Raw genomic sequence first — 52,082 nt, forward strand, 5'->3', positions numbered from 1 at the left:
AGCTCCGAGGAGGTCGGCCAGGTCCGGGCGTCGGGCGAGCTGCTGCTCGGCTACTACGCGGCGGTCGCCGAGCAGACCGCCGCGTACCTGGAGCGCCTCGAGCCCGACGACCTCGACGTGGTGGTCGACGAGCGCTGGGACCCGCCCGTGACCCTCGGCGTCCGGCTGGTCAGCATCGTCGGGGACAGCCTGCAGCACGCCGGTCAGGCGTCGTACGTCCGCGGCCTGCTGGAGCGTGCGGGCGCCTAGCCGCGGCCCTTCGACGACACGGCGCCGGTGAGCCCGCGGGAGTGCAGCACGTGCCGCTCGAGCGGGGCGAACACCAGCAGCTCGATGAGGATGCCGACCAGGAAGATCAGGCTGATCGAGGCGATGACCAGGGACATGTCGCTGGTCTGCCGGCCGATGTCGAGCAGCTGCCCGAGCCCGGTGCCCAGCTGCGGCGAGTAGGTGATGAGCTCGGCGGCCATGAGCGAGCGCCACGCGAACGCCCACCCCTGCTTGAGCCCCCCGAGGAAGCCGGGCAGCGCGGCGGGCAGCAGGACGTACCGGATCCGGGTCCAGCCGCGGGCGCCCAGCACCTGGCCGACGCGCAGGTACAGCGGCGGCACCTGGTCGGTCCCGGCGAGCAGGCCGTTGACGATCGACGGCACCGCGCCGAGCAGGATCACGGCGTACATCGTCGCGTTGCTGAACTGGAACCAGATGATCGCGGCCGGCACCCAGGCCACGGACGGCAGTGACTGCAGGCCGGTGATGATCGGCCCGAACGCCCGCCGCAGCAGGGGGGACGCGGCGAGCACGACCCCGATGGCCACGCCGACGATGACGGAGAGGATGAACCCGACGGCGGCCCGCTGCAGGCTGAGGCTGACCGCGCGCCAGGCGGAGCCGTCCTGGATCGAGTGCAGGAGGGTCTGCCAGGTGTCCGCCGGGCTCGGCAGCGCGTAGGGCGGCTTGAGCTCGAGGACGTAGGCGACCTGCCAGATCGCGACGAGGAGGGTCAGCGCGGCGAGGACCGGCCAGATCGCACGCCAGGCCTCCGCCCACGGGGAGCGACGGGGGACCGCGATCGGCGTCTCGAGCGCGTCGAGCCCTGCGGCGAGGTCGCGCTCGCTGGGGCGGACGGGCGCGGCTGTCTCAGTGGCCATGGCGGGCGATCTCCTCACGCAGGTGCTCGGTGATCTCGGCGCTCAGGCGCGACACCCCCGGGTCCTCGATGCGCCGCGGCTGCGGCAGGTCGACGGTCCACTCGCGCACCACGCGGCCGGGCCGCGAGGAGAGCAGGACGACGCGCTGCCCGAGCCGGACCGCCTCGCGGACGTTGTGCGTCACGAAGATCACCGCGCGGCCGGTCTCGGCCCAGATGCGCATGAGCTCCTCGTGCAGGACGTCGCGCGTGATCGCGTCGAGCGCCGCGAACGGCTCGTCCATGAGCAGCAGGTCGCCCTCCTGCGCCAGCGCACGTGCGAGGGCGACGCGCTGCCGCATGCCGCCGGACAGCTCGTGCACGCGCTTGGGTCCGGCACCCTCGAGGCGGACCAGGGCCAGCAGGCGCTGCGCCTCCTCGCGGCGCTCGGTGCGTCCGATGCCGCGCAGCCGCAGCGCGAGCTCGATGTTGGCCCCCGCGGTGAGCCACGGGTAGAGCGCGGGCTCCTGGAACATCAGCGCCGGCCGGCCACCGGTGACCTCGACCGTGCCGGACACGGGCTTGTCCAGCCCGGCCACCAGCGAGAGCAGCGTGGACTTCCCGCAGCCGGACGCCCCGAGCAGGCTGACGAACTCCCCGCGGTGGACGGTGAGGTCGATGTGCTCGAGCACGGGCGGTCGGGACGCCTCCCCGAAGTGCTGGGTGACGTCCGTCAGGCGCGCCGCGACGGCGGCCCCGGAGTCGGTGGTCACCGGGGTCGCCGTCGCGGTCGTGGTCGTCATTTGCCCGATCCCCCCAGACCTGCGTCGTCGACCGGGTCCTGGTCGTGCTCCGTCAGGACCTGGTTGAGCAGAGTCAGGTCGTAGATGCCGTGCAGGTCGGTCTCCTTGGAGACCCCCGCCGCCACGCCGTTGTCGGCCGACGTCTGCAGGCTCGACGCGATCGGGTCGAGCGTGAGGCGCAGGTTGCCCCAGGCCCGGTCGAGCACGTCCTGGGAGAGCGGCTTGCCGCTGAGCTTCTCGATCGCCGCGTTGGCCGTCGTCTTGGCCGCGTCGGGGTTCGCCGTGATCCACTCGTTCGTCTCGTACTCGGCCTCGATGAGCTTCTTCACCGTGCCGGGGTACTTCGAGAGGTAGTCGGTCGAGACGATGAGGTGCGTGGTGACGAAGTCGCCGTCGGGCCACAGGTCCTTCTCGTCGACGAGCACGTGCGCGCCCGCGTCGACGACCAGGCGCGACGCCCACGGCTCGGGGAGCCAGGCGCCGTCCACCGTGCCGGCCTTGAACGCGTCGAGCGTCTGCGAGTTCTCCTGCGGCGCGATGGTCACGTCGCTCTCGCCGCCGGTCAGCGACGTCTTGAGCCCGTTGTCGTCGAGCCACGCGCGCAGGGCCACGTCCTGGGTGTTGCCCAGCTGCGGCGTCGCCAGCGTGGTGCCCTTGAGGTCGGCCGGCTTGTCGATGCCGTCGCGGACCACCAGCTGGGCCCCGCCCGACGTCGCGCCGCTGACGATGCGGATCGCGTCGCCGTTCGACTGCGCGAATGCGTTGATGGCGGGGTTGGGGCCGACGAACGACGCGTCGATCGCGCCGCCGAACAGGCCCTCGACGGCGGCGGGGCCGGCGTTGAAGATCTGCGTGGTGAGCTTCGTGTCGCCGAGGGCCTTCTGGTAGGTCCCGTCGTCGACGCCGACCAGCGCGTTGGCGTGCGTGAGGTTGGCGAAGTAGCCGAGCCGCAGCTCGGGCGCCTCGGCCAGCGGGGCGTCGGCGGAGGGTGTGGCGGACTCGGTGGCGGGGCTGTCGGCGGCGGCACCCGACGAGCAGGCGGCCAGCGAGGCCGTGAGGAGGGCGGTGAGAGCGAGGGCGACGCGGCGCGTGGTCCGGGCGGTCATGTCAGGTCCTTGGGGTGTCGAGGGCGAACGGTCGGTGAGCGGGCGGGCTCAGCGACATCGCGACGACGGCACGCGGACAAGGATGTGGGTGGACGCCATGAGGCGTGACCTCCGTGGGGGACGGGGGTGGCGGTGCGTCGAGCTGCCGTCAGGTGCGGCGGGGCGTCGAGCGCTCTGCCGGGGGACGGGCGGAGCTGGGTTCAGGCGGTCCGCGGACAGCAGGGGCGCGCGGCAGCCGTGACGACGGGACAACACGTCGTGACGGGGCGGCGGCCGGTGAGCATGGGACGAGGATGACCTGTCCGGGCGACCGGGAACACCCATGTCTCATATGTTGATCGACGTACTCAGGATTTGGGCAGCCGTTCAGCCGCCGTAGAGTCGCGCAGGTGCAGTGCTCCTACTTCGACGCGTACCGCTGCCGGTCGTGCACGTGGATGGGCCGCCCGCACGGGGAGCAGGTCGCGGACAAGGAGCGGCACTGCCGGCACCTGCTGGGTGAGCGTGCCGACCTGACCTGGCTCCCGCCGGTCAGCGGCCGGGAGTCCGGGTACCGGAACAAGGCGAAGATGGTCGTCGGCGGCACCGTCGCCGAGCCGACGCTGGGCATCCTCGACGCCGAGGGCGGGGGAGTCGACCTGCAGGGCTGCGGCCTCTACCCCGAGAGCCTCTCGGCGACCTTCCCGGTGCTGGCGGCGTTCGTCACGCGCGCGAACCTGACGCCCTACGACGTGCCGGCGCGCACCGGGGAGCTCAAGAACCTGCTGGTCACGCAGTCGCCGGACGGTGAGCTGATGCTCCGGTTCGTGCTGCGTTCCCAGGAGCCCGTCGCCCGCATCCGCAAGCACCTGCCCTGGCTGCTCGACGCGGTCCCGGGCCTGCGGGTGGTCTCGGTCAACCTCCTGCCCGACCACAAGGCCGTGCTCGAGGGCGAGCGCGAGATCCTGCTCACCGCGGACGAGACCCTGCGCATGCGCGTCAACGGCATCGACATGCACCTGCGCCCGCAGAGCTTCTTCCAGACCAACACCGAGATCGCCGCGGCGCTGTACCGCCACGCGACGGCCTGGGTCGACGAGCTGGCCCCGGCGAGCCTCTGGGACCTGTACTGCGGGGTCGGCGGGTTCGCCCTGCACTGCGCCGACCCCGGCCGCGACGTCGTCGGCATCGAGACCAGCACCGAGGCGATCGCGAGCGCCACGTCGAGCGCGTCCGACGCCGGGCTGTCCCGCGTGCGGTTCGCCGCGGGCGACGCGACGGCCTTCGCGGTCGGAACGGGCCGGGCCCCGGAGCTCGTGATCGTGAACCCCCCGCGGCGCGGGATCGGCGACGAGCTCAGCCGGTGGCTGGAGGCCTCGGAGGTCCGGCACGTCGTCTACTCCAGCTGCAACGCCGCGTCGCTGGCCAGGGACCTCGCGGCGATGCCGTCGCTGCGGCCGCGCCGGGCCCAGGTGCTCGACATGTTCCCGCAGACCACGCACTACGAGGTGCTGACCCTGCTGGAGCGCGTCTAGGCGTCCAGCAGGGCGATGACCTCGTCGGTCGTCCCGGTCTCGCCGATGCGCGGGAAGATCCGCGCCACGCTGTTCTCGTGCGCCTCGGCGCTCATGTCGGTCATCGCGTCGACCGCGAGCGTGACGTTGAGCCCGTGCTCGTGGGCCGCGCGGGCCGTCGACTCGACACCGGCGCTCGTCGCGACCCCGACGACGACCACCTGCGTGACCCCGAGGCCCGCGAGCAGCTCCGCGAGGCCGGTCTCGTGGAATGCGCCCCACGTCCGCTTGGCGATCAGGTGGTCGCCGGGCTGCGGGGTGAGCTCCGCGACCAGGTCGGCGAAGCCCTCGGGCACCGGGGCGTTGCCCGAGCGCAGCGGGGCCTCCGTGCGCCCCGGGGCGCGGCCCAGCGCCCGGACGAGGACGACGGGCAGGTCGTGGCTGCGGAAGGCGTCGGCGAGCTGCGCGGAGCGGCGGACGACGTCGGCCGTCGGGTGCGCCGTGGGCAGGCTGACGATGCCGTTCTGCAGGTCGATGACGATGAGGGCGGTGGCGGGGTCGAGGGTGCTCAGGGTCATGAGGAGTGCCTTTCGAGTCGGAGCGAGCGGTCGAGGACGGAGACGAGGAGGAGCGCGATGCCGCAGACGAGCATCAGCGCGGCGAGGCGGTGGAGGCCCCCGGTGTGGGCGCCGGTGGCGTACGCGGCGGCGACGACGGCCGCGGCCACGATCGCGCCGAGATAGGTGAACGTCCGCAGCAGCCCCGCGGCCGACCCCATGCGCTCGGTCTCGGCCTGGCGGTACAGGGCGTTCTGGTTGGCGAGGCCGTTGAGCCCCTGGCTGACGCCGACCAGGCCGGCCAGGCCGATGAGCACCCAGGTGGCGGTCGCGGTGCCGGCCAGGAGCAGCAGCGTGCAACCGACGATCAAGGAGCAGCTGCCGATCACGAGCTTGCCCCGCAGCTCCCGGTACCGGCCCGAGACGGCCGACGCGACGACCGCGGCGAGCGACATCGGCAGCAGCAGCAGGCCCGCGGCCGCGGCGCTCATGCCGCGACCGGCCTCGAGCCACTGCACGTAGCCGTAGAGGAACGCGTAGATCGCGGTCGAGTTGAGCAGCTGCCGCCCGAACGTCGCCAGGAGCGGGACGTTGCCGCGCAGCAGCCGCAGGTCGAGGAACGGCTCGGCCACGCGCAGCTCGCGCACGGCCAGGGCGGTCGCGGAGGCGAGCGTGATCGCCAGCAGGTACCAGTCCCCGGCGCGGGGGTTCATGAGGAAGAGCATCAGGGCGGTGAGCATCGCGGCGAACAGGCCGATGCCGGGCAGGTCGAGGCGGCTCACCGAGCCTGTCCGCGACGTCGCCGTCCGGGGCAGCCGCAGCCAGCCCAGGATCAGGCACGCGATCGACAGCGGGATGTTGATGGTGAAGATCGTGCGCCAGCCGCCCACCGCGATCAGCAGTCCGCCGAGCGTCGGGCCGATGATGGCGACGCTCTGGTTGGCGACGGACAGGGCCGTGAGGATGCCGGTCGGGCTGTCCTGGCCGGTCCGCAGCGACTCGCTGCGCAGCAGGGACATCGCCGCCGGGAACGCGGCGCAGGTGCCCAGCCCGAGCAGCACCCGGGAGCCGACGAGCACGCCGAGGTCGGGCGCGAGCGCGCCGGCGACCCCCGCGATCCCGACCAGGGCGGTGCCGACGAGGTACAGCCGGCGCGGGCCGAACAGGTCGACCAGGCGACCGACCACCGGCTGGCCGACGGCGGTGGCCAGGTACAACGCCGAGACCAGCCAGACGGTCTGCGACGGGGGAGCGCCGAGCGCGAGCCCGATCGGGATCAGCGCGACCGCGAGCATCGACGAGTTGATCGGGTTGAGCACCGACCCCAGGATCAGCGGGGCGGTCAGGCGGCGGTCGAACCCCGTGGCGACCGCCGTCACGGCTGGGTCAGGCGGTCGAGCAGGACGAGGGCGTCGAGGATCGTGCGCCGCTCGTCCTCGGAGTACCGGTCCTGCAGGGCGCTGGCCAGCCACTCCTCGCGCGCCTGGCGGTCCCCGGCCAGCCGCGCGCGGCCCTCCTCGGTGAGCGACACGAGCTGGCGTCGGCCGTCGTCCGGGTCGGGGTCGCGACGGACCAGGCCGCGCTCGTCGAGCGCGGCGAGGGTCGCGGCCACCGACTGCGGGCGGACGCGCTCGACCTGCGCGAGCGCGCTGGCGGTGGCGGCGCCGTCCTTGTCCAGGCGGCTGAGCACGGAGGCCTGGGACGGCGTGAGCTCGCTGACGCCGGAGACCTCCCGGAGCCTGCGTCGGAGCCGGCCGAACACGACGCGCAGCTCGCGAGCGGCGGTGGCGGCGGTCTCGTCCATGCCGTCAGCCTAAATTCAACAGTTCAAACTGTCCAGTTGAGACTGTCGATCTGCGCCACCCGGACGGCCCCTGGCCGTGCGCGAGCCGGGGAGGTAGGAAGAGGCCATGCACAGTGGCAGCCTCCCCGTCATCGTCGTCGGCGGAGGCCCCGCCGGGCTCGCCGTCGCCGCGTCCCTGGGTCGCCGCGGCGTCCGCGCCCTGGTGCTGGAACGGTCCGACGCCGTCGGCGCGTCCTGGCGTCGGCACTACGAGCGGCTCCACCTGCACACCACGCGCCGCGGGTCGAGCCTGCCCGGCATGGTGATCCCGCGGCGCTACGGACGCTGGGTCGCGCGGGCCGACGTCGTGCGCTACCTCGAGACCTACACCACGCACCACCGGCTGCGCGTCCGCACCGGGGTCGAGGTCGCCCGGATCGACCGGGACGTCGACGGCACCTGGCGTGTGGAGACGACGGCTGGCGAGTCGCTGAGCGCACGAGCCGTGGTGGTGGCGACCGGCTACAACCACACGCCCGTCCCGCCCGCATGGCCCGGCCGCGCGACGTACACCGGCGAGATCGTGCACGCCTCGGACTACCGCAACCCGGGCCCGTATCGCGGGCGGGACGTGCTCGTCGTCGGCGTCGGCAACACGGGAGCCGAGATCGCCGTCGACCTGACCGAGGGTGGCGCCTCCCGCGTGCGGCTGGCGATCCGGACGCCTCCGCACATCGTCCGACGGTCCAACTTCGGCTGGCCGGCGCAGGGGACCGGCATCCTCGTGCGGCACCTGCCGGTGCCCGTGGTCGACCGGATCGCGCGCGGTGTCGCCCGGGTCGAGGTGCCGGACCTGTCGGAGTTCGGACTCCCTCGGCCGACCACCGGGCTCTACTCGCGGGTGCTGGTCGGGTCCGTGCCGGTGCAGGACGTCGGGCTCATCGCGGCGGTGCAGGCCCGCGCGGTCGAGCCGGTCGCGGCTGTCGAGTCCTTCGACGGCGCCGACGTCGTGCTCGCCGACGGCTCCCGGATCCAGCCCGAGGTGGTCATCGCCGCCACCGGCTACAGGCGCGGGCTGGAGCAGCTCGTCGGCCACCTCGACGTCCTCGACACGCACGGCATGCCGGTCGCCCGCGGCCCGCAGACGACGTCGACGGCCCCCGGGCTGTACTTCGTGGGCTACAACCAGCCGATCAGCGGACTCCTGCGCGAGGCGCGGATCGACGCCGTGCGCGTGGCGCGGGCAGTGGCGCGCTAGCCGGCGGACCGCTGCCGCCAGGCGCTCCACGCGCCCGTCGACCACAACGCCCAGGCCACCAGCAGCGGCTGGAAGAGCAGGCGGATCGCGCGGGCACGGTCGGAGTCGAGGTGGAAGGCGTCCGTGCGCGTGACCAGCTGGGAGATGTTGCCCGGGAAGATCGCGACGAAGAACGCGGCGGCGATCGCCCCGACGGTGACGCGCTGCTTCGGCAGGGCGACGAGCGCACCGCCGATCGCCAGCTCGGCCACGCCCGACCCGAGGACCACGGCGTCGGCGCTCACCGGGATCCACGGCGGCACTTGCGCGCGAAACTCGGTGCGGCTCCAGGTGAGGTGGCTGGTGCCGGCGAACAGGAGGCCCGCGCCGAGCGCGATCCGGCCGATGGTGCGGGGGAGACTCTGCGGCATCCGGTCAGCGTGCCACGCAGGGGCGGGGCGCGCCCGCGGGGCTGCTCACCGCCACGTCGTGGCTGGTCCCTGCCGCGTCACCGCACGAACCGGTACCGCAGGTGCGTGGCCTGAGCCGTCGCGACGACCTCGGTGCGCTCGAGCTCCGTCACGCCGGAGCCGACGTGATCGAGCAGCCGGACGCCGCGGTGCAGCAGGGCCGGGACGAGGGTGAGCAGCAGCTCGTCGGCCAGCCCGGCCGCGATGACCTGCTGGCAGATCTCGGCGCCGCCCATGACCAGCACGTCCCGGTCGCCCGCGGCTCCGCGCGCCTGGGTCACTGCGCTCTCGACTCCGTCGGTGATGAAGGTGAACGTCGCGCTGGGCATCGGCCGGGGTTCGTGCGCGCGGTGCGTCACGACGAACGTCGGCACCGGCCAGGGGGTGTCGCCCCACAGCTCGACGCCGACGTCGTAGGTACGTCGCCCCACGACGACCGCGCCCGTGCTCGCGTGCTGGGCGGCCGCGACGGAGGCGTCGTCCCCCTCGGCGGAGGTCCCTCCGGCGGCGACGGCGCGGTCGGCGTCCTCGTCGGGGAACAGCCATCGGTGCAGGCGCTCACCGCCGATCCCCAGCGGTGCCGCGTCCGACGTGTCCGGCCCGGCGCTGAAGCCGTCCAGCGAGACCGATGCGCTGACCCTGACGATGCCCACGATGCCCTCCTCGTCCGTCGATCCCTTCACGGTAGGGACGCAGTGGTGCACCGGTAAGGTCCACTTCTGTGCCCGTCGAGTGGTCCAGCTCGCCGCCGGAGCTGCTGCTCCGGCTGGACCGGGACGCGCCCGGGCTGCTCCGGGACCAGCTCGAGACGGCGGTCCGGGTGGCCGTCCGGGACGGGCGGCTCGCGCCGGGGGAGCGGCTGCCGTCCTCGCGAGCCCTGGCGGCCCGGCTCGGTGTCGCGCGGGGCGTCGTCACCGAGTGCTACGCCCAGCTGCAGGCCGAGGGGTACCTGCGCTCGCAGCGGGGAGCGGCGACCTGGGTGGCCGACACCGGCACCGTCCGGACCGACGGCGCCGTGTCGTCCGCCGTCCCGCCCGTCGTGTGGCAGGTGGACCTGCGGCCCGGGATCCCCGACCTCGACTCGTTCCCTCGCGCGGACTGGGGGCGCTGTCTGCGGGAGGCGCTGCGCGACGCCCCCAACGCGATGCTCGGGTACGCCGGACCCGAGGGCGTCCCCGAGCTGCGCGAGGTGCTCGCCGCCTACCTCTCCCGGGTCCGCAACGCCCGCGCGCGCCCGTCGGAGCTCGTGGTCACCGCGGGCTTCGCGCAGGGCCTGCAGGTCGTGCTGCGGGCGTTGATGGCGCGCGGCCTGACGACGCTCGCCGTCGAGGATCCCGGCGATCGTGACTCGTCCGCGCTCGCGGCGGAGCTCGGGCTCGTGGTCGTCGCGGTGCCGGTCGACGACGACGGGATCGACGTGGACGCCCTCGCCGCGACGTCGGCCGGCGCCGTCCTGGTGACGCCGGCGCACCAGTCGCCCACCGGGGTGCTGCTCAGCCCGTCGCGCCGCCGGCAGCTGGTGGAGTGGGCGCGCGAGCGCGGGGCCACGGTGCTCGAGGACGACTACGACGCCGAGTTCCGGTACGGCGACGAGCCGGTCGGCGCCTTGCAGGGCCTCGCGCCCGACCGCGTCGTGCTGCTGGGCTCGGTGAGCAAGTCGTTGGCACCGGCGCTCCGGTTGGGGTGGGCGCTGTGCCCGCCCGGCCTCGCCTCCGAGGTCGCTGTCCTGCGGGAGCGCGCCGACCGGGGATCGCCCGTGCTCGACCAGCTGGCCCTCGCGCTGCTCGTGCGATCCGGGCGGTACGACCGTCATCTGCGGCGCATGCGAGCGCGCTACGCCGCGCGGCGGACTGAGCTCGTCGACGCGCTGCAGCGCAACGCGCCCGGCATCGAGGTCGCCGGCCTGGCGGCGGGGTTCCACCTCGTCGTCACGCTCGGCGGCAGGCGGGACGAGCAGGCGATCGTCGACGAGGCAGCGAAGCGGTCGGTCGGCCTGCATGCGATGGCGCAGTACCGGGCCGTGTCGTCCGGCGAGTGCGCGCAGCTGGTGCTCGGGTTCGGGAGCGTGCGGTCGTCCGCCGTCGGCGACGGCATCGCGCGGATCGCGGACCTGCTGCGCTGAGCGCGATCGATCGCGGCGCAGGGGTTGACCGCCGCGATTCGTCGTCGTACGTTGAAGGCGTCGCTTAATTAAGGAGTTGCTCACATGCCGGCACGGGACAGCCTCAGCGTGGTGTTCGCCGCGCTCGCGGACCCGACCCGGCGGGCGATCCTCACGCAGCTCTCGCAGGGGCCGACGACCGCCGGTGAGGTGGCCGCCCCGTTCGCCATGAGCCGGTCCGCCGTCTCGCAGCACCTGCGGGTGCTCGAGGAGGCGGGACTCATCGAGCGCACGGTCACGGCCCAGTGGCGCACCTGTGCGCTGCGCACGGAGCCCCTGGACGAGGTCGCCACCTGGGTCGACGGACACCGCCGGCACTGGGAGGAGCGCTTCGACCTGCTGGACGAGCGACTGCGACACATCCGACAGACCCGAGAAGAGGCAGACCATGATTGAGACGGACCAGAAGGCCTTCACCATCACGCGCATCTTCGACGCCCCGCGCGCCGCGATCTGGCAGGCGTGGACGGACCCCGCCGAGGCCGCGCACTGGTGGCACCCGCGCGGCCTGGTGACCCCCCGCGACTCGGTCGAGATCGACGTGCGCCCGGGCGGCAGCTACCGGTACACGATGATCGCGCCCGACGGCAGCGAGTACCCGACCGCCGGCACGTACCGCGAGGTGGTCGAGCCCGAGCGGCTCGTCTTCACCTGGGCCTCCCCGGGCGACCCCGACGCGCTCGCGCCGGTGATCACCGTGACGCTCGAGGACCTCGGGGCACGCACCCGCATGATCTTCCACGTCGACGGCGTCGGCGGGCAGCCCGGCGACGGGGACGTCTACGACGGGTGGGACTCGGCGTTCGACGTGCTCAGCGACCAGCTCGTCTGAGCGCCAGCACCACGACGAGAGGCCACAGCGCCTCTGCACCGGCGACGGCGCGTTCGGTCAGCCCGACCGCGCCGCCGCCGGCCTGCAGCTCGACGACGAACACCCCGAGCAGTCCGACCAGCACCGCGGAGGCTCCGACGGCGACGGCCGGCCCCAGGATGCCGGTCGCCCCGCGGCGCCTGGCGACCGCCGGCCAGAGCGCGAGGGCGCCGAACCCGATGCCCGCGGCGATGCCGTGGGCCGTCGGGTAGGCGTCGACGGGGAGTGCTGCGACGGCGAGCGTGGCGGCACCGCCCAGCGCGTGCAGCAGCCGGGCGGTGCGGGGAACAGGTCGCAGCCCGGCCGCGGTCACCATGTGCGCGACGCCGGTGATCGCCAGCCCCGCGGTCATGACCCAGGGGTCGGTCGCGGTCGACGCCGCCAGCGCGCTGATGGTCTCCTGCACCGGGTCGAACGACGGCTGCAGCGCCGCCGCCAGGGTCCAGCCGCCGACCATGGCGACGGGGGCGGCGATCGCGGACGCGAGGGCCCAGCGGGGGACGTCCATGGTCTCTGGGGCTGCCTTCTGCTCGGGGCTGTCGGAGACTGGGGTTCGTGACCGACCACCCCGACGGACTGGTCTTCGAGGACGACTTCGACGCTCCCGACCTCGATCCTGCCGTGTGGCTGCCGCACTACCTGCCGGCGTGGAGCTCTCGTGAGCTGACCGCCGCGTCGTACGAGCTGCGCGGCTCCTGCCTGCGCCTGTACATCCCGCCCGCGCAGGACCTTTGGTGTGCGGGCGACCACCTGCCGCCGACCCGTGTGTCCGGCATCCAGTCCGGGAACTGGTCCGGCCCCGTGGGCGGCACCCGCGGGCAGCAGCCGTACCGCGACGGGCTCGTCGTGCGCGAGGCGCAGGAGCCGTTCGCGGGCTGGACGCCGAGCGGTGGGCTCGTCGAGCTCCGCGCGCGAGCCGTGCTGTCACCCCGGTCGATGGCCGCGTTCTGGCTGGTCGGGCTCGAGGACTCGCCCGAGCGGAGCGGCGAGATCTGCGTGATGGAGGTGTTCGGCGACGCACTGCGGCCTGGGTCCGCCGAGGTCGGCGTGGGCCTGCACCCGTTCCGCGACCCCGCGCTCGTCGAGGACTGGGCCGCCGCGCGGCTGCCGCTCGACGTCGCGGCGTTCCACACCTACGCCGTCGACTGGAGCCCCGAGCGGGCCGAGTTCCTGGTCGACGGCGTCCTGGTGCGCAGCTGCGCGCGACCGCCCACGTACCCGATGCAGATGATGCTGGCGGTGTTCGACTTCCCGGAGCGGTCCGTGGGCGACGACGCCGACCTGGTGCCCGAGCTGGTCGTCGACAGCCTGCGGGGGTACGCCCGCGCTTGACCAGCGCCGCGGCTGCCCGGGGTTCGGGTCCGCGGTCAGGCGTGCGTGGACCTGTGGCGTCACCGCCTCACCGCCTCATTGCGTCGCCCCGTCGCCGCGTCACCCCCCGCGCCCCCTTGTCCTCGTCACGGCGTCACGGCGTCACGGCGTCACGGCGTCACGGGGTCACAGCGCCACGGCGTCACGTCGTCGCGCACCGCGAGCCGCCCACAGCCCGCGCGGCGAGCTGCCCATCCACAGCATCGCCCTTGGTCGCAGCCGATGTCAGTGGACATTCGTACACTTGTACGAGCGGTGAAGGCCATCGGCGAAGGAGGTAGCGGACATGACGGCTGTGCTCGAACCCGGCACGTCCGAGCTCGACGTCCCGTGGCCGTTCTGGGCCGACGCCGTGGCGTGGGAACCCTGCCCGTCGCACGAACCGCCCGACTGGTCCGAGCCCTACGTCCCCGACCCGCTGCCCGAGTTCACCTACCGCGTAGTGGACCCGTTCGTCGACGGGCCCGCGTACCCGAGCGACGCCGTGCGTATGTTGCCGTCGTTCCCGGTGGCCGGGCCCCGGCTCTCGGTGTCGGCGCTCGCGGGAACCCTCGAGTCGGTCGACCCCGCCGACCTGCCGGGTGCACACCTGGTCAACGCGATCATGGGCTGGGAGCAGACGATCGCCGCCGCGCAGGCGAGGCAGGCGGCGTTCGTGCGCGAGCTTGCCGCGCGGAGCGGTCCGGACGTCCTGCGGATCACCGGTGACGAGCTGGCCAGTGCCCTGGTGTGCACTCGGCAGGCAGCCGAGCGACTGGTCGTGCGGGCGCAGTCGGCCGCTGACTTCCCGTCGCTCTCCGATGCCTGGTCCGCCGGGCTGATCGGTACCCGCAAGGTCGACGTGATCCTCGACGAGGTCGCGGTGGCCGATCGCGCGTCGGCCGACGGCGTGGTGGTGAACGCGGTGGCCGCAGCCGACGGGATGACCGCGCCGCAGCTCGCCCGGCACGTGCGGGCGGCCGTGATCGGCGCGGACGACGAGGCGGCCCGGCGTCGCGCCGCCCGGGGGCGCGACGACCGGCGCGTCGAGCTGACGCCCGCGCTCGACTCGATGGCGTGGATCGGGGCGTACCTGCCGGCCGACCAGGCGCTCGCGGCGTTCACCACGGTGGACGCGCTCGCGGGCACCACACGCGTCGACGGCGACGAGCGCACCGCGGACCAGCGGCGGGCCGACGCGTTCGCGGACATCTTCCTGGGCATCCTCGACCGCCAGTCGACGCCCGACGGTCGGCCGCTCCCGACGCGGGGCGGCCGGCGCGTGTCGGTGCAGCTGACCGTCGCGGCGACCACGCTCCTCGGGCTCGACGACGATCCGGGCTACCTCGGCTCGTTCGGTCCCATCCCCGCGTCGATGGCGCGTGAGATCGCGCAGGACGGCACGTGGCGCCGGGTGCTGACCGACCCCGCGGGTCAGGTGTGCGAGGTCGGATCCGCGACCTATCGGCCGGGCGCCGACCTCACGCGCCTGGTCCAGGTGCGCGACCAGACCTGCACCTTCCCGGGCTGCCGGCAGCCTGCCGTGCGTTGCGATCTCGACCACCGCGAGCCCTACGACCACAGCCGGCCCGGTGACGGCCAGACCTGCGAGGCGAACCTGCACTGCCTGTGCCGGCACCACCACCAGGCCAAGACGGAGGGCCGCTGGAAGGTCACCTACGACCGGTCCTCCGGCATCTCCACGTGGACCAGCCCGCTCGGTCTCACGCGCGATCGACATCCACAGCCCGTCCTCGCGGCGGCGTCGTCCCAGCGCCACCGACCGCCGCTCCCTCCGCCACCGCCCCGCGACTGGGGCGACCCACCGTTCTGACGGCTCGTCGACGGCTCGATCGCGGCCCGCAGCGGCCTACTCTCGACCCATGGCCGTGCTCACCAGGAACAACGTCGTGCTCTCGGGCGTCCCGGGTGCGCCGGCGTTGGTGTTCGCGCACGGGTTCGGCTGCGACCAGAGCATGTGGCGGTTCGTCGCGCCCGCGTTCGAGGCAACGCACCGGGTGGTGCTGTTCGACCACGTGGGCGCGGGCGGCTCGGACCTCTCCGCGTACGACCCCGAGCGGTACGCCTCGCTCGACGGCTACGCGGACGACGTGGTGCAGCTCCTGGCCGAGCTCGACCTCGGACCGGCCGTGTTCGTCGGCCACTCCGTCAGCGCGATGATCGGCGCCCTCGCCTCGGTCCGGCGCCCGGAGCTCTTCGACCGGCTGGTGCTCGTGGGTCCCAGCCCGCGCTACGTCGACGACGACGGCTACCGGGGCGGTTTCACGGCCGTGGAGATCGACGAGCTGCTCGAGACCATGGACGACAACTACCTCGGCTGGTCTGCGTTCATCGCGCCGGTGATCATGGGCAACTCGGACCGGCCCGAGCTGGGCGACGAGCTGACCAACTCGTTCTGCCGCACGGACCCGGCGATCGCCAAGCGGTTCGCGCGGACCACGTTCCTGTCCGACAACCGCGCGGACCTGGCCTCGGTGACGACCCCGGCGCTGGTCCTGCAGTGCCGCGAGGACGTCATCGCGCCGCCGGCGGTCGGGCGCTACGTGCACGAGCACCTCGCGGACAGCGAGCTGGTCCTCCTCGACGCCGTCGGGCACTGCCCCAACCTCAGCGCGCCCGACCAGGTCGTCGCCGCGATCACCACCTACCTCGCCCATGCCGCCGTCCGGACGTAGCCACGCCTGGGACGTCGCACCCGTCGCCCTGCTGCGGCTCGACGGCGACGGCCTGATCGTCGACGCCAACCGGATGTTCCTCGACCTGGTCGGTCGCGAGGCGGGGACCCTCTTGGGCGCGACCCGGCTCAGCGAGCTGCTGTCGGTGGGCGGCCGGATCTACTGGGAGACCCACCTGTCCCCACTGCTGCACATGCAGGGTCGGATCGACGAGGTCGCGGTCGAGCTCCGCGGTCCGGGCGGGCGGGTGCCCGTCCTGATGTCGGCCTGCGTCTGGACCTCCGACGATGGCGCGACCCGCGGAGTGGACGTCGCGATGTCCCGCGCGACGGAGCGGTCCCGCTACGAGCGGGAGCTGCTCGCGGCCCGGGCAGCCGCCGACAGCGCCGCAGCGCAGGAGGCCCTGGTCGCCCACGAGCTGCAGCTCGCGCTGCTCACCACCGACCTGCCGACGGGGAGCCGGTTCTCGGTGACCTCGGAGTACCGGCCCGGTGTGCAGGCGCTCGAGGTCGGCGGCGACTGGTACGACGCGTTCGTGCTCGACGACGACGTGCTCGCGGTGGTCGTCGGCGACGTCGTCGGTCGTGGGCTGCGGGCCGCCACCGCGATGGGCCAGCTGCGCAGCGCGGTCCGTGCCATCGCCGGTCCCGGCGTCGGGCCCGCCGCGCTGCTCTCCCGGCTCGACCGCTTCGTCGAGCAGGCCGGCGTCGGGTTCATGGCGACGATCGCGTACGCCGAGGTCGAGCTGGGCACCGGCCGCGTCCGGTACGCGTGCGCCGGCCATCTGCCGCCGTTGCGGCTCTCGGCAACGGGCGCGCACGAGTTCCTCTGGGAGGGCCGCTCGACACCTCTCGGCATCGGCAGCCAACGGGTCGAGGCCGAGATCAGCCTCGACCCGCACGACCTGCTCGTGCTGTACACGGACGGCCTGGTCGAGCGGCGCGACCGCCCCCTGGGCGCGGGTCTCGACGTGCTCGCCGAGGCCGCGGCCACCCTCCTCGAGCCGTCGGGCTCGGTGACCTCGCTGGTCACGGACCTGCTGGCGCACGCGGGCGGGGAGCGCGACGACGTGTGCGTGCTGGTGGCCTCGTGGGCGGGTGCCGGCCGCACGCCGACGGCGTGATCCTCCCTGTCGTGGGAGTTGACGCCACGTAGTGTGGCTCTTCGGACTTCTGGTGGGGTGGCTCGCCCACGGCTGATCCCTGTTCGCGTTGCGATCTAGCCTTGCGACGCGTTCGGATCAGCGCCCCCCTCGTACACGTAGACGTCGATGTGGTCGCCCTTGAGCACCAATCGCGTGAGACTGTCGGTCCCCATGATGTCTGCGATGGTGTCGAGGCCGTTGAGGGAACACCCCTCGGCGGCGCGCCCCCCGTCGCTGATCGGTTGGCCGGCGACAGCCACAAGCAGGCAGGTCATGCCGTAGCGAGACTCTCCGCTCCAGACGTTGATGTCCCAGGGGTCGGGGCCGTAGAAGTCCTCGTAGCGCTTCAGCTCTCCGGGACTGATCCCTAGAGCGTCGAGTTTGCCCCCCGGATCGTGCGGCTGATCGGCGGCGGCACCGTCCGACTTCAGTGCGAGCATGTGATCCGGTGCGGGCACGTAGGACCCACCTCCCTGCCCACTACGGACCGGTGGCGTCTCCTCGGTCGCAGTCTCGGCCGGGATGGGAGTGGACTGATCAGCAAGCAGCTGCACCACCGACGCGGTGACGGCCACGTTGAGGGCGAGGGTCGCGATGGCGCCGGCGACGATCAACGAGCGGCGGCGCCACCACGGTACCGGCGGGGCTCGGTTGATCGCGTCTGAATCGGCGGTCGAGCCCTCGGCGGGGTCTTGCTCAATCACCGACGTTCCGGCACGCTCATGCGCGGCGAACACCCCGCCGACAGGCTGCGGGACCGACGTCGGAGCAGAACGCGACCCTTCGACGGTCTCGGCGACCGGGATGCGTTCCGGGATCGGAGCGGGGACCCCTGTGGCGGCATCGCCGACCGGAGTCGCCTGTCGACGTTGGGCGGCCTCCAGTTCGGCGAGCCGAGCCTGAGCCGCCTCATCCCCCGCAATGTCAGCATCCGGTCCGAAAGCGCGTCGTCGCAGGCGCGCCAGCTCGTCCGCTTGTTCGGACTCGACCCCCCGCGGGGCATCCATACCCTCATTGTCCCCCCGCGCACGACATGGGGCGAGGGGTGACCGGACGTCGCGAAAGCTGGAGGTCACTGGCTCTTCGGACTTCTGGTGGGGGTGGCGGCGCGCCGGTGAGCCGGGTGCCCGGATGATGTGGTCGGCTACCGCGCGAACGTGGTGTTCTCGATGATTCGGACTACGACCAAGCACCGCGGGAAGTCGTCGTGGGCGTGACGGCCTCGACGCGTTCGTACTCGTGGCGGCTCGGACGGCAGCAGCGCTACTCGTGGCGGGTGGCCGTCATCGTCGACGAGCTGACCGGCCTCCTCCAGCGGACCGGCAGACTGTCTCAGCTCGCGCGGCCGGATCTGCTGGATCGCGTGGCCTCCGAGGTGGCGCCGACAGCGCCGGCTCGTGCGAGAGCATTGGTGCGCACGGATCTTCTGGCCCTGGAGCGCTTCATCGGAGGCCGCCGGGCGTATGAGCGTCACCTGTCCGCGATCATCGAGGATGCTCCTGTGCCCCACGAGTGACGCACGGGGGCCCTCCCGCTCAGAGGTTCCGGTCGGGACGAGGCGTCCCTCGCCCCGACCGGAACGGTCGGGCTACAGCCCCGGGTTCGCGTTGTGCACGAGCTCGAGCGCCATCTGCGGGAACCAGTCGCCGGCGGCCGGGTCGGCGTAGCCGCGCACCGGGTCGATACCTCCGGCGGGGGCCCAGCGCGTGCACTGGCCGTCGGACTCGCCGGGGATCTTCACCCAGAGGTAGGCGTCCACGTACGGGCTGCCGGTGGTGAGCGTCGGCTTGAGTCCGAGGCCGCGTCCGGGCGGGTTGCACCAGACCTGCGGGTCACCGGCGGGGCTGCCGGCGGGTGCGGTCCACGGGCCCTGACCGTTGCGGCTGGTGTCGATCACGGCGTGCGTCAGGACGTCGGGCCCGCTGGGCGGGTTGGGGCCGTTGGTGACGTTCTCCGTGTACCAGGCGTCGGTCAGGGTCCAGGTGCTGAAGTCGGCGGGATCGGCCGGGTAGTACTGCGAGTTGCAGTAGTCGAAGTGGCCGATGCGCCAGCCGCCCTCGGCCGGGTTGGTGCCGTACCAGAGGCACTGCGAGATCCAGGAGGCGAACTTCACCTGGCGCTCGGACGTCTCGTAGTTGGACACGTTGAGGAAGAAGCCGTCCGCCTTCTCGACGCCCGCCTTGTGCAGCCGGTCGGCGATGTCGCCGACGCCGAGCCAGCCGGAGTGCGTGCCATCGAGGTAGACGGAGGTGTTCGGCAGGGCGGTGAGCCGGTCGACCGCGCCGTTGACCTGAGCGAAGCGGTCCGAGGCCGCGGTCGCCGAGTTCAGCTCGGCGGGCTGGCACCATTCCTTCGCGCCGTTGATCGAGGTGTACCAGGGGATGATCCCGAGGCCGTCGGGCTCGAGCAGCACGATGGCCTGCCCGTCGCCGACGCCGGCCGAGAACCCGTCGATCCACGCCAGGTACGCCGCCGTGTCCGCCGCGCCGCCCGCGGAGTACTGCGCGCAGTCGCGGAACGGCAGGTTGTACGCAACCAGCACGGGGACCGAGTGCGTGATCCTGGCTTGGAGCATCGTCTTCTGGACGGCCTTCTTCACGTCCTTGGGCGTTCCCGACGTGAACCAGACCGCCTGCGGCGTCGCGGCCATCTTCGTGAGCGCTGCCGCGTCGGACCACTCGTGCGCCTTCACCAGCTGCTTGATCTGCTGGACGGCGCCGGTGTCCGGCGGGGGAGTGAAGAGGCGCGTCGCCGGGGGCGGGGTGTGGTGGCCGCGCCCGTCGTGCGCGGCGGCAGGGGCCGCGACGGCGAGTGAGAGCGCTACCACACTGACGGCAGCAAGCAGCATCGAGCGGGTGCGGGGCAGGGGTCTGGACACGGAGTCTCCTACGTCGTTGTCGGATGACCGTTCTCTTTGGGCGGCCTGAGCCGTCCCGCAGAGCATGACAATCCGGACGCACGAGCACAAGGTGTACCGGTAAGGAAAGAACGACGGACCAAGCAGGGTGCCACGCGCGGCGGACGGACAGAGGCCCGCCGCGCGTGACCGCCGAGGCTCAGAACACCCGGTTGGCGATCTCCGCCGGCGCCAGCAGCAGCTCCTTGATCTCGTCGTCGAGCTGGACCAGCGTGAGGGACGCGCCGGCCATGTCGAGCGAGGTGCAGTACTCGCCCACGTAGCTGCGCCCGACCGTGATGCCCTGCGCGGCGAGCTTCTCGTGCGCCAGCCCGTACAGCAGGTAGAGCTCGCTGATCGGGGTGCCGCCCAGGCCGTTGATCATGAGCGCGACCTCGTCGCCGGACGAGTACGGCAGGTCGGGGACGACCGCACCGAGCAGCTCGTCGACGATCTCGTCGGCACTGACCAGCTTGGCGCGACGGCGGCCGGGCTCGCCGTGGATGCCGACGCCGATCTCCATCTCGTCGTCGCCGAGCTCGAAGAGCGGGGACCCCTTGGCGGGCGGCGTGCACGCGGTCAGGGCGATGCCCATGGTCCGCGTGACGGAGTTGACCTTCTCGCCGATGCGGACCAGCTCCTCCAGCGAGGCGCCGGCCTCGGACGCGGCACCGACGGCCTTCATCACGAAGAAGTTCCCCGCGACCCCGCGTCGGCCGACCGTCCAGGTGGAGTCCTTGACGGCGACGTCGTCGTTGATGAACAGGGTCTTCACGTTGAGGCCCTCGGCCTCGGCCAGCTCGGCGGCCATCTCGAACGCCATCTTGTCGCCGGTGTAGTTGTTCACCAGCAGCAGCACGCCCTTGTCGGAGGCCAGCAGCTTCGCCGTCTCCAGCACGTACTCCATGGGCGGCGCGGCGAACACGTCCCCGGGACAGGCCCCGTCCAGCATCCCCTTGCCGACGACCATGACGTGCGCCGGCTCGTGACCGGACCCGGACCCCTGGATGATCGAGACCTTGTCGTGGTTCGGGGCGTCGGCCCGCATGATCAGGTTGTACTCGGGGACGTAGCGCAGGGTGTCGGGGTTGGCCAGCGCGATGCCCTTGAGCATCTCGGGGACGAAGTTCTTGGGGTCGTTGACGAACTTCTTCACAGTCGTTCCTCCACATCGTCGTGTTCTTCAGACCTGCCGCCGCGCCGCCCCCGGAGCGCGGACGTTGTGTGTCACCAGGTGTCGGCGACCTGCTCCGCCAGCACCGCGATCGCGATCGCGCCGGGGTCGACGGAGCCGATGGAGCGCTCGCCCGTGTACGAGGCGCGTCCGCGGCGGGCCTGCATCGGCTTGGTCGCCTCCGCCGCGTCGCGCGCGGTCACGGCGGCCGCGCGCGCGATGTCGGCCGCCGACGAGCCCGCGGCGAGCTCCTTCTCGATCGTGTCGGTCATCGGCGCGAGCGCGTCGAGCAGCGTCTTCTCGCCCAGGTCGGCGCCGCCGCGCGCCTTGATGCCCTCGATGGCTGCCCGCAGCATGAGCACGACGTCGTCGCCCGTGACCTCCTGCTTGCCCTTGACCTGGCCCGCCGCACGCAGGAACGCGGTTCCCCAGATGGGTCCCGACGTCCCGCCGATCCGGCCGGTCATGACGATGGCGACCTTCTGCAGGAACGTGCCGGTGTCGGTGCGGTCGAACGTGTCCCACTGGGCGTCCACGTTCTCGAACCCGCGCGCGAGCGAGAACCCGAAGTCCCCGTCGCCGACGACGGAGTCCAGGTCGCCGAAGTACTTCTCGTTCTCGATGCAGGTCTGGGCGATGGTGCGGACGACGGACTCGACGCGGGCATCGGACACGGTTGTTCGCTCTCTCTCAGGGGGTGGTCAGGAGGTGCTCGACGTGGGCCAGCTCGACCTGCCCGTCGATGGTGAGTCCGTGCGGGTTGGCCAGGACGGTCGCGGGGTCGTCCGGGAGGTCGCCCAGCGAGCTCACGACGAGAGACGCCCCGGTGAAGTCCTCGTCGGCGGTGTAGCTGCTCACCGTCACGATCGTGCGCAGCCCGGCGCCGAGCGCCGCCCGCAGGCCGTTGGCGCTGTCCTCGACGACGACGACGTCGGCCGGCCCGAGGCCCATCTCGCGCAGCGCGAGCAGGTAGATGTCCGGCGCCGGCTTCTTGGCGGGCACGACGTCCCCTGCGAAGACGGCGAACTGCGCGGCCAGGTCGGCGCCGACGGCGTGCTCGAGCACGGCCCGCACGCTCGCCTCGGCCGACGTCGACGCGACGGCCAGCCGCCAGCCGGCCTCGTGGGCCGCTGCGACGATCCGCGCGATCCCCGGCCGCCCCGGCATCACGCCGTCGGCCACCATCTCCGTGTAGTAGGCGGTCTTGGCCTTGTGCCAGCGGGCGACGAGCTCCTTCTGCTCGTCGGGGTCCGTCGGCAGGTGGGCGGTCTCGACGAACAGCGGCGTGAACACCGTCGCCAGGCGCTCCTTGCCGCCGCCGATCGCGAGGAGCTGGCCGTACTCCTCCTCGCTCCAGTGGATCGGCAGACCGGCCTCGGCGAACGTCCGGTTGAACGCCGGCAGGTGGCCGTCGCGCTCGGTGTCGGCCAGCACGCCGTCGCAGTCGAAGACGAGGGCGGGGCTCATGACGCCGCCTTCCCCGCCGCGCCGAACTCCTCGATGTGCAGCGTGATCGCGGCCTGCACGGCGTCGGAGATGTCCCGGAACATCGACGGCGGGTCCCACTTGTCGCGGGCGCGCGCCTCCGCGAGGTGCTTCTCCGCCGACCGCATGTAGGCGACCTTCACGCCGGTCGAGATGTTGATCTTGGAGACGCCGGCCGCGATGAACGTCGCGAAGTCGTCGGGCGACAGTCCCGTCCCGCCGTGCAGCACGATCGAGCGGTCGGTGAGCGCGGCGAGCTCGCGGACCCGCTGCGGCAGCAGCACCGGCTGCGCCTTGTACTCGCCGTGTGCCGTGCCCAGCTGCGGGGCGAGCAGGTCGACGCCCGTCCGCTCGGCGACCGCCGCGAGGGTCTGGACGTCGTAGGAGTGCAGGGAGACGTCCGAGCCGATGCCGTCCTCGACGCCGATGATGTTCTCGAGCTCGGACTCGACGTCGACGCCCGCAGCGTGCGCCTCGGCAACCACCTCGGCGGTCTCCCGCTCGGCCGTCTCGAGGTCGCGGTTCGACGCGTCGAAGAGCACCGACTGCCACCCCGCGCGGACGACGTCGGAGATGACGGCGCGGTCGGGGCAGTGGTCGAGGTGCAGCGCGACGGGCACCGGGACGTCCGTGGCAGCCGAGCGGAACATGGTCGTGATCAGGTCGGTGCCGATCGAGCGCACCGTCTTGACGGAGATCTGGATGATCATCGGCGAGCTCGTGGCGACCGCGGCCGCGATCACGGCGCGCAGGCTCAGGTCGTCGAGGATGTTCACGGCCGGCACCGCGTACCCGTGCTCCCGTGCGGCCCGCGTCATCGCCAGCGTCGACGAGATCATGCTCAGCCCTCCCGGGGAGCGGCCCTGCGTGACCGGACGGACGTCAGCTGACGTCTCCCGGCCGACCAGGACCGCATCGTCCCGATCTGTCCGCAGTCTAGACAGGTCTACTCATGAACGACCAGACGGGCGAGATCCGTGGAACCCTGGGCCCATGACGGAGGTCCTGGAGCGGGAGTCGGCCGTGCCGCTCTACGCGCAGCTCGAGACGATCCTGCACGCACGGATCGCCAGCGGCGAGTGGGTGCCGGGGCAGCGGATCCCGTCCGAGAACGAGCTCAACCGGATGTTCGGCCTGAGTCGGATGACGGTCCGCGGGGTCCTCACCAAGCTCGTCGCCGACGGCCTGCTGGTCCGCGTGCCGGGCAAGGGCACCTACGTGGCGACGCCGAAGATCAACGCGATCTCGCCCGCCTACCGCGGCGTCCGCGAGCAGCTCGAGGGCCTCGGGTACGAGACGTCAACGCGGCTGGTGTCCCTGTCCCTCGAGACCCCGTCCCAGGGCGTGCGTGAGCGGCTCGCGCTGGCCGACGACGACCAGACCTACGTCGTCGTGCGCGTCCGGTCGGTCCAGGGCGAGCCCATCAGCCTGCACCGGTCGTACGTCCCCGCCCGGCTCGCGCCCGGGCTCGACGGGCACGACGTCGTCGCCAACCAGCTGTGCGTCGTGCTCGAGGAGCAGTACGGCCTGCCCATGAAGCACGTGCGCGAGGACCTCGAGGCCGTCGCCGTGAGCACCGCCGAGGCCAAGCACCTGGGCATGCGCCGCGGCGAGCCGGCCCTGCAGCTGCAGGACGTGATCTTCGACGCTCTCTCGCGGCCGTTCGAGTACTCGTCGATCGTGTTCCGCGGGGACCGGATGCGGCTGCGGTTCGACTACGACCGGTGACTCAGTCCTCCAGCAGCCCGCCGCCGACCCATGCGCCGATGGCCGCGACGTCGCCGGGGCTGAGCTGCATGCGGGCGCCGCGGCACAGGCCGACGACGTTCTCGGTCCACGCCAGTGCGAGGTCGCCCGCACCGGTCGTCGGCGTGAGCTCGAGGCCGGCGAAGATGATGCCGCCGATGACGAAGTTGACCGTCGAGCGGCCCACCTGAGCACCGGCCTTCTGGCAGGCGTCCCGGACACGCCTGGAGGTCTCGGCGCGGTCGAACGGGTGCGCCGCGAGGTCGGCGGCCAGCGCGGTCAGCAGCACGCGGTAGTTCGACTGGCTCAGGCCTGGGGTGTCGGTCACCGCGACGACCTGACGCTGCAGGGCGCTCGACGACGTGTCCGCGACCGCACCGGGCAGGTCGGCCTCGCCGAAGCGGTTGGCATCCCAGACGAAGCCCGGCGGCCGGGACGAGACGCCGACCTCGGGCACGTTCTTGGCCAGCCACGGCAGGAAGCCCCCGGCACCCGCCCACCGGGTCTCCGGCAGCGAGGGTTCCGTCTTCTGCGCCAGCTGCGCGATCGTGCCCAGGGGGACGGGCCGGTCCGCGGTCCGGACGCGCTGCAGGACCGCCTTGCGGGCGGGCGAGCTGGCCGGGGGCGCTTCGACGGCCTTCTTGGCGCGCGCCGGGGGCGCGGTCGCGGCGGGCGCGGCGTCGGCCGGCGGGACCTCGACCGCGACGGCGACTGTGCTCTCCACGGCCAGGGTCGACGCGGTCTGCGTGACCAGGTCCGCCAGCTCGTCGGCCGTGACGACTGCGTCGGCCACGGACCGGTAGGCGCTGGCGGCCGGGCTGGCGGTGATGATCGTGACGCGGCGGTCGGCGGCACGGCAGCGCAGAGCCAGGGGAGTGAAGTCGGCGTCGGCGGAGACGATGACGAACTCCTCGTACTGCGTCGGCGCGGCCAGGGCGTCGACGGCGTCGAGGACGAGGTTGATGTCGGCGCTGCTCTTGCCCTGCTGGGTCAGCGACGGGCAGTCGACCACCTGGAAGCCGGCGCGCGTGAAGTTGGGCCGGAACTGCGAGAACCTCGACGGGTTGAGGTAGCAGGCGCGGATGAGGAAGCGGCGCGTGAAGTCGCCCTCGGAGTCGCTGCCGGCCTCCAGCTCGCTCAGCCAGTGGGCGGGGTTCGTCGCGAACGCCTCGGCGGCCACGGGGTCCAGACGCTGCAGGCCGATGTAGACGTTGTCGAAGTCGACGAACAGGGCGGTCCGAAAGCGCCGAGCGGCGTCGGTCCGGTCGGCAGGGGTCACGCTCGAGGAGGTCACCCGAGCATCTTCCCTGCTGACGCGGACCGACGCGTACCGACGGGCCTACTCCGCGGCGTCGGCCTCGGGCCGCTCGGCCAGCAGGAACGCCTCGACGGCGGCCTTGTCCAGCCCGAGGATGGCGACCGGACCGGTCCCGCCGTCGGCCTCGAGGAGCGCGAGCAGGACGTGCCCGGTGTCGACGCTCTCGTCGTCCGAGCGCACGGCCTCGCGGAAGGTCAGCTCGAGCGCCTTCTTGGCAGCGGCGTCGAACGGCACGAGGGCGGGCACGGTGGAGGCCGCGGCGGGCAGCCCGGCGAGCAGGGTGGCGCGGGCGTCGGCCAGCGACGTGACCTGCGCGGCGACGGCCCGCGCGGCCAGGTCGTCCGGCGCGCCGATCAGGCCGAGGGCCAGGTGTGCCGGCGTGATCTCGGTGCCGCCCGCGGCGTGCGCCTCGTTCTGCGCCGCGACGACGACGTTGCGGGCCGCCTCGGTGTACCGGCCAAAGCCCTGGGCTGCGGACGGCTCGCCCGGGTCCTTGGCGACGAACCGCTTCTGGGCAGCCTGCTTGGTGACGCCCATGCTCGCGCCGATCTCGGTCCACGACGCCCCCGAGCGCCGGGCCTGGTCGACGAAGTGGCCGATCAGGTGGTCGGCGATGTCGCCCAGGCTCTGGGCGGTGAGCACGGCGGTGGAGAGCTGGTCGAGGACGGTCGGCTGGGTGGTGGTGATGGCGTCGATGAGGTCGTCGAGCCGGACGGGGTTCTGGAGGCGGGTCGTCGTCATGCGTCAACCCTAGGTTGACGACGGGGGATCGTCAACCCTAGGTTGACGGGCAGACTGGGGCCATGCACCTGCTGCCCGACGCCGGCGCCGCCGGTCCTAACGCGTACACCGAGCACCTGCGCGTCCCCGCGCTGAGCGTGGGCACCTACGTGCTGCGGGTCGGCGACGACGACGGGCAGCAGCCGCACACCGAGGACGAGGTCTACGTCGTCCTGCAGGGCCGAGCGCGGCTGTGGACCCCGGACCTGACCGCCGACGTCGGCCCGGGCACGGTCGCGTTCGTCCCGGCGCTCGAGCCGCACCGGTTCGTCGACGTCGTGGAGGACCTGCACGTCCTCGTCGTCTTCGGCCCGGCCGAGTACAGCAACGCGCAGGGGCCGCGATGATCCGCCACCGGGTCGTCGTCCACGGGTTCGTGCAGGGCGTCGGCTACCGCTGGTCCCTGTCCCGCGAGGCGCGGCGGCTCGGGGTGCAGGGCTGGGTGCGCAACCGCGCCGACGGGACCGTGGAGGCCGTGCTCGAGGGCGCCGACGAGGCCGTCGACGCCCTCGAGCAGTGGTGCCGTTCCGGACCCGGCGGCGCGGGCGTGTCCGGCGTCTACGTCACGAGCGAGGAACCCGAGGGGCTGACCGGGTTCGCGATCGAGCCGTAGCGGATCGCCCGTCGTCACCGCAGCCAGACGCGCAGGCGGCCGACGGGCTCGAATCCGACGCTGGTCGGCGGGACGACATCCGGCCCGGACTCGTAGCCGACCAGCGGGAACGGTCCGAGCTCGCGGCGGGCCATCGTCGTCAGCTCCGACCAGACGACCTCCGGCTCGATCCGCAGCGCGCGGACGTTCGAGACGCCGACGACGGTGTCGGCGCCGGCGCCCGACCGGTTGAGCGCCGCGACCGCGACGGGCCCCTCCGCGTCCTGCGCCATCAGCAGCCGCACCGCGGGGTCGTCGAGGACGGCAGGGGTGATCGCGGACGACCCGTGCGCGGCGAGCCACCCGGGGAGCGTCACCGCGTCGACCGTGCGCCACGCCAGGCTGAGGCTCGTCCGGGACCCGGCCGGACGGGTCAGCCACTGGGCCTCGAACAGCACCGACCAGCCGTGCGGCGCCAGGTCGAGGTCGGCGAACGAGTCCTTCACCGACGCGCCGGCCGAGTCGTCGATGGCGGCGAGCACCTCGGTCGCGGGCACGCCGGGCCGCAGCGTGACGGCGTCCGGGTAGGCGTCGGGGGAGCGGCGGGGCGTCGACCAGAGGCCCGGTCGGTACGTGGTCGGTGCGCCGGTCGCGCGGACCACGAGGTCGCACCAGGCGGCGTTGTTCGCGGCGGCGGCAGCAGTGGCGGGATCGGACACGGCCCCACTCTGCCCGCTACGGTGCTCGACGGGGCGCGGCGCACGGGGGGTGGCATGACGGGGATCGGGCACGCAGGACGTCGCGCGGTCGCGGCACTCATCGACGGTGCCGTGGTCGCCGTCCCCCTGGCGGCCGTCGCAGCGCTCAACCTGCTCGCGACTCGGCGCGGGGCTCCGCTGCCGCTCGCCGTGCGACGGCGTCCACGCGTGCTGGTGCCCCTGTTCGTCACCGTCCCCGCCGCGCTGCTGCTCGGGATCGCCGATGCCGGCGGCGGCACCCTGGGAACGCGTGCGCTCGGCCTGCGGGTCGCACCGATCGGCGGCGGTGAGCTCACTGTCCGCGCCGCCGTGCTGCGTCGCGCGCTGACGACGACGCTGCCGTGGGAGCTCGCCCACCAGGGGATCTGGTCGGCGCGCGACGAGCAGGCCGTGGCCGGTGCCCTGCTGCTGGGCTCGTCGTACGCGTGCCTGATCGGCCTTGCGGTGCAGGCCGCACGCGGGGACGGCCGGACGACGGCCGACCTGCTGGCCGGCACGATCATCCTCGACGTGCGCTCGCTCCCGGAGCCATGATCGACGGGACGCACACGGGAGGACGCATGAGCTGGATCCGCGAGGCGAGCGAGGACGACGACCCGACCGGTGAGGTGGCGGCCGCGTTCGACAAGGACCGCGCGACGCTGGGGCACGTCGCCAACTACACGCGCGTCTTCGCCCAGCGGCCCGCGGTGCTGCGCGCGTGGCAGGGACTGAACGGCGCGATCAAGGGCATGGACGCCCGGCGGTACGAGGTGGCGACCACCGCCGCCGCCCTCCGCCTGCGGTCCAGCTACTGCTCGCTCGCGCACGGCGCCGCGCTGGCCACGACGCACATGAGCGCCGACGCGGTCCGCGCGCTGGCGCTGGGCACGGACTCCGCCGAGCTGACCGAGGTCGACCTCGCGGTCGCGCGGCTGGCCGACAAGGTCGCCGCGGGCGCGGCGAACCTGCGGCCCGAGGACCTGGACGAGCTGCGCTCGCTGGGGTTCGCCGACGACGACGTGTTCGACGTCGTCCTCGCCGCGGCCGCCCGGTGCTTCTTCAGCACGGTCCTCGACTCGGTCGGGGCCGAGCCGGACGCGAAGTACGCGGGACTGGACGCGTCGATGCGGGACGCCCTGACGGTCGGGAGGCCGATCGCGTCGGCGTGAGCGCGCACAGTGGTCGCACAGCGTCCGCACGGAGCGCCGACAGACCCGCTGCCTAGACAAGGGGCATGAAGAAGCGCACCCCGATCCGCCGCACCGTCCTCGTCGGCACGCTGGCGCTCTCGTTGTCCGTGGTGGGCGCGGGCGCGTGGGCGCTCGACCGGTTCGTCATCGAGCACGTCGAGATCTCCGACGTCCAGGCGTACGAGGCCAGCCAGGGCGCGACGTCGAGCAGCACCACGGGCGACGACGACGCGGTCATCAGCTCGACCAGCTACGAGTCGTCGTCGGCCGGGATCTCGATCTCCACCGTCACCACCGGCACGGGCGACGACACGGTGACGTACTACGTCGCCGACGTCACGCTGACCGACGCCACGGCCCTGCGCTCGGCGTTCGCGCAGAACGAGTTCGGCCTGAACATCACGGAGGACACCTCCGACATCGCGACGGACAACGGCGCGGTGTTCGCGATCAACGGCGACTACTACGGGTTCCGCGACACCGGCATCGTCATCCGCAACGGCGTCGTCTACCGCGACGAGGGCGCGCGCGAGGGCCTCGCGTTCTACACGGACGGGCACGTCGAGGTCTACGACGAGACGGCCACGACGGCCGACGAGCTGGTCGCCGCCGGCGTCTGGAACACCCTCTCGTTCGGGCCCGCGCTCCTGGAGGGCGGGCAGGTGGTGTCCGGCATCGAGGACGTCGAGGTGGACACCAACGTCGGCAACCACTCGATCCAGGGTGAGCAGCCACGCACCGCCGTCGGCGTGATCGACGACAACCACCTCGTGTTCGTCGTGGTCGACGGCCGCAGCCCCGGGTACAGCAAGGGCGTGACCATGACCGGGCTGGCGGAGATCATGCAGGGCCTGGGGGCGCAGACGGCGTACAACATCGACGGCGGGGGCTCGTCGACCATGTACTTCGACGGCGCGGTCGTGAACAACCCGCTGGGCAAGGGCCAGGAGCGCGGCACCTCCGACATCCTGTACATCGCGGGTTGACGGCGATGTACGTGCTGATCCCGGCGTACGAGCCCGACGAGCGGTTGCCGGTCCTGGTGGCTGCCCTGCGCAGCGCCGACCTTCCCGTCCTGGTGGTCGACGACGGCAGCGGTCCGGCCTACGCCCGGGCGTTCGAGCAGGCCGAGGCCCTGGGCGCCACGGTCGTCGGATACCCCGTGAACCGGGGCAAGGGCCACGCGCTCAAGGTCGGGTTCGCGTACCTGGCCGAGCGGTGCGCCGGGGAGGACGTCGTGTGCGCCGACTGCGACGGGCAGCACCTCGTGGTCGACATCCTCCGTGTGGCCGACCGCGTCGCGCACGCCCAGGGGGCGATGGTCCTCGGTGCCCGGCGGTTCACTGGCCGCGTCCCGCTGCGCAGCCGGCTGGGCAACTTGGTGACCGGCGTGCTGGTCAGGACCGCGACCGGGCTCCCGGTGCACGACACCCAGACCGGCCTGCGCGGATACCCGGCGTCGATGCTCGGCTGGCTGCAAGGGGTCGACGGCGAGCGGTTCGAGTACGAGCTCGACCTGCTGCTGCGCGCGTCGCAGGACGGGATCGAGGTCGACGAGGTCGAGATCGAGACGGTCTACCTCGACGAGAACGCGTCGTCGCACTTCCGGCCGGTCGTCGACTCGGCCCGCGTGTACGCGCCGCTGCTCCGGTTCTCCCTGTCGTCGTTCGCCGCGTTCCTGGTCGACACCGTGGCCCTGCTCGCGATGATGGCGCTGACCGGCGCGCTGCTGCCGTCGGTGCTGGTCGCGCGCGGGCTCAGCTCGTCCGTCAACTTCGTCGCCAACCGTCGACTCGTGTTCGCCGGCGGCCGGGCCAAGTCCCTGCGGTCCGCCGCCGCCCAGTACGGCGTGCTCGCGGGCACCCTCCTGGCCGCCAACTTCGGGGTGCTCACCGCCCTGACCGGCCTGGGCCTGGCCCTGCTGCCCGCCAAGGTGCTCACCGAGGCGGCCCTGTTCGCCGCGAGCTACCAGCTGCAGCGCACGGTCGTCTTCGCGGCCCCGCCCGCCGGGCTCAGGGCACGTCCCGGCGCGCCGACCCCACGTACTGGCTCAGCGGTCGGATCAGTGAGTTCGCACCCAGCTGCTCCATGACGTGCGCGGTCCAGCCCGTGACCCGGCTGGCGACGAACAGCGGCGTGAACGTCGGGGTGTCGAAGCCCATGAGGTGGTACGCCGGGCCGGTGGGGTAGTCGAGGTTGGGCAGGATGTTCTTGCGCTCGGTCATCGCCGACTCGAGGGCGTCGTACAGGTCCAGCATGTCCGGGCGGTCGTAGTGCTCGACCAGGGTCACCAGCGACTCGCGCATCGTGGGCACGCGCGAGTCGCCGTGCTTGTAGACCCGGTGGCCGAAGCCCATGATCTTGCGCTTGCTCGCCAGGGCATCGTCCAGCCAGGCGGCCGCGCGGTCGGCCGTGCGGATCTCCGCGAACGTCTCCATGACGGCCTCGTTGGCCCCGCCGTGCAGCGGCCCCTTGAGCGCGCCGACGGCTCCCGTGACCGCCGAGTGCAGGTCCGAGAGCGTGGACGCGATGACCCGGGCGGTGAACGTCGAGGCGTTGAACGAGTGCTCGGCGTACAGCACCATCGACACCTCGAACGCGTGCGCCACGACGGGGTCGGGCACCTCGCCGAACGTGACCCACAGGAAGTTCTCCGCGAACCCGAGGTCGTCGCGCGGCTCCACGGGCTCCTGCCCGCGGCGCCGGCGCTGGTCGAGGGCGACGATCCCGGGCAGCTGCGCGAGCAGGCTGATCGACTTGGCCAGGTTCGCCTCGCGCGACGAGTCCTCGGCGCGCGGGTCGTGCGCGCCGATCACGCTGACGGCGGTGCGCACGACGTCCATCGGGTGGCAGGTCGTCGGCAGCGACCGGACCGCCTGCACGACGCGGTCGTCCAGGGCCCGCTGCGACCGCTCGGCTGCCTGCAGCTCGGCCAGCTGCGCGGCGTCGGGGAGCTCGCCGTGCCAGAGCAGGTACGCGACCTCCTCGAACGAGCGCTGCGCGGCCAGCTGTTGCACCGGGTAGCCGCGGTAGAGCAACGAGTTGCTGGCGGCGTCCACGGAGGAGATCTCGGTGGTGTCGACGACCACCCCCGCCAGGCCCTTGTGGATCTGGACGTCGGACTCGGTCATGCAGGTGCCTCCATCGGCAGTGATGGTGATGCTCGTGACTGGAGCATCATGCCCCCATCGACCGCCCGCATCGCCACTCGAACCCGCCCGTCGGAGCAGAAGGACCGTCAGCCCTGCAGGCTCGCGATCTGCGCGCGGGCGGCCGCCACGAGCTCGTCGTTGGTGTGCGCGTGGCCCCACAGCCCCCAGCCACCGGCGGGCGCCTCGGTCAGCAGCACCCACGTCCGCTCCGCGAGCCCGGGGTCCCCGGCCGCGGCCACGACGGCGTCCGTCAGGCGGCGCACGACCGCGAGCTGCTTGTCGCGGTCGAGGGCGCCGGCGTTGGTGAGCACCTGGACGCGGACGTACGTGCTGACGCCGTCGACGTTCGCCAGGGCGGCGGCGGGGAGCTCGTGCACGAACGCGGCCGTGTTCTGCCGGAACATCGGGATGTCGGGCACCTGCTCGACCTCCATCACCGTCCGGGCCAGCTCCGCGGCGAGGGCGTGCGTGTCGGGGAACGTCCCGGTGGCGGCGTAGACGTCGATCATGGGCATGGCGGAACCTCCGGAGCGACCTGCACGGGTACTATGACGATCATCATAATCGCCGGGCGGCAGAAGGGAAGAGGCATGGCAGCCGACGATCCGCGCAGCCGGATGGTGCAGTCCGCGACGGTGCTCCTGGCGCGGGGAGGGGTCGGCCGTGCGTCGTTCGCGCACGTGCTCGCGCACTCGGGCGCGCCGCGGGGGTCGATCTACCACCACTTCCCCGAGGGCAAGGACCAGCTGGTCGCCGAGGCCGTCGCCCTGGCCGGCGCCCGTGCCGTCGCGGGACTCGACCACCTGGCCGGCGGGTCGGCGCTCGACGTGCTCGACGGCTTCGTCGCGATGTGGCGCGCGGTGCTGGTGCGCTCGTCGTTCGGGGTCGGCTGCTCGGTGCTCGGCACGGTCGTCACCGACGACGACGAGCAGCGGCTCGACCAGGCCGCCGCGATCTTCCGCGCATGGCGCGACCAGCTGGCCGAGCTGCTGAGCGAGGCGGGCCTGGCCGGCGACGCCCGCGCCGTGGCGACGCTGGTGATCGCGTCGACCGAGGGCGCGGTCGTGCTGGCGCGGGCCGCCCGGGACCTCGAGCCGCTGGAGACCGTGCACGCGCAGCTCCGCGCGCTGGTGGGCGGCTGACCCGGAGCCTCAGAGGCGGAAGTTGAACACGTCCGCGTCGAAGTGGTTGTAGGACTCGTAGTCGAGCAGCTCGTAGAGCTCGGCGCGGGTCTGCATCTGGTCCAGCAGCCCGGCCTGCGTGCCCTCGGCGAGGATCTGGTCGAGCCCGCGCATCGCCGCGCCCATGGCCAGGCGCAGCAGCGTCACCGGGTAGATGACGATGTTGATGCCGATGTCCTCGAGCTGCTGCGCGGTGAGCAGCTCGCCCTTGCCGAACTCCGTCATGTTGGCAAGCAGGGGCACGTCGACCGCGGCCCGCACGGCCGCGAACTCCTCGGGGCTGGTGAGCGCCTCGGGGAAGATCGCGTCGGCGCCGGCGTCGACCAGTGCCTTCGCGCGGTCGATCGCCGCGGCCAGCCCGTCGACCGCGCGGATGTCGGTCCGGGCCATCACGAGGAAGTTGGGGTCCCGGCGCCCGTCGACGGCCGCCTTGATGCGCTTGAGAGCCGTGTCCTCGTCGACCACTGCCTTGCCGTCGAGGTGCCCGCACCGCTTCGGGTTGACCTGGTCCTCGATGTGGCAGCCGGCCAGGCCGGCGTCCTCGAGGCCCTGGATGGTCCGCGCGACGTTCATGGGCTCGCCGAAGCCCGTGTCGGCGTCGACGATCGCGGGCAGGCCCGTCATGCGGGCGATCTGGCCGGCCCGCTGGGTGACCTCCGTGGCGGTGGTCAGGCCGATGTCGGGCAGGCCCAGGTCGGCGGCCAGCACCGCGCCCGAGACGTAGACACCGTCGAACCCCTTGGCCTCGATCAGCCGAGCCGAGAGCGGGTTGAACGCGCCGGGAAGCCGGAGCAGCCGCCCGCTGGCCAGGCCCTCGCGCAGCGCGACGCGCTTGTCCGCCGCGGTGGTCGTCGCGTAGAGCATCAGAAGAGTCCTTCCGGGGTGACCACCGTGTCGAGCAGACCGGCGGGGGCGACGACGGTGAGGCCGGCGAGCTCGTCGGCCGTCAGGGAGGGCAGGCGCTGGGCGACGTCGAGGAACCGCTCGATCTCCGCGTCGTCGAGCACGCCGGCCGCGAGGGTCCGGAACTTCGCCACGTACTGCTCCCGGGCGAAGGGCCGGGCGCCCAGCGGGTGGGCGTCGGCGACCGCGATCTCGGCCTCCACGACCTCACCCGACGTGGTGGTGATGACCACCCGGCCGCCGAACGCCTTCTCGTCCGGGTCCGTCGAGTGGTAGCGGCGCGTCCACTCCGGGTCCTCGGTCGTCGTGACCTTGAGCCAGAGCGCGATGGTGTCCGCCCGGCCCGCGCGCGACGGCGCGTACGAGTCGACGTGGTGCCACGCGCCGTCCTGCAGCGCGACCGTGAAGATGTACGGGATCGAGTGGTCGAGCGTCTCGCGCGACGCGGTCGGGTCGTACTTCTGCGGGTCGTTGGCGCCCGAGCCGATCACGTAGTGCGTGTGGTGCGAGGTGTGGATGACGATCGACGCCACGTTCGCCGGGTCCGTGAGGTCCGGGCGCTCGCCGTGCAGGCGCCGGGCCAGGTCGATGAGCGCCTGCGACTGGTACTCCGCCGAGTGCTCCTTGGTGTACGTGTCGAGGATCGCCGTCTTGGGCTCGCCGGGGGCCGGCAGCGGCACGTCGTACGCGGCGTCGGGCCCGTCCAGCATCCACGCGATGACGCCGTCCTCACCCTCGTAGATGGGCGTCGGCGACGTCTCGCCGCGCATCGCGCGGTCGACCGCCTCGATGGCGACCTTGCCCGCGAACGCGGGCGCGTAGGCCTTCCAGCTCGAGATCTCGCCCTTGCGCGACTGCCGCGTCGCCGTCGTGGTGTGCAGCGCCTGGCCGACCGCGTGGAAGATCACCTCGGGGGACAGGCCGAGCAGCGTGCCGAGGCCCGCGGCCACCGACGGGCCCAGGTGCGCGACGTGGTCGATCTTGTGCGCGTGCAGGCTGATGGCCCGCACCAGGTCGACCTGGATCTCGTAGCCGGTGGCGATGGCGCGGACCAGCTCCTGGCCCGAACGCCCCGTGTGCTGGGCGACCGCGACGATCGGCGGGATGTTGTCGCCGGGGTGGGAGTAGTCGGCCGCGAGGAACGTGTCGTGGTAGTCGAGCTCGCGGACCGCCACGCCGTTGGCCCAGGCGGCCCACTCGGGGCTGACGACCGTGGTGGGCGCGACGCCGGAGACCGTCGCCCCGTGCTTCGGGCCCGCGTACGGGTGGGCGAGGGCCTGCGCGCGGGCGGCCGACGGGGGAGTGCGGGTCAGCGACGCGACGGTGACCGCGGCGTTGTCGATCACGCGGTTGATGATCATGTCGACCACCTCGTCCGGCACGGCGACCGGGTCGGCGGCGACCTCGGCGATAGCCCAGGCCAGCTGGTCGGTGCGCGCCAGGCGGTCGGCGCTCGGGTGCACGCGGACGGGGTGGTTCTGCGTCATGGGTCGCTTCCTGGTGGGGGCTGTCGGTCAGCGTGCGTGGGCCATGTCCCCGACGGCGAGCCGTCGCAGGACCTCGATGACGACGGTCGCGGAGCGGTCCGCGGCGTCGTCCACGTGCGTGAGGAAGTCGGCGCCGGCCACCGGGCCGCAGAGGTCCGAGATGCCGCGGACCGACAGGAACGGCACGCCGTACAGGTGGGCGGTGTGGGCCAGCGCCGCCGACTCCATGTCGGTCGCCATGGCGCCCGGGAAGGCCGCGCGGATCCGGTCGATCCGGCTGGCGTCGATGAACGAGTCCCCGGACAGGACGGTCCCGGACAGGATGCGCAGGTCGACGCTCGCGGTCGCGGCGGCGTCGTGCAGGATCTGCTCCGCCTCGTACACCTCGGGCATGCCGGGCACCTGGCCCAGCTCGTACCCGAACGCTCGGGCGTCGGCGCCGGAGTAGACGTACTCGGACCCGACCACCACGTCGCCGACCCGGACGTCCAGGCCCACGCCGCCCGCGCTGCCCGCGCTGATCACCGCGCGCGGGTGCGTGCCCTGGATGGCGACCGCCGCCGCCGTCGCCGAGTTCACCAGGCCGATGCCGCACTGCACCAGCAGCACCTGCCGGCCGCAGATGGTCAGCAGCCGGTGCTCGGCGTGGCCCATCGCGGTCGGGTCGCCGACGACGTCCGCACGCGTGAGGAACGCGGCGGACTCGTCGGCCATCGCGGTGACGATGACGGCGTCGACGGCGATCATGCCGTGGCTGCGCTGACCTGCGCCCACTCCTCGCGGGCCGCCAGGAACGTCCGCGCCGCGTCCTGCGCGCCCTCGAGCGTGTGGTTGGCGCCCCAGCCGCACTGGACCTCGTTGGCCGCGGGGACCTCGGTCGCCGTCGTGATGTCCGTGAGCGTGTCCTGGACCAGGCCGAGCACGTCGTCGTACGCCCACTCGCCCTGCAGGATCAGGTAGAACCCGGTCTGGCAGCCCATCGGCGAGAAGTCGATGACCCGGTCCGAGTGGTTGCGGGAGTGCTCCGCGAACAGGTGCTCGAGCGAGTGGACCGTCGGCATCTCGAGGTGCGCGACGTTGGGCTGCGTGAACCGGACGTCGTACTTCTGGATCACGTCACCGGCGGGAAGGTGCTTGGTGTCGGCCAGGCGCACGTACGGCGCGGCCACGGTCCGGTGGTCGAGGTTGAACGACTCGACGTTCATGCGGGGCTGGTTCATGTGCCCCATTGTCCCCTTCCCCGGGCCGGTCCCCGAACCGCCCTCGTACGATCGGCCGGTGCCCACCCCCGAGTACGTCCTCGCGCTGCGCGCCGCCGTCGGTCATGACCTCCTCTGGCTCCCCGGCGTCACCGCCGTCGTGGTGCGGGACGACGGTCGCCTGCTGCTGGTGCGCCGCGCCGACAACGGCGAGTGGACGCCGGTGACCGGGATCGTCGACCCGGGGGAGGAGCCGTCCGTCGCGGGCGCGCGCGAGGTGCTCGAGGAGGCGTCGGTCGTCGCCGTGCCGGAGCGGCTGGTCTGGGTGCACGTGCTGCCGCCGATGAGGTACGACAACGGCGACCGCGCGCAGTACCTCGACCACACGTTCCGGTTCCGCTACGTCTCGGGCGAGCCGTTCCCCGCCGACGGCGAGAACACCGAGGCGGCCTGGTTCGCGCTGGACGCGTTGCCGCCGATGTCGGCGGAGATGCACGCGCGGATCGCCCGCGCGCTGGCGCCCGAGGGGCCGGCGGCGTTCGGGGTCTGAGTCAGCCGGCGGTGCTCATCGACTGCGTGCCCAGCACCCGCACCAGCGCCAGCGAGTCGGCGTCGGGCGAGCCCGGTTCGGCCGAGTAGACGATCACGGTCTGGTCGCTGTCCGGCACGTGCAGGGCGTCGCAGTCGAGGCGGATCAGCCCGAGGCTCGGGTGGTCGATCGTCTTGCCCTGGAACGGCCAGGACGTCGACGAGCCGCCGGCCCGCCACAGCTCGTCGAAGCGCGGGCTGCCGCGGCGCAGCTCGCTGACCAGGTCGCGCACCGACGGGTCCCGCGGGTAGCGGGCGGCGGTGGCCCGCAGGGTGGCCACCGACTGGGCCTCGGTCGCGGCCCGCTCCTCGTCACCCATCGCGACCCGGCTGCGACGCGGGTCGGGCGTGCCCAGGAACCGGAGCCAGATGATGTTGCGCTGCCGACGAGGGAGCAGCGACCAGTCCCCGAGCAGCGCGGAGGCCATCGCGTTCCAGGCGAGGATGTCGCCGCGCGCGCTCAGCACCATCGTCGGCAGGTCGTCCAGCCGGTCCAGCAGGCGCTGCACGCTCGGCCGCACGTGCTCGTCGATCCGGCCGGGCAGCGGCGGCGCGTTGCCGGCCAGGTGGAACAGCTCCGCGCGGGCGTCGTCGTCCATCCGCAGCGCCCGGGCCAGCGCGGCGAGCACCTGCGGCGACGGGTGCGGTCCGCGGCCCTGCTCGAGGCGCACCACGTAGTCGACGCTCACGCCGGCCAGCTGCGCGACCTCCTCGCGGCGCAGACCCGCCACCCGACGACGCGAGCCCGCCGGCAGCCCCACGTCCTGCGGCGACAGTGCCGTGCGCGCTCGGCGGAGCACCTGCGCGAGCTCGGTCCGGTCCATCGCCCCAGGATGCCTCACGCGCTGCACCCCAGCCGGGTACTGCCGGTCCTAGGGTCCGGCAGCACTGGAAGCCGTCGCGGCGAGGGCCCACGGTGGGGTCATGACCACCACCACCATCGCCCTCGTCACGGGGGCCACCCAGGGGCTCGGCACGCAGACCGTCCGCCGCCTCGCCGCGCTCGGCTGGACCGTCTGGCTCGGCGCGCGCGACGTCGCACAGGGCGGGCTGCTCGCCGACGAGATCGACGGCGACGTCCGCGTCGTCCAGCTCGACGTCACCGACGACGCGTCGGTCGAGGCCGCCGCACGCACCATCGACGAGCACAGCGGGCGGCTCGACGTGCTGGTCAACAACGCGGGGATCTCCGGCGGCCTGCGCGACCCGCGCGAGACCACGGCGACCGACTTCCTGCGGGTCTACGGCGTCAACGTCCTCGGCCCCGTGCGGACGACCCACGCGTTCCTGCCGCTGCTCGACCGGTCCGCGCAGCCGCGCGTGGTCATGGTGTCCAGCGGCATGGGCTCGCTCGCGATCACGAGCGACCCGGCCCGGTTCGAGTCCACGCTGCTCGGGCTGGTGTACCCGTCGTCGAAGACGGCGCTGAACATGATCACGTCGCAGTACGCCAGGGCGCTGCCCGGCTACCAGGTGAACGCCGTCGACCCCGGGTACACGGGCACGGCCCTCAACGGGTTCCGCGGGACGCAGACCGTGCAGGAGGGCACCGACGCCGTGGTCGCGGCCGCGACCGTCGAGCCCGGCGCGCCGACCGGCACGTTCACCGACCGGTCGGGCGTCGTGCCCTGGTGATGCTCAGCGCGCCAGGCGCTCCACGACCGTCCCGTAGAGCCCGGGAGCGGCCGACGCCAGGGGCACGATGCCGCGGCGCAGGGGAGAGCGGGCGGCCGCGAGCAGGCCGCGGGTGAGCACCCGGTAGTCCCGCGTGGCGGCCGTCCAGGCCTTCTCGTAGGCGGCGTTGGAGCGGGAGACGTCCTCGCCCAGCGTGGCGACGGCCGCCCTCGCCTGCGCGAGCCCGACGCGCACGCCCTCGCCGGTCAGCGCGTCGACGTACCCGGACGCGTCCCCGACCAGGCGCACCCGGCCGGCGGTGCGGCGGGACGTCTGCTGGTGCAGCGGGCCGGCGCCGCGGGCCGGGCCGAGCGTCTCGGCGTCGCCGAGGTGGCGGCGCAGGGCGCCGAACGAGTCGAGCGTCCGCTCGTAGTCGTGGTGGGGGGGTCCCAGCAGTGCGACGCCGACGACGTCGTCGGCGACCGGCGTCACGTACGCCTCCACGGACCGCCCCCAGTGCACCTCGACCAGGTCGGTCCACGGCGCCACCCGGAAGTGTCGGCGGACCCCGAAGCGCCGCCCGTCGTCGCGCCGGCGCACGGCCAGGTCCACCTGGCGGCGGACGGTCGAGTGCAGGCCGTCGCACGCCATCAGCCACCGGCCGCGGATGCCCCCGCACCACACGGCCGACGCGTCCTGCTCGACGGCGCCGCCCCGCCCGGGCACCACGACGGCTCCCAGCTCGGCCGCGCGGCGGGCCAGCGCGGCGTGCAGCACCGTCCTGCGCACGCCGAGCCCGGTGGCGGTCGCGAACAGGTGGTCCGCCACGCGAGGACCGCGCAGGTACCGGATCCCGGTGAGGACGTGACCGTCGGGGTGCACGCCGAGCTCCGCCAGCGCGGCGACGGCGCCGGGCATGAGCCCCTCGCCGCAGGCCTTGTCCACGGGCGTGGCGCGCGGCTCCAGGACGATCACCGACAGCCCCGCCAGCCGGCCCTCGATCGCGACGGCGAGCCCGACCGGCCCGCCGCCGATGACCAGCAGGTCGGCGTCGGGCGTCATGCCTCTGCGCCCACCGACCGCAGCGCGCGCTCCTCGGTCGGGATGCGGAACCCGAGCAGCAGCACGGCGTTGAGCAGCGTGAACGCGACGGCGGTGACCCAGGCGGTGTGCACCAGGGGGAGCGCCGCGCCCTCCACCGCCACGGCGACGTAGTTCGGATGGCTCAGCCAGCGGTACGGACCGCGCCGGACCAGCGCCGCGCCGGGGACGACGATGACCCGGGTGCTCCACTGGTTGCCCAACGTCGCGATGCACCACCACCGCAGCGCGTTCGCCGCCACGACGAACGCCAGCGCCGTCCACCCGAGCACCGGCAGGAACGGCCGGTCCGCCACGTGCACCTCGACCACGCACGCCACCAGCAGGCCGGTGTGCAGGGCCACCATCGGCGGGTAGTGCCGCTGACCGGTCTCGACGCCGCCGTGCGCGAACGCCCAGCGCACGTGCCGCTGCGACACCACCAGCTCGGCCAGACGCTCGAGTGCGACGACGACGATCAGCCAGTCGTACGGGATCACCTACGGCTCCTCGGGCCAGCGCAGCAGGACGGTCTCGGCGCACACGCCGGGGCCGATGGCGAACAGGACGCCCGCCGAGCCGGGGATCTGGCCGCCGGTGTCCAGCTCGTCGGCGAGCACGTGCAGCACGCCGGACGAGCTGAGGTTGCCGACGCGGGCCAGCGACCGCCAGCTCGCGGCGAACGCGTCCTCGGGCAGCTCGAGCGCGCGGGCCGCGGCCTGCAGGATCTTCGGGCCGCCGGTGTGGGCCACCCAGGTGGCGACGTCGGGGACCTTGAGGTCGTGGGCCGCGAGCAGGTCGACGACGCCCGGCCCGAGGTGTCGTTCGACGATGTCGGCGAGGCTGGCCGCCAGCACGATCCGGAAGCCGCTGCCGCCGATGTCCCAGCCCAGCGCTCCGCCGGTGTCGGGGTACAGCGCGCTGCGCGCCGCGACGACGTCGACGCCCCCGTCGACGTCGGCCGCGCGGTCGCTGCCCACCATGACGACGGCCGCGGCGCCGTCCCCGAACAGGCCGCTCGAGACGATGTTGGCCATCGAGTCGTCGCCGTGCTGGAGGGTCAGCGAGCACAGCTCGACGGACACGAGGAGCGCCACGTCGCCGGGGTGCCCCTGCAGGTAGTCCCGCACCCGGGCGATCCCCGCGGCGCCGGCGACGCAGCCGAGGCCGAACACGGGGACGCGCTTGACGTCGGGGCGCATCCCGAGGCGCTCGACCAGGAGCGCGTCCAGCGACGGGGTCGCGATCCCGGTGATGGACGTGAACAGCAGGAAGTCGACGTCGGCGGCCTGCAGCCCCGCCGCCGCGAGGGCCCGGCGGCACGCGTCCGCCGCCAGCGTGGTGCCCTCCCGGATGAAGGCGTCGTTGGCGGCGCTGAAGGACGTCAGCCCGGCGTACTCCTCGAGCGGCAGCGCCAGGTGCCGGGTCTCGATGCCGGTCGCGGCGTGGATCCGGCTGATCGTCGCCAGGCGCCGCGGGTCGGACGTGAGCAGCGGCGCGATCGCTGCGGTGATCTCGCTCTGGGCGTGGACGTGCCCGGGCAGGACGGGGACGATCGAGGCGATCCGCACCATCCGGGCATCGTGTCACGCGGGACGGCGGTCCGTCGCGGTGCAGACACCTTCTCCCCAGCGTGCGTCGGCCTCGCGACCTGCGACGATGACCCGCCAGGTGCAGGGATGCGAACCGACGGGAGGTGCGCCATGCCGGACGAGCCGCAGGCCCGTACCCGGCTGCGCCGCGCCGTCGACCTGGCGCTGGCCTGCCACCCCGGCCCCACCGTCGCGGTGACCGTCTTCTCCGTCGCGATGGCGGCCGGGGCGGGTGCCCCCGCGCGCACGACCGTGCTGGTCGGGGCCGCGATCCTGGCGGGGCAGCTCTCGGTCGGCTGGTCCAACGACTGGATCGACGCCGCGCGCGACGCGGAGGTGGGCCGGACGGACAAGCCCGTCGGCACCGGCCGGCTGGCGGTCTCGACCGTCCGTGCGGCCGCCTGGAGCGCGGCCGCGGCCTGCGTGGTCCTCTCGCTCGCGCTCGGCTGGCGGGCCGGGCTGGTGCACCTGGCGACGGTGGCCTCCGCGTGGGCGTACAACGTCCGGCTCAAGAGCACCCCCTGGTCGTGGGCGCCGTACGCGTTCTCGTTCGGGTTCCTGCCGCTGGCCATCGCACTCGCCCTGCCCGGTGCTCCGGTCGCGGCCTGGTGGGCGATGACCGCCGGGGCGCTGCTGGGCATCGGTGCGCACGGCGCGAACGTGGTGCCGGACCTGCAGGACGACCGCGCGACCGGCGTCCGGGGCCTGCCGCACCGCGTGGGCGGGACGGCGACGAGCATCGGCACGGCCCTGGCGCTGGTCGCCGCGACCGTGCTGCTGGTGCTGGCGCCGGCCGGTCCTCCGCGGGCGGCCGCAGCGGCCGCGCTGGTCGCCGCCGTCGGCCTGACGATCGTGGGCACGGTGCTGGCCCTCGGCGGCGGTCGCAGCCGCCTGCCGTTCACGTTCGCCATCGCGATCGCCGCCGTGGACGTGGTGCTGCTGGTCCTGTCCGACTGGGTGGTGCACTGACCCGTTCGGCTTGACTTCGAGCGCACTCGAAGGGGCACGCTGCAGGAAAGCCCCCTGCCGAAGGAGTCCCCCCGTGCGCGTCGGTGTCCACCTCATGCGATTCGACTCGGTCCAGCCGTCCCAGCTCCGTCAGGAGCTGGCGGACACGGCGTCGGCCGCCGACGAGGCGGGCGTCGCCTGGGTCTCGGTCATGGACCACTACTTCCAGATGGTCGCGGCCGGGTTCCCGGCCGACGACCCGATGCTCGAGGCCTACACCACCCTGGGCTACCTGGCCGGCGTGACCTCGAACGTCCAGCTCGGTGTGCTGGTCACCGGTGTGACCTACCGGCACCCCGGCCTGCTGGCCAAGATCGGCGCCACGCTCGACGTGCTCAGCGGCGGCCGGGCGACCATGGGCCTCGGGGCCGCCTGGTACGAGGAGGAGCACCTCGCGATGGGCGTGCCGTACCCACCGCTGGCCGAGCGGTTCGAGCGGCTCGAGGAGACGCTGCAGATCTGTCGCCAGATGTGGGACCCGAGCGACGACGGGCCCTTCGTAGGCAAGCACTACCAGCTGGCGCAGACCCTGTGCTCGCCGCAGCCGCTGAAGCGGCCCGAGATCCTCATCGGCGGTGGCGGCGAGCGCAAGACGCTGCGTCTCGTCGCCCAGTACGGCGACGCGTGCAACCTCTTCGCGACGAGCCCGGAGGGCGTGTCGCACAAGCTCGAGGTGCTGCGCGACCACTGCGAGGACCTCGGCCGCGACCCCGCCGAGATCCGCGTGACCATGCTGCACGGCGGCGACGCGCTGCTGCGGGGCGACGTCGACCAGTTCGTCGAGGACCTGCGGCCGTACGCCGCGCTGGGCGTCGAGACGGTCATCCTGCGGCCGCCGGCGACGAGCCTGTCCGCGTGGGTGCGCGACCGCGTCGCCCCGGCCGTCGCGCGCGTGGCGGACCTCGGCTGACGCGCGACGTCGGCCCGGCGCCCCTGACCGGGTGCCGGGCCGGCCGCCTAGGCGGAGGCCACGGCCGTGCCGTCCGCCGCCGCACGCAGCGCGGCGATGTCGATCTTGCCCATGGTGAGCATCGCGGCCGTCGCACGACCCGCGCGGCCGGGGTCGGGGTCGCTCAGCAGCTCGGGCAGGGCCGTCGGGGTGACCTGCCAGGACAGGCCCCAGCGGTCCTTGAGCCACCCGCAGGCGCCGGGCTCCCCGCCGTCGGCGAGCAGGGCGTCCCAGACGCGGTCGTTCTCCTCCTGGTCCGGCACCGACACCATCAGCGAGAACGCCTCGGTGAAGCGGTACATCGGGCCGCCGTTCAGCGCCTGGAGCTCCAGGCCGTCGAGCACGAAGCTCACGCTGAGCGCGGTGCCCGCCGGCTGCGGAGCGCCCTCGCCGTAGCGGGTGACGGAGAGGATGCGGGAGCGCGGGAAGATCGAGACGTAGCGCTCGGCGGCCTGCTCGGCCTCGTCGTCGAACCACAGGAACGGGCTGATGGTCTGCATCGTGAGTACCTCCGGTGTCTGCGACGCGGTGCCGGGCGGCGGTGCGTCGTCGGTCGTGAGGTGGTCGGAGCCGCGACCCGGATCTCGACATCCACCTCCGTGCTCGATCAACCCCAGTGCGCGGGCGCGACGAGCCCGGGCGGCAGGCGGGTGGCCGGGTCGCCCTGTGCCGCCGCGACCTGCGGCGGCGTGAGGAACAGCGCGCCCGTCAGGTCGGCGCCGTGGAGCCGGGCGCCGCGCAGGTCGGCGCCGAGCAGGTCGGCCAGCCGCAGGTCCGCCCCCCGCAGATCCGCACCGAGCAGGTAGGCACCGCGCAGGTCGGCGCGGCGCAGGTCGGCGTCGCGCAGGTCCTTGCCGACGAGGTCCGCGTCGCGCAGGTTCCTGCCCCCCGGGTTCCGGGCCAGCGCGCCGGCGCGGGCGAGCAGCGGCCCGACCCGGCCGCGCAGGGCTGCGACGTCGACCCGCCCGAGGGCCTCGGCGTCCCCGCCGGCGAGCGTCGCGATCTCGTCGCGAAGCCCGACCAGACCGCCCCGCACCGCGGACGCCGCCGGGAGCGCCACCGCCTCCGCCAGGTAGGCCAGCAGCTCGTGCAGGTGCCGCATGACGGGGAACACCGCGAACATCTCGGCCGCCAGCGTGGTGTCCTCGCGCCAGCTGCGGTCGCCGAACGTGCCCTGCGTGACGTGCTGACCTGCGCCGAAGCACTCGTACGCGGTGCACCCGGGCATCCCGCGATCCCGCAGCGCGGCATGGATCCCGCACCGGAAGTCGGCCTCGAGGTGGCGGCACGGCTCGCCTGCGGGCTTGTCGAAGGCGAAGTCCGACGACCGCGCGAACGGCAGCGCGACGCAGCACAGCCCGACGCACCGCGCGCAGTCGGACCTCAGCTCGATCGGGACTGCGGGCACCGTGACCTCCATCGGCTCGAGGCTAATCGCGTCTGCCGTCGGCAGATCCGCCCACGGCAGACCCGGGGGTCGACGGGCCCGGCCGCGTGCCACGGTCGAGGAGTCCCGCACCGACCAGGGAGGTACTCATGATCACGGCCCGCGCCGCGGAGGCACCACCGCTCCGCCCGTTCGACGACGACCTGTCCACCCGCCTCCTGCACCAGCGCATCGTGGTGCTGGGCCAGGAGGTCGACGACACCATCGCCAACCGCGTCTGCGCCCAGCTGCTGCTGCTGTCGGCGGAGGACCCGCGCCGCGACATCGCGCTCTACATCAACTCGCCGGGCGGCTCCGTCAGCGCGGCGCTCGCGATGTACGACACCATGCGGCTCATCCCCAACGACGTCTCCACGCTGGCGATGGGCCTGGCCGCGAGCGCCGCCCAGTTCCTGCTCAGCGCGGGCACGCCAGGGAAGCGGTTCGCGCTGCGGCACTCGCGGGTGCTCATGCACCAGCCGTCCGGCGGCATCGGCGGCACCGCCATCGACATCGCCATCCAGGCGCAGAACATGGCCCACGTGAAGCGCACCATGCAGTCGCTCACCGCCGAGCACACGGGTCAGTCGGTCGAGACGATCGAGCGTGACGCCGACCGCGACCGCTGGTTCACCGCCGACGAGGCCGTCGCCTACGGGTTCATCGACCGCGTCGTGGAGCACCTCGACGACGTCCGCCCCGACGCGCACCTGCGGCGAGCAGGCCTGTGATGGCCGGCCAGTACACGATCCCCGTGGTGATCGAGCAGCGGCCCACGGGGGAGCGGGCGTCCGACGTCTACTCGCGGCTGCTCAGCGACCGGATCATCTTCCTGGGCACCGAGATCGACGACGGCGTCGCCAACGTGGTCATCGCGCAGCTGCTGCACCTGCAGTCGGAGAGCCAGGACTCGCCGATCCACCTGTACATCAACTCGCCGGGCGGCTCGATCACCGCGCTGCTGGCGGTGTACGACACCATGCAGTACATCAAGCCGACCGTGGCGACGTTCTGCCTCGGCCAGGCCGCCTCCGCCGCGGCGGTCCTGCTGGCGGCCGGGACGCCCGGCAACCGTCACGTGCTCGAGCACGCGCGGGTGCTGCTCCACCAGCCGTCCGGCGGCGGGGAGGGCACGGCGGCGGACCTCGAGATCCAGGCCCGCGAGATCGGCCGGCTGCGCGAGCAGGTGGACGAGATCCTGCACCGCCACACCGGTCAGCCGCTGGCTCGGCTGCGCACCGACACCGAGCGCGACCTCATCCTCACGGCGCAGCAGGCCGTCGACTACGGCCTGGCGGACCGCGTGGTGACGACGCTCAAGGAGGTTCCTCCGCTGGCGTGAGGTGGTCGGCGCGCTCCCTGCTCAGGCGGCGAGCAGGAGCGCGTCGCCGAGGCGGCCGGCGTCGGCCCGTGCCGTCAGCGACGTGATGCTGGTGAGCACGGGGGCGTCCTCGGGACGGACGGGGCCGCGGGCCGTCAGCGTCGTGACGCCGGCGAGCTCGCGCCCGGCCGCCGCGGTGACCCTCTCGCCCGGGGCGGGTGCCGTGAGGTCGACGACGACGCGCCCCTCGGCGAGGGCGAGCTGCGCGTGCGCGGTGCCGATGAGGTCGACGAGCCGCAGCCCGAGCGCCCGGCACACGGCGGCCAGCACTTCGGACGAGGCCTCCTTGCGACCGCGCTCCACCTCCGACAGGTACGCGATGGACACGCGGGCGTCCGTCGCGACGTCGCGCAGCGTGCGGCCGGCGCGCTCGCGGTGCTCCCGCAGGATCGCGCCGACGAGGCGCCGGAGCAGCGGCTCGGGCCGGTGCTCGAGGTGCGTCAGGTGCGGGGTCATCGCGTCCTCCGGAGGGTGCGGCAGGTCTTCCGGCCACGCTAGCCCGCGATCCGGGCCGGGCGTCGTCGCGCCGCGTCTGCCCTCAGCGGAACGCGGCCGGCGGTACCGAACCGTCAGCTCGACACGTCCGCCGTCGTGAACCGGCTCCACGCCAGCGCGCCGAAGATCACCACCCACGCGACCTGCAGCGCGAGCCCCTGGCCGAGCACCCCCCAGTCGGGCTCGAGCCGCAGGAACTCCGCGAAGTCGAGCCAGTGGTGGGTCAGCAGCGCGGGCGCGATCGCGTGCAGCTGGGGAAGCTGGTCGAGCACGCCGCAGACGATCGCGGTCACGACCGTCGCGGCCATGGCGCCGACCGGCACCTCGGTGAGCGTCGAGAAGAACAGCCCGACGGCGACCAGCCCGGTCATCGAGAGCCCCACGTAGGCCACGACGCCGGCGATCCGGAGCACCCCGGCGCCCAGCGGCACCGTGGTCCCGGACAGCAGCGTGACGCCGTGCAGCCCGAAGTAGGCGCCCCCGGTCACCAGGCCGACGATCGCGATGGCCAGCACGGCCGACGCCGCGAACGCGAGCGCGCCGACGGCCTTGACCGCGAGCAGCCGACCCCGCGCCACGGGCACGGTCAGCAGGTAGCGCAGCGTGCCGGTCGACGCCTCGCCGGCGATCGCGTCGCCGGACGCGATCCCGATGGTCAGCGGCAACAGGAACGGCAGGCAGAGGAACAGGGACGCGACGACCAGGAACAGCCCGTTGCCGGTGACCTGCCCGATGAACCCGGGCCCCTGGCCGTCCAGCGCGGAGTCCTCCGTGAGGAACAGGACCGTGCCCAGCAGCAGCGGGACCAGCGCGAGGCCGCACAGCAGGACGAGGTTGCGGCGTCGGCCCAGCACCAGGCGCAGCTCGCTGCGGGTGAGCCGCAGGAGCGAACCGCGACGCGGGGGCGCCAGCTCAACGAGCGACATCGAAGCCCTCCCCGGTCAGGCCGACGAAGATCTGCTCGAGGTTGGGCCGGCGGACCTCGAGGCCCAGCAGGTCGACGCCCGCGTGCACCAGGGCGGCCGACACCTTCTCGGGCGGCACGCCGCTCAGCAGGCCGCTGACGGTGACGCCGGTGGCGCGGACCTCGGTCACCCCCAGGCCGGTGAGCACCTCGGCGGCGGCCCCGACGTGGTCGGCCGACGTCTGCACCGACACCCGGGCCGCGCCGCGGTCGGTGAGCGCGGCGCGATCGCCCTGCATCAGCAGGTGACCGCGGCCCATGATCCCGACGTGCGAGCAGACCTGCTCGATCTCGGCCAGCAGGTGCGACGAGACCAGCACCGTGGTGCCCTGGTCGGCCAGCTCCCGCACGAGGTTGCGCACCTCGCGCGTGCCCTGCGGGTCGAGCCCGTTGGTCGGCTCGTCGAGCACCAGCAGCTCGCGCGGCCGCAGCAGGGCCGCCGCCAGCCCGAGCCGCTGCTTCATGCCCAGCGAGTACTGCCGGTACGGCTTGGCGGCCGCGGCACCCAGGCCCACGCGCTCCAGCGCCTCGTCGGTCCGCCGGCGGGCGGTCGCCGGGTCCGCGGTGGCGTCGCTCGCGTCCAGCCGGCCCAGGTTGGCGCGGCCGGTCAGGTACGGGTGGAACGCCGGGCCCTCGACCAGCGCGCCGACCCGGGGCAGCACGACGGCGCCGCCCTCGGGCATCGGCGACCCCAGCAGGAACGCGCGCCCGCTGGTCGGTCGCACCAGGCCGAGCAGCATGCGGATCGTCGTCGTCTTGCCCGAGCCGTTGGGCCCGATGAAGCCGTAGACGGCCCCGCGCGGGACCTGCAGGTCGATCGCGTCGACGGCCACCTGCCCCGACCGGAACCGCTTGGTCAGGCCCTCCGTGCGGATCGCGAGGTCGGGCGCGGCCGCGCCCGCTGGGGGCACGGCCGCGGTCGACGGTTCCGTCACTTCGCCGCCAGGGCCTGGAGGGTCGCGCCGGGCACGGCGCCGACCAGCACGCGGCCGTCGTCGGTGACGAGCACGGACAGCAGCGCCGACGAGAGCAGCCGGCCCTCGGGGACCGTCGTGGTCAGCGCGTCGTACAGCGCGGACGTGTCGAGGGAGCCCATCGGGCCGCCCGATCCGTCCTTCGGCACGAACTCGTTGTACAGCTGCTCGGCGCCCTGCGAGCCGAACGACTTGTCGACGCCGGGCAGGCCGGCGGCGGCGGTCGGGTCGCCGGCGAGCAGCGCGGCGACGTCGATCCCGGAGGACTGCACGACGGTGTCCCAGCCGGTGCCGGTCACGGTCACCCCGTCGGGCAGCTGGTGGGTCTGGGCGTCGGGCAGGGTGGCGGCGGGCTCCTCGGGGAGCGGCACGACGACGTCCCGGGTGGACGCACCGGCCGGCGCCGAGAACGCCAGGACGGAGTCGGCCGGCGTCGCGAACGACACGTCGGTGAACCCGATCTCGAGCGCGGGCGTCTGGGTGTCGGCCTTGCTCCACACCTGCACGCGCAGGGGCGTCGAGGTCTTTGCGTCCACGGCCACCACGATCCTCCCGACGAGGGTCGTCTGGCTGGTCGGCGTCACCACGAGCTGGTAGGCGGCGTGCCCGGCGACCTGCGTCTCGGAGTCCAGCGTCACGCTCGACGACGCCTTGGCCAGCCCGACGGCCTCACGTCCGGCCTCGGCGGGCGTCGGCAGGTCGCTCTGCACCGGCAGCTGGCCGGCCTGCGCCTGCGCGGACAGGTCGTCGTAGCGCGCGGCGTCGGCGGCGCTGAGGCTGTAGTGCACGACGGCGTCGTCGGTGCTCGAGTACGTCCACGCCTGCGGGCCGTCCTGCACCACGGAGTACTCGGACGTCGGCCCCAGCAGCGCGACGCGTGAGCGCTCACCGCCGTCCGACCAGACGCGCATCGTCGACGAGCCGCTGAGCAGCGCGATCGGGTCGGCGCCCCCGACGTCGCCGAACGGGAGCTCCGGCAGCCCGAGCCGCGCGGTGTAGACGACGGTCCCGGACAGCGGCGACGGCTCCGCGGAGGCCACCTTGGCGGCGAGGTCCTCGGGGCTGATCGTCGGCAGGCCCTCGTCGCCGGCGGAGGCGAGCAGCGGCGGTGCGACGAATGCCAGGCCGACCGCGACGGCGGCGACCACGGGGACGGCCCAGCGGGCTCGGGGCGAGAGGGTGCGGCGGGACTCGGTCATAGGACCAACTGTGCATCGTGCCTGCTGAGGCCATGCTGAGAGCATCGTGCGCCCCCGTGGTCCGGGCAGTGCGATGCTGGCGAGGTGCGGGTCCTGGTGGTCGACGACGAGCGCGGGCTCGTGCGCGCCCTGCACCGCGGCCTGACCGCCGAGGGGTTTGCGGTCGACGTGGCCTACGACGGCGAGCGGGGGCTCGAGCTGGCCTCCGAGGACACCTACGACGCGATCGTGCTGGACGTCATGCTGCCCCGGCGCAACGGGTACGACGTCGTGACCGAGCTGCGCGCGCGGGACGTGTGGACGCCGGTGCTCATGCTCAGTGCGAAGGACGGCGAGTACGACGTCGCGGACGGCCTCGACGTCGGGGCCGACGACTACCTGACCAAGCCGTTCGCGTTCGTCGTGCTGGTCTCGCGCCTGCGCGCGCTGCTGCGACGGCAGGGTCAGGTCCGCCCGCCGGTGCTCACGGTCGGCACCCTGGTGCTCGACCCCGCGACGCGCAGCGTGAGTCACGGCGGCGACCCGGTGGCGCTGACCACCCGCGAGCTGGCCCTGCTGGAGTACCTCATGCACCACGCCGACCGCGTGGTGGGCAAGGTGGAGCTGCGCGACCACGTGTGGGACGGCACGGGCGAGGACGTCAACGTCGTCGAGGTGTACGTCGGCTACCTGCGCCGCAAGCTCGGCCGTGACGTCGTCGAGACGGTCCGCGGCGCCGGGTACCGCGTGGCGGGCTAGCGGTGCCCGCCGGCGTCCGTCGGGGCGCGTCCCTGCGGTTGCGGCTCACCGTGCTCGCGTCGGGCGCGCTGTGCGTGGCGCTCGTCGTGGGCGCGGTCGCGCTCACGGTCGTCCTGCGGAGCACCCGGGTGGACGTCCTGTCCGACGTGGTCCGCGAGCGCGCGGCGACCGTGGCGGCACTGGCGTCGGACGACCGGCTGCCCGGCACGCTCCCGGTGGCCGAGCCGGGCGAGATCGTGCAGCTGATCGACGCCGACGGTGCGGTGCTGGCCACGTCCCCGAACGCGAGCCGGACCCTGCCGGTGCTCCCGATCGGCGAGCTGGCGGGGCTCAGCGGCGTCTCGACCACGGAGCAGAGCGCGTACGACGACGTCGCGCGGGTCGCCGTGCAGCCCACCACCTACCGGGGCGAGCCGGCGACGGTCGTCGCGAGCGTGCCGCTCACCGAGGTGCAGGGCGTGCTCGACGCGCTCCGCCTGGCGCTCGTGGTCGTCGTGCCGCTGCTCACCCTGACCCTCGCCCTCGTGGTGTGGGTGATCCTCGGCCGTGCGCTGCGGCCGGTGGAGGAGCTGCGCCGGGGGGCCGCCCAGGTCGCGTCGTCGGGCGGACCGGGGTCGCTGCCGGTGCCCGACCGGGACGACGAGCTCGGGGCGCTGGCCCGCACGCTGAACTCGATGCTCGACCGGCTCGAGGCCGGCGCGGCCCGGCAGCGGGCGTTCGTCGCGGACGCCGCGCACGAGCTCCGGTCCCCGCTGGCCGCCCTGCGCACGAGCATCGAGGTCGCGCGAGCACACCCGACCTCCTACGGGACCGAGGAGCTCGCGGCCGACCTCGAGGGCGAGGTGCTGCGTATGCAGGTGCTGGTGGACGACCTGCTGCTGCTCGCCCGCGTGGGTTCGACGCCGCTGGTGCACGAGGAGCTCGACCTGCTCGCCGTGGCCCGCGACGTGGTCCGGCCCGGTGGGGCGGTGGCCGTCACCGTGTCGGGGGCGGGGCACGCCCGGGGGGATGCCATGGCAGTCGGACGGGTGCTGCGCAACCTCGTCGACAACGCCGCGCGGCACGCCGTCGACCAGGTCGAGGTGGTGGTGGCCGACGGCCGGGTGCGGGTGGACGACGACGGCGCCGGGCTCGCCCCGGGCGACCGGGAGCGGGTGTTCGAGAGGTTCGTGCGGCTCGACGAGGCCCGCGAGCGGGACGCGGGCGGCAGCGGGCTCGGGCTCGCGATCGCCCGTGAGATCGCCCGGGAGCAGGGCGGGGACGTGGTGCTCGGCGATGCCGACCTCGGGGGGCTGAGGGCCGAGCTCCGGCTGCCGCGGTGGGGTGCCTCGACGTAGTTTGGGACCCACGAGCCCCGCGGAGGTGACGATGACCGAGCACGACCCCGTGCGTGACGCGGCCCGGTACCGGGCCGACCGCGACGCCGCACGC

62 protein-coding genes (2 of these 62 running past the window's edge) are annotated in these 52,082 nt (G+C 73.4%); 28 read left to right on the top strand and 34 right to left on the bottom strand.

All coding sequences use genetic code 11. The features are described from left to right. On the top strand, positions 1 to 249 hold the end of the coding sequence (locus AC1DWH_RS08535) for a mycothiol transferase (RefSeq protein WP_477093319.1). It extends 264 nt beyond the left edge of the window; 249 of the gene's 513 nt are visible here — the last part of the coding sequence; its start codon lies beyond the left edge, outside the window; it ends in the stop codon at positions 247 to 249. Here AC1DWH_RS08535 and AC1DWH_RS08540 read toward each other — a convergent pair. The 3 genes from AC1DWH_RS08540 to AC1DWH_RS08550 are packed head-to-tail and all read right to left on the bottom strand — an operon-like array spanning position 246 to position 3,038. Next, positions 246 to 1,151: an ABC transporter permease gene (locus AC1DWH_RS08540; RefSeq protein WP_456845885.1), complete on the bottom strand. Its 906-nt coding sequence runs from the start codon at positions 1,149 to 1,151 to the stop codon at positions 246 to 248. The two genes, AC1DWH_RS08535 and AC1DWH_RS08540, sit on opposite strands and share 4 nt — an antisense overlap. Beyond that, entirely contained in the window at positions 1,141 to 1,932 is a 792-nt protein-coding gene (locus AC1DWH_RS08545; protein WP_477093320.1) for an ABC transporter ATP-binding protein, read from the bottom strand. Before AC1DWH_RS08545 ends, AC1DWH_RS08540 begins: the two co-directional genes overlap by 11 nt. Continuing rightward, entirely contained in the window at positions 1,929 to 3,038 is a 1,110-nt protein-coding gene (locus tag AC1DWH_RS08550; protein ID WP_477093321.1) for an ABC transporter substrate-binding protein, read from the bottom strand. The genes AC1DWH_RS08545 and AC1DWH_RS08550 overlap by 4 nt, the downstream gene beginning before the upstream one ends. A gap of 389 nt (positions 3,039 to 3,427) precedes the next feature. Here AC1DWH_RS08550 and rlmC point away from each other — a divergent pair, with 389 nt between their 5' ends. After that, on the top strand, positions 3,428 to 4,552 hold the full coding sequence (rlmC, locus tag AC1DWH_RS08555; protein WP_477093322.1) for a 23S rRNA (uracil(747)-C(5))-methyltransferase RlmC: 1,125 nt from the start codon (positions 3,428 to 3,430) through the stop codon (positions 4,550 to 4,552). Here the strand turns inward: rlmC and AC1DWH_RS08560 are convergent. Genes AC1DWH_RS08560 through AC1DWH_RS08570 form a run of 3 tightly spaced genes read right to left on the bottom strand, consistent with a single transcriptional unit; the run spans position 4,549 to position 6,892 of the window. Next, positions 4,549 to 5,109 (bottom strand): isochorismatase family protein, encoded by a 561-nt coding sequence (locus AC1DWH_RS08560; RefSeq protein WP_477093323.1) that lies wholly within the window; start codon positions 5,107 to 5,109, stop codon positions 4,549 to 4,551. The genes rlmC and AC1DWH_RS08560 overlap by 4 nt on opposite strands. Continuing rightward, positions 5,106 to 6,467: an MFS transporter gene (locus AC1DWH_RS08565; RefSeq protein WP_477093324.1), complete on the bottom strand. Its 1,362-nt coding sequence runs from the start codon at positions 6,465 to 6,467 to the stop codon at positions 5,106 to 5,108. Before AC1DWH_RS08565 ends, AC1DWH_RS08560 begins: the two co-directional genes overlap by 4 nt. After that, positions 6,464 to 6,892, bottom strand: coding sequence for a MarR family winged helix-turn-helix transcriptional regulator (locus tag AC1DWH_RS08570; RefSeq protein WP_477093325.1), 429 nt, complete (start codon positions 6,890 to 6,892; stop codon positions 6,464 to 6,466). The genes AC1DWH_RS08565 and AC1DWH_RS08570 overlap by 4 nt, the downstream gene beginning before the upstream one ends. Positions 6,893 to 6,998: 106 nt before the next feature. Between AC1DWH_RS08570 and AC1DWH_RS08575 the strand changes: the two genes are divergently transcribed. Then, the gene (locus tag AC1DWH_RS08575; protein WP_477093326.1) at positions 6,999 to 8,129 is read left to right on the top strand and encodes a flavin-containing monooxygenase; all 1,131 of its coding nucleotides are present in this window, start codon (positions 6,999 to 7,001) and stop codon (positions 8,127 to 8,129) included. Here the strand turns inward: AC1DWH_RS08575 and AC1DWH_RS08580 are convergent. Together AC1DWH_RS08580 and AC1DWH_RS08585 are read right to left on the bottom strand one after the other, a co-directional pair. Further along, complete coding sequence (locus tag AC1DWH_RS08580; RefSeq protein ID WP_456845878.1) at positions 8,126 to 8,539, bottom strand: DoxX family protein; 414 nt, start codon at positions 8,537 to 8,539, stop codon at positions 8,126 to 8,128. The genes AC1DWH_RS08575 and AC1DWH_RS08580 overlap by 4 nt on opposite strands. Positions 8,540 to 8,616: 77 nt before the next feature. Then, complete coding sequence (locus tag AC1DWH_RS08585) at positions 8,617 to 9,231, bottom strand: dihydrofolate reductase family protein (RefSeq protein ID WP_477093327.1); 615 nt, start codon at positions 9,229 to 9,231, stop codon at positions 8,617 to 8,619. A 68-nt stretch (positions 9,232 to 9,299) separates the two neighbouring features. Between AC1DWH_RS08585 and pdxR the strand changes: the two genes are divergently transcribed. The 3 genes from pdxR (at position 9,300) to AC1DWH_RS08600 (ending at position 11,571) form a co-directional block, all read left to right on the top strand. Next, a complete protein-coding gene (pdxR, locus tag AC1DWH_RS08590; protein ID WP_477093328.1) occupies positions 9,300 to 10,700 on the top strand; it encodes a MocR-like pyridoxine biosynthesis transcription factor PdxR in 1,401 nt (466 codons plus the stop codon). An 84-nt stretch (positions 10,701 to 10,784) separates the two neighbouring features. After that, positions 10,785 to 11,135, top strand: coding sequence for an ArsR/SmtB family transcription factor (locus tag AC1DWH_RS08595; RefSeq protein ID WP_456845875.1), 351 nt, complete (start codon positions 10,785 to 10,787; stop codon positions 11,133 to 11,135). Continuing rightward, on the top strand, positions 11,128 to 11,571 hold the full coding sequence (locus tag AC1DWH_RS08600; protein WP_477093329.1) for an SRPBCC family protein: 444 nt from the start codon (positions 11,128 to 11,130) through the stop codon (positions 11,569 to 11,571). The genes AC1DWH_RS08595 and AC1DWH_RS08600 overlap by 8 nt, the downstream gene beginning before the upstream one ends. On the opposite strand, the gene AC1DWH_RS08605 is transcribed toward AC1DWH_RS08600, so the two are convergent. Beyond that, positions 11,552 to 12,118, bottom strand: a complete 567-nt coding sequence (locus tag AC1DWH_RS08605) for a DUF998 domain-containing protein (protein ID WP_477093330.1) — start codon at positions 12,116 to 12,118, stop codon at positions 11,552 to 11,554. The two genes, AC1DWH_RS08600 and AC1DWH_RS08605, sit on opposite strands and share 20 nt — an antisense overlap. A gap of 47 nt (positions 12,119 to 12,165) precedes the next feature. Here AC1DWH_RS08605 and AC1DWH_RS08610 point away from each other — a divergent pair, with 47 nt between their 5' ends. From AC1DWH_RS08610 to AC1DWH_RS08625, 4 genes are all read left to right on the top strand, one after another. Then, the gene (locus AC1DWH_RS08610) at positions 12,166 to 12,942 is read left to right on the top strand and encodes a glycoside hydrolase family 16 protein (RefSeq protein ID WP_477093331.1); all 777 of its coding nucleotides are present in this window, start codon (positions 12,166 to 12,168) and stop codon (positions 12,940 to 12,942) included. A 325-nt stretch (positions 12,943 to 13,267) separates the two neighbouring features. After that, positions 13,268 to 14,794, top strand: a complete 1,527-nt coding sequence (locus tag AC1DWH_RS08615) for an HNH endonuclease signature motif containing protein (RefSeq protein ID WP_477093332.1) — start codon at positions 13,268 to 13,270, stop codon at positions 14,792 to 14,794. Positions 14,795 to 14,843: 49 nt separating this feature from the next. Continuing rightward, positions 14,844 to 15,656, top strand: a complete 813-nt coding sequence (locus AC1DWH_RS08620; protein ID WP_477093333.1) for an alpha/beta fold hydrolase — start codon at positions 14,844 to 14,846, stop codon at positions 15,654 to 15,656. Next, positions 15,637 to 16,779: a PP2C family protein-serine/threonine phosphatase gene (locus tag AC1DWH_RS08625; RefSeq protein WP_477093334.1), complete on the top strand. Its 1,143-nt coding sequence runs from the start codon at positions 15,637 to 15,639 to the stop codon at positions 16,777 to 16,779. Before AC1DWH_RS08620 ends, AC1DWH_RS08625 begins: the two co-directional genes overlap by 20 nt. 95 nt (positions 16,780 to 16,874) lie before the next feature. On the opposite strand, the gene AC1DWH_RS08630 is transcribed toward AC1DWH_RS08625, so the two are convergent. After that, positions 16,875 to 17,807, bottom strand: coding sequence for a hypothetical protein (locus tag AC1DWH_RS08630; RefSeq protein WP_477093335.1), 933 nt, complete (start codon positions 17,805 to 17,807; stop codon positions 16,875 to 16,877). Between the two features lie 200 nt (positions 17,808 to 18,007). Between AC1DWH_RS08630 and AC1DWH_RS08635 the strand changes: the two genes are divergently transcribed. Continuing rightward, the gene (locus AC1DWH_RS08635) at positions 18,008 to 18,316 is read left to right on the top strand and encodes a hypothetical protein (protein WP_477093336.1); all 309 of its coding nucleotides are present in this window, start codon (positions 18,008 to 18,010) and stop codon (positions 18,314 to 18,316) included. Between the two features lie 72 nt (positions 18,317 to 18,388). Here AC1DWH_RS08635 and AC1DWH_RS08640 read toward each other — a convergent pair whose 3' ends face one another. The 5 genes from AC1DWH_RS08640 to AC1DWH_RS08660 all read right to left on the bottom strand — a co-directional run bounded on the left by AC1DWH_RS08640 (position 18,389) and on the right by AC1DWH_RS08660 (position 23,194). Further along, positions 18,389 to 19,678 (bottom strand): glycoside hydrolase family 6 protein, encoded by a 1,290-nt coding sequence (locus tag AC1DWH_RS08640; RefSeq protein WP_477093337.1) that lies wholly within the window; start codon positions 19,676 to 19,678, stop codon positions 18,389 to 18,391. A 178-nt stretch (positions 19,679 to 19,856) separates the two neighbouring features. Then, the gene (dhaK, locus tag AC1DWH_RS08645; protein WP_456845340.1) at positions 19,857 to 20,852 is read right to left on the bottom strand and encodes a dihydroxyacetone kinase subunit DhaK; all 996 of its coding nucleotides are present in this window, start codon (positions 20,850 to 20,852) and stop codon (positions 19,857 to 19,859) included. A gap of 71 nt (positions 20,853 to 20,923) precedes the next feature. Next, a complete protein-coding gene (dhaL, locus tag AC1DWH_RS08650; RefSeq protein WP_477093338.1) occupies positions 20,924 to 21,544 on the bottom strand; it encodes a dihydroxyacetone kinase subunit DhaL in 621 nt (206 codons plus the stop codon). A gap of 16 nt (positions 21,545 to 21,560) precedes the next feature. Continuing rightward, on the bottom strand, positions 21,561 to 22,337 hold the full coding sequence (locus tag AC1DWH_RS08655; protein WP_477093339.1) for an HAD-IA family hydrolase: 777 nt from the start codon (positions 22,335 to 22,337) through the stop codon (positions 21,561 to 21,563). Continuing rightward, positions 22,334 to 23,194 (bottom strand): class II fructose-bisphosphate aldolase, encoded by an 861-nt coding sequence (locus AC1DWH_RS08660; protein WP_477093340.1) that lies wholly within the window; start codon positions 23,192 to 23,194, stop codon positions 22,334 to 22,336. The genes AC1DWH_RS08655 and AC1DWH_RS08660 overlap by 4 nt, the downstream gene beginning before the upstream one ends. A 154-nt stretch (positions 23,195 to 23,348) precedes the next feature. Between AC1DWH_RS08660 and AC1DWH_RS08665 the strand changes: the two genes are divergently transcribed. Next, positions 23,349 to 24,083, top strand: a complete 735-nt coding sequence (locus tag AC1DWH_RS08665; protein ID WP_477093341.1) for a GntR family transcriptional regulator — start codon at positions 23,349 to 23,351, stop codon at positions 24,081 to 24,083. Position 24,084: 1 nt separating this feature from the next. On the opposite strand, the gene AC1DWH_RS08670 is transcribed toward AC1DWH_RS08665, so the two are convergent. After that, positions 24,085 to 25,395 (bottom strand): NYN domain-containing protein, encoded by a 1,311-nt coding sequence (locus AC1DWH_RS08670; RefSeq protein WP_477093342.1) that lies wholly within the window; start codon positions 25,393 to 25,395, stop codon positions 24,085 to 24,087. Positions 25,396 to 25,440: 45 nt separating this feature from the next. Continuing rightward, positions 25,441 to 26,160, bottom strand: a complete 720-nt coding sequence (locus AC1DWH_RS08675; RefSeq protein ID WP_477093343.1) for a Clp protease N-terminal domain-containing protein — start codon at positions 26,158 to 26,160, stop codon at positions 25,441 to 25,443. A 62-nt stretch (positions 26,161 to 26,222) separates the two neighbouring features. Here AC1DWH_RS08675 and AC1DWH_RS08680 point away from each other — a divergent pair, with 62 nt between their 5' ends. Together AC1DWH_RS08680 and AC1DWH_RS08685 are read left to right on the top strand one after the other, a co-directional pair. Continuing rightward, positions 26,223 to 26,546 (top strand): cupin domain-containing protein, encoded by a 324-nt coding sequence (locus tag AC1DWH_RS08680; protein ID WP_477093344.1) that lies wholly within the window; start codon positions 26,223 to 26,225, stop codon positions 26,544 to 26,546. Continuing rightward, the gene (locus AC1DWH_RS08685) at positions 26,543 to 26,812 is read left to right on the top strand and encodes an acylphosphatase (RefSeq protein ID WP_477093345.1); all 270 of its coding nucleotides are present in this window, start codon (positions 26,543 to 26,545) and stop codon (positions 26,810 to 26,812) included. Before AC1DWH_RS08680 ends, AC1DWH_RS08685 begins: the two co-directional genes overlap by 4 nt. Before the next feature lie 14 nt (positions 26,813 to 26,826). Here AC1DWH_RS08685 and AC1DWH_RS08690 read toward each other — a convergent pair whose 3' ends face one another. Further along, on the bottom strand, positions 26,827 to 27,510 hold the full coding sequence (locus AC1DWH_RS08690; protein WP_477093346.1) for a hypothetical protein: 684 nt from the start codon (positions 27,508 to 27,510) through the stop codon (positions 26,827 to 26,829). A 54-nt stretch (positions 27,511 to 27,564) separates the two neighbouring features. Here AC1DWH_RS08690 and AC1DWH_RS08695 point away from each other — a divergent pair, with 54 nt between their 5' ends. The 4 genes from AC1DWH_RS08695 to AC1DWH_RS08710 all read left to right on the top strand — a co-directional run bounded on the left by AC1DWH_RS08695 (position 27,565) and on the right by AC1DWH_RS08710 (position 30,813). Beyond that, complete coding sequence (locus AC1DWH_RS08695; protein WP_477093347.1) at positions 27,565 to 28,083, top strand: RDD family protein; 519 nt, start codon at positions 27,565 to 27,567, stop codon at positions 28,081 to 28,083. Between the two features lie 26 nt (positions 28,084 to 28,109). Further along, positions 28,110 to 28,700, top strand: a complete 591-nt coding sequence (locus AC1DWH_RS08700) for a carboxymuconolactone decarboxylase family protein (protein WP_477093348.1) — start codon at positions 28,110 to 28,112, stop codon at positions 28,698 to 28,700. 65 nt (positions 28,701 to 28,765) lie between these two features. Beyond that, positions 28,766 to 29,707, top strand: a complete 942-nt coding sequence (locus AC1DWH_RS08705) for a phosphodiester glycosidase family protein (protein WP_477093349.1) — start codon at positions 28,766 to 28,768, stop codon at positions 29,705 to 29,707. 5 nt (positions 29,708 to 29,712) lie between these two features. Further along, positions 29,713 to 30,813: a GtrA family protein gene (locus AC1DWH_RS08710; RefSeq protein ID WP_477093350.1), complete on the top strand. Its 1,101-nt coding sequence runs from the start codon at positions 29,713 to 29,715 to the stop codon at positions 30,811 to 30,813. Here AC1DWH_RS08710 and AC1DWH_RS08715 read toward each other — a convergent pair. After that, on the bottom strand, positions 30,734 to 31,852 hold the full coding sequence (locus AC1DWH_RS08715; RefSeq protein WP_477093351.1) for a bifunctional 2-methylcitrate synthase/citrate synthase: 1,119 nt from the start codon (positions 31,850 to 31,852) through the stop codon (positions 30,734 to 30,736). The genes AC1DWH_RS08710 and AC1DWH_RS08715 overlap by 80 nt on opposite strands. Before the next feature lie 107 nt (positions 31,853 to 31,959). Continuing rightward, complete coding sequence (locus AC1DWH_RS08720) at positions 31,960 to 32,388, bottom strand: tautomerase family protein (protein WP_477093352.1); 429 nt, start codon at positions 32,386 to 32,388, stop codon at positions 31,960 to 31,962. Positions 32,389 to 32,463: 75 nt separating this feature from the next. Here AC1DWH_RS08720 and AC1DWH_RS08725 point away from each other — a divergent pair, with 75 nt between their 5' ends. After that, positions 32,464 to 33,015 carry a TetR/AcrR family transcriptional regulator gene (locus AC1DWH_RS08725; RefSeq protein WP_477093353.1) on the top strand — a complete coding sequence of 184 codons (552 nt, stop codon included), beginning with the start codon at positions 32,464 to 32,466 and terminating at the stop codon, positions 33,013 to 33,015. Positions 33,016 to 33,024: 9 nt separating this feature from the next. Here the strand turns inward: AC1DWH_RS08725 and prpB are convergent, their stop codons facing one another. From prpB to AC1DWH_RS08745, 4 genes are read right to left on the bottom strand one after another with little or no spacing between them, the layout of a single operon-like run. Next, complete coding sequence (prpB, locus tag AC1DWH_RS08730; protein ID WP_477093354.1) at positions 33,025 to 33,918, bottom strand: methylisocitrate lyase; 894 nt, start codon at positions 33,916 to 33,918, stop codon at positions 33,025 to 33,027. Further along, positions 33,918 to 35,444, bottom strand: coding sequence for an MmgE/PrpD family protein (locus AC1DWH_RS08735; protein ID WP_477093355.1), 1,527 nt, complete (start codon positions 35,442 to 35,444; stop codon positions 33,918 to 33,920). Before AC1DWH_RS08735 ends, prpB begins: the two co-directional genes overlap by 1 nt. A gap of 27 nt (positions 35,445 to 35,471) precedes the next feature. Further along, positions 35,472 to 36,191, bottom strand: a complete 720-nt coding sequence (gene mtnN, locus AC1DWH_RS08740; RefSeq protein ID WP_456845358.1) for a 5'-methylthioadenosine/S-adenosylhomocysteine nucleosidase — start codon at positions 36,189 to 36,191, stop codon at positions 35,472 to 35,474. Continuing rightward, a complete protein-coding gene (locus AC1DWH_RS08745) occupies positions 36,188 to 36,664 on the bottom strand; it encodes an S-ribosylhomocysteine lyase (protein WP_456845359.1) in 477 nt (158 codons plus the stop codon). Before AC1DWH_RS08745 ends, mtnN begins: the two co-directional genes overlap by 4 nt. Positions 36,665 to 36,722: 58 nt before the next feature. Between AC1DWH_RS08745 and AC1DWH_RS08750 the strand changes: the two genes are divergently transcribed. After that, a complete protein-coding gene (locus AC1DWH_RS08750; RefSeq protein WP_477093356.1) occupies positions 36,723 to 37,193 on the top strand; it encodes an NUDIX hydrolase in 471 nt (156 codons plus the stop codon). A gap of 1 nt (position 37,194) precedes the next feature. Here AC1DWH_RS08750 and AC1DWH_RS08755 read toward each other — a convergent pair whose 3' ends face one another. After that, positions 37,195 to 38,055 (bottom strand): helix-turn-helix transcriptional regulator, encoded by an 861-nt coding sequence (locus tag AC1DWH_RS08755; RefSeq protein ID WP_477093357.1) that lies wholly within the window; start codon positions 38,053 to 38,055, stop codon positions 37,195 to 37,197. A gap of 100 nt (positions 38,056 to 38,155) precedes the next feature. Here AC1DWH_RS08755 and AC1DWH_RS08760 point away from each other — a divergent pair, with 100 nt between their 5' ends. After that, the gene (locus tag AC1DWH_RS08760) at positions 38,156 to 38,866 is read left to right on the top strand and encodes an SDR family NAD(P)-dependent oxidoreductase (RefSeq protein WP_477093358.1); all 711 of its coding nucleotides are present in this window, start codon (positions 38,156 to 38,158) and stop codon (positions 38,864 to 38,866) included. Positions 38,867 to 38,869: 3 nt separating this feature from the next. On the opposite strand, the gene AC1DWH_RS08765 is transcribed toward AC1DWH_RS08760, so the two are convergent. Genes AC1DWH_RS08765 through AC1DWH_RS08775 form a run of 3 tightly spaced genes read right to left on the bottom strand, consistent with a single transcriptional unit; the run spans position 38,870 to position 41,499 of the window. After that, positions 38,870 to 39,907: an NAD(P)/FAD-dependent oxidoreductase gene (locus AC1DWH_RS08765; protein ID WP_477093359.1), complete on the bottom strand. Its 1,038-nt coding sequence runs from the start codon at positions 39,905 to 39,907 to the stop codon at positions 38,870 to 38,872. Continuing rightward, on the bottom strand, positions 39,904 to 40,425 hold the full coding sequence (locus tag AC1DWH_RS08770; protein ID WP_477093360.1) for an isoprenylcysteine carboxyl methyltransferase family protein: 522 nt from the start codon (positions 40,423 to 40,425) through the stop codon (positions 39,904 to 39,906). The genes AC1DWH_RS08765 and AC1DWH_RS08770 overlap by 4 nt, the downstream gene beginning before the upstream one ends. Continuing rightward, positions 40,426 to 41,499 carry a type III polyketide synthase gene (locus AC1DWH_RS08775; protein WP_477093361.1) on the bottom strand — a complete coding sequence of 358 codons (1,074 nt, stop codon included), beginning with the start codon at positions 41,497 to 41,499 and terminating at the stop codon, positions 40,426 to 40,428. Between the two features lie 129 nt (positions 41,500 to 41,628). On the opposite strand from AC1DWH_RS08775, the gene AC1DWH_RS08780 reads away from it, so the two are divergent. Beyond that, the gene (locus tag AC1DWH_RS08780; RefSeq protein WP_477093362.1) at positions 41,629 to 42,486 is read left to right on the top strand and encodes a UbiA family prenyltransferase; all 858 of its coding nucleotides are present in this window, start codon (positions 41,629 to 41,631) and stop codon (positions 42,484 to 42,486) included. Positions 42,487 to 42,559: 73 nt separating this feature from the next. After that, positions 42,560 to 43,435 carry an LLM class F420-dependent oxidoreductase gene (locus AC1DWH_RS08785; protein WP_477093363.1) on the top strand — a complete coding sequence of 292 codons (876 nt, stop codon included), beginning with the start codon at positions 42,560 to 42,562 and terminating at the stop codon, positions 43,433 to 43,435. Positions 43,436 to 43,482: 47 nt separating this feature from the next. Here AC1DWH_RS08785 and AC1DWH_RS08790 read toward each other — a convergent pair whose 3' ends face one another. Both AC1DWH_RS08790 and AC1DWH_RS08795 read right to left on the bottom strand, forming a co-directional pair. Next, complete coding sequence (locus AC1DWH_RS08790) at positions 43,483 to 43,974, bottom strand: VOC family protein (RefSeq protein WP_477093364.1); 492 nt, start codon at positions 43,972 to 43,974, stop codon at positions 43,483 to 43,485. A 107-nt stretch (positions 43,975 to 44,081) separates the two neighbouring features. Next, positions 44,082 to 44,894, bottom strand: a complete 813-nt coding sequence (locus AC1DWH_RS08795; protein WP_477093365.1) for a pentapeptide repeat-containing protein — start codon at positions 44,892 to 44,894, stop codon at positions 44,082 to 44,084. A gap of 116 nt (positions 44,895 to 45,010) precedes the next feature. On the opposite strand from AC1DWH_RS08795, the gene AC1DWH_RS08800 reads away from it, so the two are divergent. Together AC1DWH_RS08800 and AC1DWH_RS08805 are read left to right on the top strand one after the other, a co-directional pair. Continuing rightward, entirely contained in the window at positions 45,011 to 45,631 is a 621-nt protein-coding gene (locus AC1DWH_RS08800; RefSeq protein ID WP_456844629.1) for a ClpP family protease, read from the top strand. Further along, positions 45,631 to 46,242 carry a ClpP family protease gene (locus AC1DWH_RS08805; protein ID WP_477093366.1) on the top strand — a complete coding sequence of 204 codons (612 nt, stop codon included), beginning with the start codon at positions 45,631 to 45,633 and terminating at the stop codon, positions 46,240 to 46,242. The genes AC1DWH_RS08800 and AC1DWH_RS08805 overlap by 1 nt, the downstream gene beginning before the upstream one ends. A 21-nt stretch (positions 46,243 to 46,263) precedes the next feature. Here the strand turns inward: AC1DWH_RS08805 and AC1DWH_RS08810 are convergent, their stop codons facing one another. The 4 genes from AC1DWH_RS08810 to AC1DWH_RS08825 all read right to left on the bottom strand — a co-directional run bounded on the left by AC1DWH_RS08810 (position 46,264) and on the right by AC1DWH_RS08825 (position 49,913). Continuing rightward, positions 46,264 to 46,737: a helix-turn-helix domain-containing protein gene (locus tag AC1DWH_RS08810; RefSeq protein ID WP_477093367.1), complete on the bottom strand. Its 474-nt coding sequence runs from the start codon at positions 46,735 to 46,737 to the stop codon at positions 46,264 to 46,266. A gap of 113 nt (positions 46,738 to 46,850) precedes the next feature. Then, positions 46,851 to 47,702: an ABC transporter permease gene (locus AC1DWH_RS08815; RefSeq protein WP_456844626.1), complete on the bottom strand. Its 852-nt coding sequence runs from the start codon at positions 47,700 to 47,702 to the stop codon at positions 46,851 to 46,853. After that, positions 47,689 to 48,651 (bottom strand): ABC transporter ATP-binding protein, encoded by a 963-nt coding sequence (locus AC1DWH_RS08820; protein WP_456844625.1) that lies wholly within the window; start codon positions 48,649 to 48,651, stop codon positions 47,689 to 47,691. The genes AC1DWH_RS08815 and AC1DWH_RS08820 overlap by 14 nt, the downstream gene beginning before the upstream one ends. A gap of 20 nt (positions 48,652 to 48,671) precedes the next feature. Further along, complete coding sequence (locus AC1DWH_RS08825; protein ID WP_477093368.1) at positions 48,672 to 49,913, bottom strand: LolA family protein; 1,242 nt, start codon at positions 49,911 to 49,913, stop codon at positions 48,672 to 48,674. Positions 49,914 to 49,997: 84 nt separating this feature from the next. Between AC1DWH_RS08825 and AC1DWH_RS08830 the strand changes: the two genes are divergently transcribed. The 3 genes in view from AC1DWH_RS08830 to AC1DWH_RS08840 are tightly spaced (at most 31 nt apart) and all read left to right on the top strand, a layout consistent with a single transcriptional unit that may run on beyond the window. Next, complete coding sequence (locus tag AC1DWH_RS08830; protein WP_456844623.1) at positions 49,998 to 50,651, top strand: response regulator transcription factor; 654 nt, start codon at positions 49,998 to 50,000, stop codon at positions 50,649 to 50,651. Positions 50,652 to 50,653: 2 nt separating this feature from the next. Then, positions 50,654 to 51,988: a sensor histidine kinase gene (locus tag AC1DWH_RS08835; RefSeq protein WP_477093369.1), complete on the top strand. Its 1,335-nt coding sequence runs from the start codon at positions 50,654 to 50,656 to the stop codon at positions 51,986 to 51,988. 31 nt (positions 51,989 to 52,019) lie between these two features. After that, positions 52,020 to 52,082, top strand: the 5' portion of a protein-coding gene (locus tag AC1DWH_RS08840) for a DnaJ family domain-containing protein (protein WP_477093370.1). 495 nt of this gene lie beyond the right edge of the window; only the first 63 of its 558 coding nucleotides appear in the window; it begins with the start codon at positions 52,020 to 52,022; its stop codon lies beyond the right edge, outside the window.

Source organism: Cellulomonas sp. P2_F12 (assembly GCF_056403775.1).

Excerpts from the sequence above, each read along its gene's own strand:
- AC1DWH_RS08680 (WP_477093344.1), top strand. The coding sequence starts at position 26,223 with ATGCACCTGCTGCCCGACGCCGGCGCCGCCGGTCCTAACGCGTACACC.
- AC1DWH_RS08705 (WP_477093349.1), top strand. The coding sequence starts at position 28,766 with ATGAAGAAGCGCACCCCGATCCGCCGCACCGTCCTCGTCGGCACGCTG.
- AC1DWH_RS08790 (WP_477093364.1), bottom strand. The coding sequence starts at position 43,974 with ATGCAGACCATCAGCCCGTTCCTGTGGTTCGACGACGAGGCCGAGCAG.
- AC1DWH_RS08795 (WP_477093365.1), bottom strand. The coding sequence starts at position 44,894 with ATGGAGGTCACGGTGCCCGCAGTCCCGATCGAGCTGAGGTCCGACTGC.
- AC1DWH_RS08825 (WP_477093368.1), bottom strand. The coding sequence starts at position 49,913 with ATGACCGAGTCCCGCCGCACCCTCTCGCCCCGAGCCCGCTGGGCCGTC.
- AC1DWH_RS08630 (WP_477093335.1), bottom strand. The coding sequence starts at position 17,807 with ATGGATGCCCCGCGGGGGGTCGAGTCCGAACAAGCGGACGAGCTGGCG.
- AC1DWH_RS08615 (WP_477093332.1), top strand. The coding sequence starts at position 13,268 with ATGACGGCTGTGCTCGAACCCGGCACGTCCGAGCTCGACGTCCCGTGG.
- AC1DWH_RS08675 (WP_477093343.1), bottom strand. The coding sequence starts at position 26,160 with ATGACGACGACCCGCCTCCAGAACCCCGTCCGGCTCGACGACCTCATC.
- AC1DWH_RS08800 (WP_456844629.1), top strand. The coding sequence starts at position 45,011 with ATGATCACGGCCCGCGCCGCGGAGGCACCACCGCTCCGCCCGTTCGAC.
- AC1DWH_RS08745 (WP_456845359.1), bottom strand. The coding sequence starts at position 36,664 with ATGAACCAGCCCCGCATGAACGTCGAGTCGTTCAACCTCGACCACCGG.
- AC1DWH_RS08715 (WP_477093351.1), bottom strand. The coding sequence starts at position 31,852 with ATGACCGAGTCCGACGTCCAGATCCACAAGGGCCTGGCGGGGGTGGTC.
- AC1DWH_RS08700 (WP_477093348.1), top strand. The coding sequence starts at position 28,110 with ATGAGCTGGATCCGCGAGGCGAGCGAGGACGACGACCCGACCGGTGAG.
- AC1DWH_RS08595 (WP_456845875.1), top strand. The coding sequence starts at position 10,785 with ATGCCGGCACGGGACAGCCTCAGCGTGGTGTTCGCCGCGCTCGCGGAC.
- AC1DWH_RS08815 (WP_456844626.1), bottom strand. The coding sequence starts at position 47,702 with ATGTCGCTCGTTGAGCTGGCGCCCCCGCGTCGCGGTTCGCTCCTGCGG.
- AC1DWH_RS08660 (WP_477093340.1), bottom strand. The coding sequence starts at position 23,194 with ATGATCTCGTCGACGCTGGCGATGACGCGGGCCGCACGGGAGCACGGG.
- AC1DWH_RS08695 (WP_477093347.1), top strand. The coding sequence starts at position 27,565 with ATGACGGGGATCGGGCACGCAGGACGTCGCGCGGTCGCGGCACTCATC.
- AC1DWH_RS08735 (WP_477093355.1), bottom strand. The coding sequence starts at position 35,444 with ATGACGCAGAACCACCCCGTCCGCGTGCACCCGAGCGCCGACCGCCTG.
- AC1DWH_RS08685 (WP_477093345.1), top strand. The coding sequence starts at position 26,543 with ATGATCCGCCACCGGGTCGTCGTCCACGGGTTCGTGCAGGGCGTCGGC.
- AC1DWH_RS08780 (WP_477093362.1), top strand. The coding sequence starts at position 41,629 with ATGCCGGACGAGCCGCAGGCCCGTACCCGGCTGCGCCGCGCCGTCGAC.
- AC1DWH_RS08600 (WP_477093329.1), top strand. The coding sequence starts at position 11,128 with ATGATTGAGACGGACCAGAAGGCCTTCACCATCACGCGCATCTTCGAC.
- AC1DWH_RS08580 (WP_456845878.1), bottom strand. The coding sequence starts at position 8,539 with ATGCCGCAGAGTCTCCCCCGCACCATCGGCCGGATCGCGCTCGGCGCG.
- AC1DWH_RS08655 (WP_477093339.1), bottom strand. The coding sequence starts at position 22,337 with ATGAGCCCCGCCCTCGTCTTCGACTGCGACGGCGTGCTGGCCGACACC.
- AC1DWH_RS08570 (WP_477093325.1), bottom strand. The coding sequence starts at position 6,892 with ATGGACGAGACCGCCGCCACCGCCGCTCGCGAGCTGCGCGTCGTGTTC.
- prpB (WP_477093354.1), bottom strand. The coding sequence starts at position 33,918 with ATGCTCTACGCGACGACCACCGCGGCGGACAAGCGCGTCGCGCTGCGC.
- AC1DWH_RS08545 (WP_477093320.1), bottom strand. The coding sequence starts at position 1,932 with ATGACGACCACGACCGCGACGGCGACCCCGGTGACCACCGACTCCGGG.
- AC1DWH_RS08755 (WP_477093357.1), bottom strand. The coding sequence starts at position 38,055 with ATGGACCGGACCGAGCTCGCGCAGGTGCTCCGCCGAGCGCGCACGGCA.
- mtnN (WP_456845358.1), bottom strand. The coding sequence starts at position 36,191 with ATGATCGCCGTCGACGCCGTCATCGTCACCGCGATGGCCGACGAGTCC.
- AC1DWH_RS08560 (WP_477093323.1), bottom strand. The coding sequence starts at position 5,109 with ATGACCCTGAGCACCCTCGACCCCGCCACCGCCCTCATCGTCATCGAC.
- AC1DWH_RS08620 (WP_477093333.1), top strand. The coding sequence starts at position 14,844 with ATGGCCGTGCTCACCAGGAACAACGTCGTGCTCTCGGGCGTCCCGGGT.
- AC1DWH_RS08665 (WP_477093341.1), top strand. The coding sequence starts at position 23,349 with ATGACGGAGGTCCTGGAGCGGGAGTCGGCCGTGCCGCTCTACGCGCAG.
- AC1DWH_RS08805 (WP_477093366.1), top strand. The coding sequence starts at position 45,631 with ATGGCCGGCCAGTACACGATCCCCGTGGTGATCGAGCAGCGGCCCACG.
- AC1DWH_RS08550 (WP_477093321.1), bottom strand. The coding sequence starts at position 3,038 with ATGACCGCCCGGACCACGCGCCGCGTCGCCCTCGCTCTCACCGCCCTC.
- AC1DWH_RS08625 (WP_477093334.1), top strand. The coding sequence starts at position 15,637 with ATGCCGCCGTCCGGACGTAGCCACGCCTGGGACGTCGCACCCGTCGCC.
- AC1DWH_RS08760 (WP_477093358.1), top strand. The coding sequence starts at position 38,156 with ATGACCACCACCACCATCGCCCTCGTCACGGGGGCCACCCAGGGGCTC.
- AC1DWH_RS08725 (WP_477093353.1), top strand. The coding sequence starts at position 32,464 with ATGGCAGCCGACGATCCGCGCAGCCGGATGGTGCAGTCCGCGACGGTG.
- AC1DWH_RS08710 (WP_477093350.1), top strand. The coding sequence starts at position 29,713 with ATGTACGTGCTGATCCCGGCGTACGAGCCCGACGAGCGGTTGCCGGTC.
- AC1DWH_RS08720 (WP_477093352.1), bottom strand. The coding sequence starts at position 32,388 with ATGCCCATGATCGACGTCTACGCCGCCACCGGGACGTTCCCCGACACG.
- AC1DWH_RS08575 (WP_477093326.1), top strand. The coding sequence starts at position 6,999 with ATGCACAGTGGCAGCCTCCCCGTCATCGTCGTCGGCGGAGGCCCCGCC.
- AC1DWH_RS08765 (WP_477093359.1), bottom strand. The coding sequence starts at position 39,907 with ATGACGCCCGACGCCGACCTGCTGGTCATCGGCGGCGGGCCGGTCGGG.
- AC1DWH_RS08810 (WP_477093367.1), bottom strand. The coding sequence starts at position 46,737 with ATGACCCCGCACCTGACGCACCTCGAGCACCGGCCCGAGCCGCTGCTC.
- AC1DWH_RS08540 (WP_456845885.1), bottom strand. The coding sequence starts at position 1,151 with ATGGCCACTGAGACAGCCGCGCCCGTCCGCCCCAGCGAGCGCGACCTC.
- AC1DWH_RS08605 (WP_477093330.1), bottom strand. The coding sequence starts at position 12,118 with ATGGACGTCCCCCGCTGGGCCCTCGCGTCCGCGATCGCCGCCCCCGTC.
- AC1DWH_RS08775 (WP_477093361.1), bottom strand. The coding sequence starts at position 41,499 with ATGGTGCGGATCGCCTCGATCGTCCCCGTCCTGCCCGGGCACGTCCAC.